Annotated in this window: 48 protein-coding genes (2 of these 48 only partly in view); 18 read left to right on the top strand and 30 right to left on the bottom strand. The window is 72.4% G+C overall.

Annotated features, from left to right (window positions below; genetic code table 11):
- Positions 1 to 1569 carry the 5' end (the start) of a UvrD-helicase domain-containing protein gene (locus G443_RS01440; RefSeq protein WP_026418828.1) on the bottom strand. Its footprint begins 1740 nt before the window's first position, so 1569 of the gene's 3309 nt are visible here — the first part of the coding sequence; its start codon is at positions 1567 to 1569; its stop codon lies off the left edge, out of view.
- 291 nt (positions 1570 to 1860) lie between these two features.
- Here G443_RS01440 and G443_RS01435 point away from each other — a divergent pair, with 291 nt between their 5' ends.
- Together G443_RS01435 and secD are read left to right on the top strand one after the other, a co-directional pair.
- On the top strand, positions 1861 to 2244 hold the full coding sequence (locus G443_RS01435; RefSeq protein ID WP_253860092.1) for a hypothetical protein: 384 nt from the start codon (positions 1861 to 1863) through the stop codon (positions 2242 to 2244).
- A gap of 90 nt (positions 2245 to 2334) precedes the next feature.
- Positions 2335 to 4683 (top strand): protein translocase subunit SecD, encoded by a 2349-nt coding sequence (gene secD / locus G443_RS01430; protein WP_026418826.1) that lies wholly within the window; start codon positions 2335 to 2337, stop codon positions 4681 to 4683.
- Positions 4684 to 4737: 54 nt separating this feature from the next.
- On the opposite strand, the gene G443_RS01425 is transcribed toward secD, so the two are convergent.
- The gene (locus tag G443_RS01425) at positions 4738 to 5346 is read right to left on the bottom strand and encodes a TetR/AcrR family transcriptional regulator (RefSeq protein WP_026418825.1); all 609 of its coding nucleotides are present in this window, start codon (positions 5344 to 5346) and stop codon (positions 4738 to 4740) included.
- A gap of 419 nt (positions 5347 to 5765) precedes the next feature.
- Between G443_RS01425 and G443_RS01420 the strand changes: the two genes are divergently transcribed.
- On the top strand, positions 5766 to 9971 hold the full coding sequence (locus G443_RS01420; protein ID WP_245588788.1) for a PQQ-dependent sugar dehydrogenase: 4206 nt from the start codon (positions 5766 to 5768) through the stop codon (positions 9969 to 9971).
- 102 nt (positions 9972 to 10073) lie between these two features.
- Positions 10074 to 10805 carry a 3-keto-disaccharide hydrolase gene (locus G443_RS01415; protein WP_026418823.1) on the top strand — a complete coding sequence of 244 codons (732 nt, stop codon included), beginning with the start codon at positions 10074 to 10076 and terminating at the stop codon, positions 10803 to 10805.
- A 58-nt stretch (positions 10806 to 10863) separates the two neighbouring features.
- On the opposite strand, the gene G443_RS24795 is transcribed toward G443_RS01415, so the two are convergent.
- The 5 genes from G443_RS24795 to G443_RS01390 all read right to left on the bottom strand — a co-directional run bounded on the left by G443_RS24795 (position 10864) and on the right by G443_RS01390 (position 16705).
- Complete coding sequence (locus tag G443_RS24795) at positions 10864 to 11631, bottom strand: phosphotransferase (protein WP_211237527.1); 768 nt, start codon at positions 11629 to 11631, stop codon at positions 10864 to 10866.
- Between the two features lie 300 nt (positions 11632 to 11931).
- Positions 11932 to 12141, bottom strand: coding sequence for a helix-turn-helix domain-containing protein (locus G443_RS01405; RefSeq protein ID WP_016699280.1), 210 nt, complete (start codon positions 12139 to 12141; stop codon positions 11932 to 11934).
- Between the two features lie 182 nt (positions 12142 to 12323).
- A complete protein-coding gene (locus G443_RS01400) occupies positions 12324 to 13952 on the bottom strand; it encodes an ABC-F family ATP-binding cassette domain-containing protein (RefSeq protein WP_026418821.1) in 1629 nt (542 codons plus the stop codon).
- Positions 13953 to 14093: 141 nt separating this feature from the next.
- Complete coding sequence (locus G443_RS01395; RefSeq protein ID WP_026418820.1) at positions 14094 to 14765, bottom strand: acVLRF1 family peptidyl-tRNA hydrolase; 672 nt, start codon at positions 14763 to 14765, stop codon at positions 14094 to 14096.
- Between the two features lie 374 nt (positions 14766 to 15139).
- A complete protein-coding gene (locus G443_RS01390) occupies positions 15140 to 16705 on the bottom strand; it encodes a deoxyguanosinetriphosphate triphosphohydrolase family protein (RefSeq protein ID WP_026418819.1) in 1566 nt (521 codons plus the stop codon).
- 258 nt (positions 16706 to 16963) lie between these two features.
- Here G443_RS01390 and G443_RS01385 point away from each other — a divergent pair, with 258 nt between their 5' ends.
- The 3 genes from G443_RS01385 (at position 16964) to G443_RS01375 (ending at position 21556) form a co-directional block, all read left to right on the top strand.
- On the top strand, positions 16964 to 18193 hold the full coding sequence (locus G443_RS01385; protein ID WP_026418818.1) for a right-handed parallel beta-helix repeat-containing protein: 1230 nt from the start codon (positions 16964 to 16966) through the stop codon (positions 18191 to 18193).
- Between the two features lie 159 nt (positions 18194 to 18352).
- Entirely contained in the window at positions 18353 to 19519 is a 1167-nt protein-coding gene (locus G443_RS01380) for a lycopene cyclase family protein (protein ID WP_035292041.1), read from the top strand.
- Positions 19520 to 19777: 258 nt separating this feature from the next.
- Complete coding sequence (locus G443_RS01375) at positions 19778 to 21556, top strand: ABC transporter ATP-binding protein (protein WP_030226796.1); 1779 nt, start codon at positions 19778 to 19780, stop codon at positions 21554 to 21556.
- Between the two features lie 64 nt (positions 21557 to 21620).
- Here the strand turns inward: G443_RS01375 and G443_RS01370 are convergent, their stop codons facing one another.
- The 8 genes from G443_RS01370 to G443_RS01335 all read right to left on the bottom strand — a co-directional run bounded on the left by G443_RS01370 (position 21621) and on the right by G443_RS01335 (position 28515).
- Positions 21621 to 22040, bottom strand: a complete 420-nt coding sequence (locus G443_RS01370) for a metal-sulfur cluster assembly factor (protein WP_026418816.1) — start codon at positions 22038 to 22040, stop codon at positions 21621 to 21623.
- Complete coding sequence (sufU, locus tag G443_RS01365; protein ID WP_026418815.1) at positions 22037 to 22507, bottom strand: Fe-S cluster assembly sulfur transfer protein SufU; 471 nt, start codon at positions 22505 to 22507, stop codon at positions 22037 to 22039. The genes G443_RS01370 and sufU overlap by 4 nt, the downstream gene beginning before the upstream one ends.
- A gap of 11 nt (positions 22508 to 22518) precedes the next feature.
- Positions 22519 to 23796: a cysteine desulfurase gene (locus G443_RS01360; RefSeq protein WP_026418814.1), complete on the bottom strand. Its 1278-nt coding sequence runs from the start codon at positions 23794 to 23796 to the stop codon at positions 22519 to 22521.
- Positions 23797 to 23857: 61 nt separating this feature from the next.
- Entirely contained in the window at positions 23858 to 24628 is a 771-nt protein-coding gene (sufC, locus tag G443_RS01355; RefSeq protein WP_026418813.1) for a Fe-S cluster assembly ATPase SufC, read from the bottom strand.
- Between the two features lie 71 nt (positions 24629 to 24699).
- A complete protein-coding gene (locus G443_RS01350) occupies positions 24700 to 25026 on the bottom strand; it encodes a Rieske (2Fe-2S) protein (protein WP_026418812.1) in 327 nt (108 codons plus the stop codon).
- Positions 25023 to 26216: a Fe-S cluster assembly protein SufD gene (gene sufD / locus G443_RS01345; protein ID WP_026418811.1), complete on the bottom strand. Its 1194-nt coding sequence runs from the start codon at positions 26214 to 26216 to the stop codon at positions 25023 to 25025. The genes G443_RS01350 and sufD overlap by 4 nt, the downstream gene beginning before the upstream one ends.
- Position 26217: 1 nt before the next feature.
- Complete coding sequence (gene sufB / locus G443_RS01340) at positions 26218 to 27672, bottom strand: Fe-S cluster assembly protein SufB (protein ID WP_026418810.1); 1455 nt, start codon at positions 27670 to 27672, stop codon at positions 26218 to 26220.
- 105 nt (positions 27673 to 27777) lie between these two features.
- Complete coding sequence (locus tag G443_RS01335; RefSeq protein WP_026418809.1) at positions 27778 to 28515, bottom strand: helix-turn-helix transcriptional regulator; 738 nt, start codon at positions 28513 to 28515, stop codon at positions 27778 to 27780.
- 202 nt (positions 28516 to 28717) lie between these two features.
- Between G443_RS01335 and mptB the strand changes: the two genes are divergently transcribed.
- Genes mptB through G443_RS01315 form a run of 4 tightly spaced genes read left to right on the top strand, consistent with a single transcriptional unit; the run spans position 28718 to position 33141 of the window.
- Entirely contained in the window at positions 28718 to 30352 is a 1635-nt protein-coding gene (gene mptB, locus G443_RS01330) for a polyprenol phosphomannose-dependent alpha 1,6 mannosyltransferase MptB (RefSeq protein ID WP_026418808.1), read from the top strand.
- A gap of 23 nt (positions 30353 to 30375) precedes the next feature.
- Positions 30376 to 31308: an ABC transporter ATP-binding protein gene (locus G443_RS01325; protein ID WP_026418807.1), complete on the top strand. Its 933-nt coding sequence runs from the start codon at positions 30376 to 30378 to the stop codon at positions 31306 to 31308.
- Positions 31305 to 32102, top strand: coding sequence for an ABC transporter permease (locus tag G443_RS01320; protein WP_026418806.1), 798 nt, complete (start codon positions 31305 to 31307; stop codon positions 32100 to 32102). Before G443_RS01325 ends, G443_RS01320 begins: the two co-directional genes overlap by 4 nt.
- 25 nt (positions 32103 to 32127) lie before the next feature.
- Entirely contained in the window at positions 32128 to 33141 is a 1014-nt protein-coding gene (locus tag G443_RS01315; RefSeq protein ID WP_026418805.1) for a COX15/CtaA family protein, read from the top strand.
- A 20-nt stretch (positions 33142 to 33161) separates the two neighbouring features.
- Here G443_RS01315 and G443_RS01310 read toward each other — a convergent pair whose 3' ends face one another.
- Positions 33162 to 33641, bottom strand: a complete 480-nt coding sequence (locus G443_RS01310) for a GbsR/MarR family transcriptional regulator (protein WP_026418804.1) — start codon at positions 33639 to 33641, stop codon at positions 33162 to 33164.
- Positions 33642 to 33769: 128 nt separating this feature from the next.
- Between G443_RS01310 and G443_RS01305 the strand changes: the two genes are divergently transcribed.
- Entirely contained in the window at positions 33770 to 34198 is a 429-nt protein-coding gene (locus tag G443_RS01305; RefSeq protein ID WP_026418803.1) for a hypothetical protein, read from the top strand.
- A gap of 93 nt (positions 34199 to 34291) precedes the next feature.
- Here G443_RS01305 and G443_RS01300 read toward each other — a convergent pair whose 3' ends face one another.
- Positions 34292 to 35137, bottom strand: a complete 846-nt coding sequence (locus tag G443_RS01300) for an ATP-grasp domain-containing protein (protein ID WP_245588787.1) — start codon at positions 35135 to 35137, stop codon at positions 34292 to 34294.
- Between the two features lie 38 nt (positions 35138 to 35175).
- Positions 35176 to 35490: a hypothetical protein gene (locus tag G443_RS01295; protein ID WP_026418801.1), complete on the bottom strand. Its 315-nt coding sequence runs from the start codon at positions 35488 to 35490 to the stop codon at positions 35176 to 35178.
- 112 nt (positions 35491 to 35602) lie between these two features.
- Between G443_RS01295 and G443_RS01290 the strand changes: the two genes are divergently transcribed.
- The 3 genes from G443_RS01290 (at position 35603) to G443_RS01280 (ending at position 38996) form a co-directional block, all read left to right on the top strand.
- Entirely contained in the window at positions 35603 to 37231 is a 1629-nt protein-coding gene (locus tag G443_RS01290) for a DUF885 domain-containing protein (RefSeq protein ID WP_026418800.1), read from the top strand.
- Positions 37232 to 37298: 67 nt separating this feature from the next.
- Positions 37299 to 38270, top strand: coding sequence for a quinone oxidoreductase family protein (locus G443_RS01285; protein WP_026418799.1), 972 nt, complete (start codon positions 37299 to 37301; stop codon positions 38268 to 38270).
- 99 nt (positions 38271 to 38369) lie between these two features.
- On the top strand, positions 38370 to 38996 hold the full coding sequence (locus G443_RS01280) for a nucleoside/nucleotide kinase family protein (RefSeq protein WP_026418798.1): 627 nt from the start codon (positions 38370 to 38372) through the stop codon (positions 38994 to 38996).
- An 83-nt stretch (positions 38997 to 39079) separates the two neighbouring features.
- Here the strand turns inward: G443_RS01280 and G443_RS01275 are convergent, their stop codons facing one another.
- From G443_RS01275 to G443_RS01240, 8 genes are all read right to left on the bottom strand, one after another.
- Positions 39080 to 41347, bottom strand: coding sequence for a serine/threonine-protein kinase (locus tag G443_RS01275; RefSeq protein WP_051313944.1), 2268 nt, complete (start codon positions 41345 to 41347; stop codon positions 39080 to 39082).
- Positions 41348 to 41508: 161 nt separating this feature from the next.
- Positions 41509 to 41901, bottom strand: coding sequence for an FHA domain-containing protein (locus G443_RS01270; RefSeq protein WP_162147301.1), 393 nt, complete (start codon positions 41899 to 41901; stop codon positions 41509 to 41511).
- Positions 41902 to 42247: 346 nt separating this feature from the next.
- The gene (locus tag G443_RS01265) at positions 42248 to 43579 is read right to left on the bottom strand and encodes a vWA domain-containing protein (RefSeq protein WP_035292039.1); all 1332 of its coding nucleotides are present in this window, start codon (positions 43577 to 43579) and stop codon (positions 42248 to 42250) included.
- An 11-nt stretch (positions 43580 to 43590) separates the two neighbouring features.
- Positions 43591 to 44652: a protein phosphatase 2C domain-containing protein gene (locus G443_RS01260; protein ID WP_051313942.1), complete on the bottom strand. Its 1062-nt coding sequence runs from the start codon at positions 44650 to 44652 to the stop codon at positions 43591 to 43593.
- 134 nt (positions 44653 to 44786) lie between these two features.
- On the bottom strand, positions 44787 to 47381 hold the full coding sequence (locus tag G443_RS01255) for a serine/threonine-protein kinase (RefSeq protein ID WP_081715418.1): 2595 nt from the start codon (positions 47379 to 47381) through the stop codon (positions 44787 to 44789).
- A gap of 109 nt (positions 47382 to 47490) precedes the next feature.
- Positions 47491 to 48510, bottom strand: coding sequence for a glutamate ABC transporter substrate-binding protein (locus tag G443_RS01250; RefSeq protein WP_026418795.1), 1020 nt, complete (start codon positions 48508 to 48510; stop codon positions 47491 to 47493).
- Positions 48507 to 49874, bottom strand: a complete 1368-nt coding sequence (locus G443_RS01245; protein ID WP_051313941.1) for a GlnX family signal transduction membrane protein — start codon at positions 49872 to 49874, stop codon at positions 48507 to 48509. Before G443_RS01245 ends, G443_RS01250 begins: the two co-directional genes overlap by 4 nt.
- Positions 49875 to 50112: 238 nt before the next feature.
- On the bottom strand, positions 50113 to 51369 hold the full coding sequence (locus tag G443_RS01240) for an aspartate aminotransferase family protein (protein WP_026418794.1): 1257 nt from the start codon (positions 51367 to 51369) through the stop codon (positions 50113 to 50115).
- Positions 51370 to 51463: 94 nt separating this feature from the next.
- On the opposite strand from G443_RS01240, the gene G443_RS01235 reads away from it, so the two are divergent.
- Positions 51464 to 52954 (top strand): NAD-dependent succinate-semialdehyde dehydrogenase, encoded by a 1491-nt coding sequence (locus G443_RS01235; protein WP_026418793.1) that lies wholly within the window; start codon positions 51464 to 51466, stop codon positions 52952 to 52954.
- Positions 52955 to 53119: 165 nt separating this feature from the next.
- Here G443_RS01235 and G443_RS01230 read toward each other — a convergent pair whose 3' ends face one another.
- The 4 genes from G443_RS01230 to G443_RS01215 form a co-directional block, all read right to left on the bottom strand.
- Positions 53120 to 53800 carry a GntR family transcriptional regulator gene (locus tag G443_RS01230; protein ID WP_026418792.1) on the bottom strand — a complete coding sequence of 227 codons (681 nt, stop codon included), beginning with the start codon at positions 53798 to 53800 and terminating at the stop codon, positions 53120 to 53122.
- Between the two features lie 42 nt (positions 53801 to 53842).
- Positions 53843 to 54571, bottom strand: a complete 729-nt coding sequence (locus tag G443_RS01225) for a maleate cis-trans isomerase family protein (RefSeq protein WP_026418791.1) — start codon at positions 54569 to 54571, stop codon at positions 53843 to 53845.
- Positions 54572 to 54716: 145 nt separating this feature from the next.
- Positions 54717 to 55475: a maleate cis-trans isomerase family protein gene (locus G443_RS01220; RefSeq protein WP_026418790.1), complete on the bottom strand. Its 759-nt coding sequence runs from the start codon at positions 55473 to 55475 to the stop codon at positions 54717 to 54719.
- A 13-nt stretch (positions 55476 to 55488) separates the two neighbouring features.
- Entirely contained in the window at positions 55489 to 55983 is a 495-nt protein-coding gene (locus G443_RS01215; protein ID WP_026418789.1) for a DUF3830 family protein, read from the bottom strand.
- Positions 55984 to 56240: 257 nt separating this feature from the next.
- Here G443_RS01215 and G443_RS01210 point away from each other — a divergent pair, with 257 nt between their 5' ends.
- Both G443_RS01210 and G443_RS01205 read left to right on the top strand, forming a co-directional pair.
- Positions 56241 to 57218 (top strand): D-2-hydroxyacid dehydrogenase, encoded by a 978-nt coding sequence (locus G443_RS01210; RefSeq protein WP_026418788.1) that lies wholly within the window; start codon positions 56241 to 56243, stop codon positions 57216 to 57218.
- Between the two features lie 12 nt (positions 57219 to 57230).
- On the top strand, positions 57231 to 57671 hold the beginning of the coding sequence (locus tag G443_RS01205) for an amidase (protein ID WP_103057148.1). The gene runs 960 nt beyond the window's last position; the window shows 441 of its 1401 coding nt (coding positions 1–441); the start codon lies at positions 57231 to 57233; its stop codon lies off the right edge, out of view.

Raw genomic sequence — 57671 nt, 5'->3', positions numbered from 1 at the left:
CAGGGTGCGGGTCTTGCCGGTTCCCGGACCGGCGACGATGAGCAGGGGTCCCGCCGGGGCACCGGCGGCGCGGAGCTGGTCCGGGTCCAGCCCCGCCAGTGGGCCGTCGGACTGTTCCGCCGCCACGGGGGTCCCCTCCACGGCGCCGTCCGGCGCGGCGGCGGTGGTCGGCTGCGGGGTCGACGCCCCTCCCCGAACACCGGGGGCCCCGGCGGTGGTCGCCGCGTGGGCTCCACCGGGCACGGTTCCCGGCCTCGCCCGCACGGGGGCGGGGGTCGGCTCGGCGTCGAAGAGGGCGGGGGTGTGCCGTTCCCGGTCGCGCCGGAGCTCGCCGGGTTCGAAGAGCCGGATGACCCCGTACTCGCCGTCGTAGCCACCGTCACGGATCACCTCGCCTCGGCGCAGCCTGGCGATGGCCTCACCGAGCAGGGTCGACCGCGCGGACAGCTCGTCGACGGGCACCTCGTCGAGGATGGCGAGTTCCGGTCCGTACAGGCCGGTGAGTTCCGCGATCTCGCCGAGCACCCGTTTGCTCTTGGGCCCGACGCCGAGCAGTTCCCCCATGATCTCCGGCAGGGGGACCAGGCTCCGGAAGGGCGTCGCCCTCTCCGGCCGGTGCCCGGCCGGCCGGTCGGCGAGCTGGGCGACCCGGTTCGACACGCCGACCGTGACGGGCCGACCGCAGACACCGCACGTCCCGCCGTGCTCCCTGGTCTGGTCGGGTGTCCACCGGACCCCGCACTTGCGGTGTCCGTCCAGGTGGTACTTGCCCTCGTCGGGGAAGAACTCGACGGTGCCGGCGAGTCCGTCGCCCGTCTCCATGGCGCGGCGCACCGCGTGGTAGTCCAGTTCGGTGTCGAAGACGGTGGCCTCCCGTCCGAGCATGGGAGGCGAGTGCGCGTCGGAGTTGCTGACGAGCTGGAAGCGGTCCAGTCCCGAGACCGTCCAGTTCATGGCGGGATCGCTGGAGAGGCCGGTCTCCAGGGCGAAGACGTGCGGCGCGAGGTCCCGGTAGCACTCGTCCACCGTGTCGAACCCCGACTTGGAGCCCAGCACCGCGAACCAGGGCGTCCACACGTGGGCTGGCACCAGGTAGGCGCCGTCGCCGCTCTCCAGCGCGATCTCCAGCAGGTCCCGCGAGTCCAGGCCCAGGATGGGCCTCCCGTCGGAACCGAGGTTGCCGATCCTGCCCAGCCGGCGGTTGAACTCCTCAGCCGCGGCGAAGTCGGGCATGTACACCAGGTGGTGGACCTTGCGGGTCAGCTCGCCCGCCTTGTAGATGGTGGAGATCTCCACCGACAGCTGGAATCGGACCGGCGAGGAACAGGAGGCCGGCAGGCGGCGGAGGATGTCCCGGTCCAGGTCCGGCCTGATGCGGAAGAGCCCGGGTTCGGCGGGTTCGAGGGTGTCCCGGAGGTGCTCGAACCAGCGAGGATGTGTGAAGTCGCCGGTCCCGACGAGGTGGAGGCCCTTGCGCCGGGCCCACCATGCCAGGTTCTCGAGGTCGCAGTCGCGGCTACAGGCCCGCGAGTACTTGGAATGGATGTGCAGATCGGCGAAGAAGCGCACTGGTGGATCTTGTCATGCCCCGTCATCCACGCGACGGGCGCGTCCGGCGGGAGATCGCTGTCGGTCCCGACTGGTCGCTCCGGGTGATGGCGCGGGCGGTGGCTCGCGAGGGCGTCCCGACCCCAACGGCCGTGCGGTGGACGGCACGCGAAGGGTCCTTCCGGCTTACTGGACACCCCCCGTGGTCCCGATACACTCCGCGCGACCACTGACGGCGACCCAGGGAGCACGCATGAGCGCACGCCCGGGCCGCTTCCTGTCGTGGTCGGGCATGGTGCTCGTGGGTGCGCTGTGCACGCTGGTGGGACTGGCGGCCCCGCCGCCGCCCGGCCCGGCGCGGGCGGGACCGGCCCGGCCGGCGGCGTGTCGCACGCGCTGCGCGCGGACCCGGCCAACCAGCACGAACGGACCGGCCCTCGCGCGACCCGGACCGGGTCCGGCGGACCGGTGCCCGCCCGCGCCGCGTTCGCCGCGTTCGCCGCGTTCGCCCACCAGGCGGTCGGGGAGACCGGGCCCACCCGTGATCCCGCCGTGCTGGACGGTGGCGCTCCGCTACTGGGTCGGGCTCCGTTCACCGCCCACCTCCCCCGTCTGTCCCCGCCGCGGGTTCCGGCCCGTCCCGGCGCGGACGGCATGAGCACCGGCCGGGGACCGCCCGGGGTGGCACGGCACTGAGGCGTCCGGAGGGACGGCGACCGCCGCCCCCGTCACCCCAGCACGTGGCGACACCAGCCGTCGTGCGCCCACCGCAGTGGAGACCACACCGTGCCACCACCCCGCTCCACCCGCTCGACCCGCTCCTCGGACCAACGTTCGCTCCTCCTCCGAGGACTGCTCGCCCTCCTCGTGCTGCTCGGCGCGGGGACCATGCTGCTCACGACCGAGCCCCGGCTCGGACTCGATCTCCAGGGCGGCACCCAGATCACCCTGGAGGCCGAGGAGGCCCCCGGGGGCACCCTGGACGACGAGACGATGGACCAGACGCTGGAGGTGCTGCGCCGCCGCGTCGACTCCCTCGGAGTGGCCGAACCGAACCTGATCCGGTCCGGCTCCAACCGCATCGTCGTGGAGATGCCGGGCGTCCAGGACCCTGAGGAGGCCCTGGAGACGATCGGCCGGACCGCCCAGTTGACGATCCACCCCGTCGTCGGCCTGGCTCCTCCGGAGGAGTCGACCCCCCCGGAGGGGGACTCCGACCAGGAGCAGACCGGTGAACTGGTGCTGCCCGACGAGAGCGGCCAGCGGCTCCAGCTCGCGCCGGCCGCGATGACCGGTGAGGCCATCAACCGGGCCACCGCCAGGCTGGACGGCCAGCAGGGGCTCGGCTGGCACGTCTCCCTCGACTTCCACGACGGCCGCGGGTGGGCGGACATCACGGGCCAGGCCGCGTGCGCGCCCAACGGTGACCCCGCGCGGCGGGTGGCCATCGTCCTGGACAACGAGATCATCTCCGCTCCCCAGGTGACGCCGGACGTGCGCTGCAACGTCGGTATCACCGGGGGGACCACGCAGATCACCGGTGACTTCACCGAGGAGGAGTCCAACCAGCTGGCCCTGCTGATCAGCGACGGCGCGCTGCCCGTCCAGGTCGAGGTCGTGGAGCAGCGGACCGTCGGCCCCACCCTGGGGCAGGACGCGATCGACGCCAGCGTGATGGCCTCGATCATCGGTGTCGCGCTGACCGGTCTCTTCCTGTTGGTCGTGTACCGGATGGCCGGTCTCATCGCCACCATCGCGCTCGCCGGGTACACGGCGATCGCCTACGGGCTGATGCTCGCGATCGGCGCGACGTTCACCCTCCCCGGGTTGGCGGGTTTCGTTCTCGCCATCGGTATGGCGATGGACGCGAACGTGCTGATCTACGAACGGTCCCGGGAGGAGTACGCGGCGGGAGCGGGCACCAAGTCCCCGGTCCGCCGGATGCAGAACGCCGTGACGGGCGGGTTCCGGGGCGCGCTCACCGCGATCGCGGACTCCAACATCACCACCCTGTTGGCGGCGGCGCTGCTGTTCGCCCTGGCCGCTGGCCCGGTGCGGGGCTTCGGCGTCACCCTCAGCGTCGGTGTCGCGGTCTCGATGTTCAGCGCCTTCGTGCTCAGCCGGGTCCTGCAGCAGCTCACCTTCCGGGGTGTGGTGGCGAGGAAGCCCGCGATCAGCGGTATCGCCAGCATCGGTCGGGTCCGCCAGTGGTTCGAGCGGCGGTCGCCCGACTTCTACCGGCGGCACCGCCGCTGGCTGGTGGGATCGCTGGTCGTGCTGCTCGTCGTGGGCCTCGGGCTGGCCGTGCGCGGGCTCAACCTCGGTGTCGAGTACACCGGTGGCAGGTACCTGGAGTACTCCTCGTCGGAGGAGGTCGATCTCGGCGACGTCCGCTCCGAGCTGGCGGCAGCCGGGTTCCCCGACGCGCAGGTGTCGAGCACCGACGACAACGGCATCTCGGTGCGCACCGTTCCCCTGGACGAGTCCGAGGTCGGCCGGATCGCCGACGCGGTCAGCACGGCGGCCGGCGGTGAGGTGGAACAGCTCAGGTCCGACCTGATCGGCCCCAGCATGGGCAACGAGCTGCGGAACCAGGCGATCCTCGCCTTCCTGTTGGCGGTGCTCGTGCAGGTGATCTACCTGTCCTTCCGCTTCGACTGGCGGCTGGCGGTTGCCGTGATGGCCGGTCTGGCGGCGGACATCCTCTTCCTGCTCGGGTTCTTCGCCTGGACGGGCCGGCTGGTCGACGGCGTGTTCATCGCGTCGATGCTGACGGTGATCGGCTACTCGGTGAACGACTCGGTCGTGGTCTTCGACCGGGTCCGGGAGCTGCGCGCCTCGCACCCGAAGGACCCGTTCTTCCGGGTGGCGGGGCTGGCGATCCTCCAGACGATGCCGAGGACGATCAACACCGGCATCGGTGTGTTCGCGGTGCTCGGCGCGCTGCTCTTCCTGGGCGGTGGCTCACTGGTCGACTTCGCCCTCGCGGTGATCGTCGGCAGCTTCGTCGGGAACGTCACCACGATCACCGTGGCGTCGCCGTTCGCCGTGCTACTCGACACGAGGTGGCCGGGCGCGGCGCGTCCCAAGAAGAAGAAGCGTCGCGACGAGAACAGCACCGGCGCCGTGGTGTGACGGTTCCCCCGGGTCGCGGTGCGCGCCCCGGGGGCGGTGGTTGGCGGGCCCGGTTCACCTCGGTGAGCCGGGCCCGCCGTCACGTTCCGGCCCGTCGCTGATGGCGTCGGTCGGCAGCGGCGCCGGGTCCAGGCCCGCGCCGCGCAGCACGTCGGCGGGCAGCGCGAGCAGCAGCAGGGAGAGCCCCAGCAGGTAGGCGTCGAGGCGGCCGGCCTGGGCCCGGGTCAGGCGCCGGCCCGCGCTCTCGTGCAGGGCGATGGTCGCGTCGGTATTCGCCAGGGCCATCGAACCCAACGCGTCGCGGACGCTGGGCCGGCGGATCGACTCCAGGTAGAGCTCGAGCAACGCGAGGAGCCGGGACCGGCCCACGCCGGTGGAACGCCGCAACATGCCCCGGTACAGGGCGTCGAGCTGGCCGGCGGTCACCGACTCGGGGGTGTGCCTGCGCAGGCTGGCGACGGCGGCCCTGTGGTCCTCCGCCAGGTGGTCGGCGATGGCCGCGAGGAGGGATTCCCTGGAGGGGAAGTAGTTCTTCGTCGTCCCCTCCGGGACGCGCGCCTCACGATCCACCGCCCGATGTGTCAGCCCTCGCCCACCGACGGCGGCCAGCACCTCGATCGCGGCCTCCGCCAGCAGCTCCCGGCGTTCCCCACGTCGCCCCATACCGGGTTCAGCTCCCGTCGGTCGTCCTCGCCCGGAAGATACCCGCACGCCGGGCGGGCCCGAGGTACCCGGAGGACCCGCACGTGTCGCGAACCGATCGGCCGAGTGACCGGGGTCGGCGATTTTCCTTTGTTCGCGCAATGGACGAACCCGAAAGGAGAACAATCCGCCGAACCCGAATCGTCTAATTCCACGGATCACCGAGCCCGCGAACCACGCACAGTGACGGAATTGAGAGACCCGCCCTCACTCACATGGCAGAGGATCGCCACTTCCATAGCACAGCAATGGGCGAAAATTAACCCCGTGCTTTTTCCCACCGGGACTCCTAGCATTCACCCCGCGAGGGCGGAAGGGTGTTCTCCGTGGCGGCGGGGAGAACACACCCCTGGCTGTGCCCTGTCTGGAAAGGACGAAGCATGTCATTGTCACGCCGCCGTGCGGTGACCGCGTTCGCCGCGGCCGCGCTGCTGCTCCCGCTCGCCGGTCCGCCGGCAGCGGCCCAACCGGACGATCCCGACGACGCCGTCCACGTCAGCTCGACGGCGACGCTCCGGCCGTACGCGGCCGTCGACGGGGACTTCGAGAAGATCCAGCTCACCGAGGACGTCGGGGAGCCGATGGCCCTGGCCGTGGCACCGGACGGCCGGGTGCTCATGACCGACCGCCGGGGCACCATCAAGATCTTCGACCCCAACTCGTACAACGTGACGACCGCCGGCCACATCGAGGTCTACGCCGGTGAGGAGGACGGGCTCCAGGGCATCGCCCTCGATCCGGACTTCGAGGACAACGGCTGGGTGTACACCTACTACGCCCCGCCGGACCCGCAACCGCGCAACGTCCTCTCCCGCTTCCAACTGGACGGCAACACCCTCGACCTCGCCAGCGAGCAGGTCATCCTGGAGGTGCCGACCCAGCGGGACCTGTGCTGCCACGTCGGTGGCGACATCGACTTCGACGCGGAGGGCAACCTCTACCTCTCCACCGGGGACAACACCAACTCCTGGGCGTCCGACGGGTACACCCCGATCGACGAGCGGGAGGGACGGGAACCCTTCGACGCGCAGCGCTCCTCCGGCAACACCAACGACCTGCGCGGCAAGCTGCTGCGGATCACGGTCCAGGACGACGGCGGGTACACCATCCCCGAGGGCAACCTCTTCGAGGAGGGGACCGAGGGGACACGCCCGGAGATCTACTACATGGGCCTGCGCAACCCCTTCCGCTTCAGCGTCGACCAGGAGACCGGGCGGATCTTCCTCGGCGTCGTGGGCCCGGACGCGCGGGACGCGCACCCGGAACGCGGTCCGGAGGCCTTCGACGAGGTCTACCTGATGGACGGGCCCGGCAACGGCGGCTGGCCGTACTGCATGGGGAACAACACCCCCTACGTGGACTACGACTTCACCAACGGTCAGTCGGGTGAGACCTTCGACTGCGCCAACCTGGTCAACGACTCGCCGAACAACACGGGCCTCGCCGAGCTCCCCCCGGCCACGGCGGCGGACGTCTGGTACTCCTACGGCTGCTCGGACGAATTCCCCGAGCTGCCCTGCGAGGGCGGCAATACCGCCATGGGCGGCCCCGTCTACCGCTACGACCCCGACCTCGAGTCGAACACGAAGTTCCCCGAGTCCTTCGACGGCGCCCACTTCTTCTACGAATACTCCCGCAATTTCGTCGCCGACGTCCGGTTCGACGAGTCCGGCGAGTACGAGTCGATGACGCCGTTCCTCGAGGAGCTCGACTTCAACCAGCCGATGGACATGGAGTTCGGGCCGGAGGGCTCGCTCTACGTCCTCGAGTACGGCGGTGGGTTCTTCACGCCGGGCACCTACGCCGGCCTGTACCGCATCGACCACACCCAGGGCGTCCAGTCGCCGGCCGTGGAGCTGAGCGTCGACCAGACCTCCGGTGAGGCCCCGCTGCCGGTGTCCTTCGACGCCAGCCGGAGCACGGATCCCAACGGCGGTGAGCTGACCTTCGCCTGGGACTTCGAGGGTGACGGCGTGGACGACGCCGAGGGGCCGACCGCGCGGCACACCTACGCCGAGAACGGCATCTACCACGCCAAGCTGACGGTCAGCAACACCGCCGGTCGCGAGACGGTGCAACGCATCACGATCACCATCGGCAACAACGCGCCCGACGTCCGCTTCTCGACGCCTCCCGACGGCAGCATGTTCGACTGGGAGGACCAGATCGCGTACCGCGTCGAGGTCGACGACGTCGAGGACGGGTCGATCGGCGACGGCATCTCCTGCACGGAGGTGACCACGCAGACGGCGCTCGGGCACGACACGCACGCCCACCCGCAGGACAACTTCCAGAACTGCCAGGGCGTGTTCTCCCCCGAGTCCGGCTCGCACAGCGGTGACGCGAACCTGTTCTGGGTGGCGCGGACCAGCTACTCGGACCGGGGTTCGGACGGCGTGGGCTCGACGACGAGCGAGCAGGAGATCATCCTCCAGCCCAAGACCAAGCAGGCGCAGCACTTCTCCTCGTCCGAGGGGATCAGCGTCGGCGACCGGGAGGGCGCCGAGGGCGGTCAGGTCGTCACCGAGATCGACCCGGGCGACTGGATCTCCTACCGCCCGATGAACCTGCTCAACATCGACGGGGTCAACCTGCGGGTCGCCACCGGTGACGCGGAGGGTGCCGTCGAGCTGCGCCTCGGCGCGCCGGACGGGGAGCTGGTCGCGACGCTGCCGGTGCCCTCGGGCGACGGCGAGTTCGTCGACCTCGACCCGGTGGAACTGACCGACCCCGGGGGCACGCACGAACTGTTCCTCGTCTTCGCGGGAGAGGGCTCGAACCTGTTCGACCTCGACCACATCTCGTTCCAGGGCCTCGGGGCGGCCGGACCTCGGCACGTCGAGGCCGTGGGTGACGTCGACCGCGGCCCGGCACCGCTGGACGTGGCCTTCACCGCGGAGGGCGAGGCGCTGCCGGAGGGCTCGTCCTTCGAGTGGGACTTCGGCGACGGTGCCGCCGCGTCCGGGGATGCCGTGGAGCACACCTACACCGAGACCGGTGAGCACACGGCGACGGTGACGGTCACCGACCCGGACGGGGTGGTGCGGGCGACCGACACCGTGGAGGTGACCGTGCACGACGCGGTCACGGGAACGCTGGCCGTCGACCCCGCCGAGGCCGAGCTGACCACCGACGACACCCACACGGTGACCGCGACGGTCAGCGAGGAGGCCCGCGACGCGGAGGTCACCCTGGAGGTCTACCGGCGGTCCCCGGCCAGCCCCCTCCCCCCGGGGCAGGACGAGGGGGTCCCCCACCTGCTGGTGGAACGCACGGTGGGCACACCGGACGAGGACGGCACCGTCACCCTGGACTACGCGAGCACGGTCACCTCGGAGGAGAGGGTGGTGGCCTGCCTCGGCTACGGGGGCGGCTGCGTCCGGGGCGGGGACACCCTCGTGACCGGTGGCGCGGACGGCACCGACATCCTGAACCTGCGCACCGACCTGTCCACGGCCACGGCGGCCGCCAGCTGGCAGGTGGTGGCCGACGAGGACGGCTTCCTCAACCTCTACGACGGGAAGAGCCTCGCCGGTTGGGAGCAGTTGGGCGGCGGCGGGTTCACCGTCGACGAGGACGGCACGCTGCGCCCGCACGGCCCCCGGGGCATCCTCTGGTACGCCGAACGGGAGTTCGACGACTACGTGCTGGAGGCCGAGTACGAGACCTACAGCGTCAGCGCGAACTCGGGTCTCTACCAGCGTTTCCCCGACCCTCGGGGCGACCTCTCGGTGCCCTCGGACCAGGGCTACGAGGTGGCGATCCTCGACCGGGTCGACGACGCCATCAACCGGACCGGCTCCATCAACGGCTACATGGCGGCGAAGTACCTGACCGCCAATCCGCCGTACGGGGGTTGGAACACCTTCGAGATCGAGGTGGTCGACCAGCAGTACACGGTGACGCTGAACGACCGGATCGTCACCGAGTACACCGGTGACGGCAGCCGGGGGCTGAGCGGTCACATCGGCGTCGAGAACGCCGACTCGCAGCTGCGCTTCCGGAACCTGCGGATCAAGCCGTTGGGTGAGGACGAGCAGCCGCCCGGCGCCCCGGCGGTCACTGCGGCGTTGGACCCGGCCGAGCCCAACGGTGACCCGCACGGCGACTGGGAGGGCACCTACCACTCCCCCGTTACCGCCACCCTCTCCGTGGAGGAGGGCGGCGAGGGCACCGAGATCGAGTACCGGTGGGGTGACGGCGACTGGAGCACCTACTCCGAACCGTTGACCAGCGAGGAGGAGGGCGAACACGTCCTGGGCTACCGCTCGCGGACGGCGGGGGGCGCGGTGTCGGAGGAGGCGGAGCTCTCCTTCGTGATCCGCCACGACGCCTGCCCCGGCTCGGATCTCCGGGAGACCGTCCACGCCGGCCAGGACAGCGGCGTCCCCAACCGGGTCAGGGATGACGGGTGCACCGTCAACGACCTGGTGGACGAGACGAGGGAGTGGTCGGGCCACGCCGTGTTCGTCGCCCACGTCCGCCAGCTGACCGCCGACCTCGCGGCGGAGGGGCTGCTCGACACCGCGGAACGGGCCCGGGTCATCCACGCCGCGGTCTCGTCCGACATCGGTCGACGCGACTGATCGCACCGACCGACCAGCTCGGACGGCCCTCGGGCCGGAGGGGGGCGGCGCGTGCCGCCCCCCTCCGGCACCCCATGCCGACAACACGGAGAAGGGAACGTCATGCGCGCACTCATCTCGGCCGTCGTCGCCGGCCTCGCCCTGGTGACCCCCGGTGTCCTCGCCGGACCCACCCCGACCTCCTCGGACCCCTCCACCCAGGACACCCCGGTTCCGGAAGCGGCGGAAGCCTCGGCGCGGGACGTGCCCCGTGCCCTGCGCTGCGCGGGCCTGCCCGGCGGCCTGCCCGGGCACGGCATCACCCGCCTGTGGGACGGTGAGACGCTGGAGGGCTGGTCGCAGGCCGGTCCGGGCGGCTTCGACGTCGTGGACGGCACGCTCCAGACCCGGGACGGGATGGGTCTGCTGTGGTATGACCGCGCCCCGTTCGGCGACTACACCCTGTTCCTCGACTGGAGGGTGACGGCCGAGACCGACAACTCCGGTGTCTTCCTGCGCTTCCCCGACCCGGGTGACGACCCCTGGGTCGCCGTCGACCACGGGTACGAGGTGCAGATCAACGACAACCCCGGCGGCGACCCGCAGAAGACGGGAGCGATCTACAACCAGCAGGACGCCACCTCCCACCCGTCCAGGCCGGTCGGCGAGTGGAACCGGTACGCGCTGCGCGTCGAGGGCGAGCGCTACCGGGTCTACCTCAACGGAGAGCTGGTGAACGACTTCACCAGTGACGACCCGGACCGGGGGACCGTCGGGCACATCGGGCTCCAGAACCACGACCCGGACACCCGGACGCAGTTCCGCGACATCTGGCTGGTCGAGTCCTGCCGCTGATCGGGCGCCGCCGAGCGGGCTGACCCGGGGCGGGAGCTGACCTGGCGGGGGACGCCGCTCACGCGAGGAGCGCCCTCCGCCAGGTCTCGACGCGTGCGGCGGCGAACCCGGCCTCCGCCGCCCAGTACGGCCCGTGGCCCTCGGCGTACATCCGCGCCCAGGGCTGCCGGCCGTGCCGCCACCCCTCCCGGAGGAGTTCGGCCATCGATCTCACCCGCTCGACCACCAGGCCGGCCAGGAGCTCCCGTTCCGGGCCGGTGGCGCCGTACCCGTCCACCACCAGCCGCAGCCGCCGCTCGGTACCGCCCGGTTCCCACGCGCCGTCCCCGCTCAACGGGACGAAACCCCGCAGGGCGTAGGCGAGGTCCCAGAGCCGGTCACCGGGCGCGGCGGCGTCCCAGTCGATCAGGTACCACTCGTCGCCGTGGACCAGCACGTTGTAGGGCGCCAGGTCCTGGTGGGCGATGATCTCGTTCCCCGCGTGCGGGTACAGCACCTGCCAGCGCGCGTCGACTGGTGGCACGAAGTCGGCGACCGCGTCGTGCAGATCGCGGATCATCGCGCCGACGCGGTGGACGGCGGAGTCGGTGGCGAAGGCGGAGAGACCTGCGGGGAACGGGTTGTCCCCGGGCAGGTAGCGCAGGACGGACCGCCCCCGCTCGTCGACCCCCAGCGGTTCGGGCACCCACGACAGGCCTCGATCACGCAGGTGAGCCAGCAGGGCCAGTACCGCCGGGGTCCACGGCCTCCCCGGCCGACGCACGGTGTCCCCGACCCGCACCACCTGTCCGGCGTCGGCGTTCCCGCCCGGCAACGGTTCCTCCACGGTGCCCTCCCGCTCCCTCGACGGGGGAGGGCGGCCCGACGCGAGGAGCACCGGAGCGGCCGTCGTCCCGTTCGGCCAGCTGTTCCGACCATGATCGCTGGCGACCGGTCCGCCGGGAAGGGGGTGGCGGGGCGTTCTCGTGACGGCCGGGTCCAGCCGGGCTGGCTGGTCGTGGGTGACGGCGGTTCACCTGGACCGAGGACGCCCCGCTTCCGAGGCCGGACGCGGGCCCGCCCGCGTTCCGGGGTGTCCGGACACGCGGGCGGGAGGCCTAGCCGCGACGTCACCTGGGGGCATCGCCTACTTCTTCTTGCTCCTGGTCGCACCGCCACGACCGCGGAGCTGCACACCGGACTCGCTGAGCACGCGATGCACGAAGCCGTAGGAACGGCCCGTCGATTCGGCCAGGGCGCGAATGCTCGCGCCCTTCTCGTACTTCCTCTTGAGGTCGCTCGCAAGCTTGTCCCGTGCGGCGCCGGTGATGCGGGCGCCCTTCTTCAGGTCAGCCACCTTGTCCCGCCTTCCGTCCGAGCAGGTCGGGCCGCTCCCGGGCCCCTGTCGCCGCAATGATCGAACACCAACAGCGTTAATGCCAGGCGATCATGGGAAAACATCGCAAAGTGTTCCCGCCGCGACGACGGGTCACGTCACACGCCCGCAACCTGCGTAGACCGCCATTCGGCGGGATCACACTACGCCAACTGCACGAGGTCCAGATACTCCTCGGACCAGTGATCCTCGGTACCATCCGGAAGCAAAATCACCCGTTCCGGTTCCAGCGCCTCCACGGCGCCCGGGTCGTGGGTCACGAGGACCACGGCACCCTGGTAGCTGCGGAGCGCGTCGAGCACCTGCTCCCGGCTGGCGGGGTCGAGGTTGTTCGTGGGCTCGTCGAGGAGGAGGACGTTGGCCGCGCTGGACACCAGTCCCGCGAGGGCCAGCCGGGTCTTCTCGCCACCGGAGAGAGTGCCCGCCGGCTGGTCGAGCTGCTCCCCGGTGAACAGGAACGCGCCGAGCAGGCTCCGCAGCTGCTGCTCCGGCGTGTCGGGCGCCGCCGACCGGATGTTCGACCACACACTGGCCTCGTGGTCGAGGGTCTCGTGTTCCTGCGCGTAGTAACCCAGGCGCAGGCCGTGCCCGGCCACCACCGAGCCGGCATCGGCGGGCTCCATCCCCCCCAGCAACCTGAGCAGCGTCGTCTTGCCCGCGCCGTTCAGCCCCAGCACCACCACCCGGGAGCCGCGGTCGATCGCCAGGTCCACGCCGGTGAAGATCTCCAGGGAACCGTAGGACTTGCTCAGGTTCTCCGCGGTCAGCGGGGTGCGACCACAGGCCGCCGGCTTGGGGAAGACGATCCGGGCCACCTTGTCGGCGACCCGCTGCTCGTCGAGCCCGGCCAGCAGCTTCTCGGCGCGGCGGGCCATGTTCTGGGCGGCGACCGCCTTCGTCGCCTTAGCCCGCATCTTGTCGGCCTGCGCCATCAACGCGCCGGCCTTCTTCTCCGCGTTGGCGCGCTCCCGGCGGCGCCGCTTCTCGTCGGCGGCCCGCGCGTCCAGGTACCGACGCCACTCCATGTTGTAGACGTCGACCTCGCTCCGGGTGGCGTCCAGGAACCAGACCTTGTTGACCACGGCGGCCAGCAGGTCGACGTCGTGGCTGATGACCACCAGCCCACCGGAGTGCGCCTTGAGGAAGTCCCGCAGCCAGCCGATCGAGTCCGCGTCGAGGTGGTTGGTCGGTTCGTCGAGCAGCAGCGTCGTGGTGGACCGCCCGTTCACCCCGGCCTCGGAAGCGGCGAAGAGGATCCGGGCCAGCTCGACCCGGCGGCGCTGGCCGCCGGAGAGGGTGCGCAGCGGCTGGTCGAGCACCCGGTCCGCCAGTCCCAGGTTGGAACAGATCCGGGCCGCCTCGCTCTCCGCCGCGTACCCGCCGAGCGCGGAGAAGCGCTCCTCGAGCCGCCCGTACCGGCGGACGGCGGAGTCGCGTTGCGCGTCGTCCACCAGCTCCGCCATCGCGGTCTGCGCCTTGTCCATCTCCCTGAGCAGCTCGTCCAACCCCCTGGCCGACAGGACGCGGTCCTTGGCGGCCACGGAGAGGTCACCCTCCCGGGGGTCCTGCGGGAGGTAGCCCAGCTCCTCGGACCGCCGGACCTCGCCGGCGTAGGGCAACCCCTCGCCCGCCAGCACCCGCAGGGTGGTCGTCTTGCCAGCGCCGTTGCGTCCCACCAGCCCGATCCGGTCGCCCGGCTGCACCCGCAGGGTGGCGTCGGCCAGCAGGATCCGCGAACCAGCGCGCAGTTCAAGGTCTGTCGCAGAGATCAAGAAAAACTCCGATGCGAACGTGGTCGAGCGCACACACCAACCGTCATCACCATGACCGGGCCCGCTGCCCGCACCATGCCGACCACATGCCGAGTGTACGGGCCGACGGCAAGCCGATTTCGCTGCCCGCCGCCGCGGCGATCACCTGTCCCTGACCACGATCTCCACGTCCCGCGCGCGCCGCGCGGCCTCGTCGAGCACCGTGCGGCGGGGTTCGCCCACGTCGAGCACCCGGTCCTCGGCCAGCGCGAACACCCCGGCGAGCCGGCGGTCGGCCCGGAGGGCGTCGAGGGCCTGGCGGTCGCCGCCGAGCACGACGGCGGACAGGGCGGCCAGCCGGGGCACGAGCACCTCGGCGACGGTGTCGGCGGCCGCGTCGAGCGCCAGTCGCGCCTGCCCCTCCCGGCGGCGGGCGAACCGCTGCTGGGACCACCCGCCGGCCTTGTTGCGGCCGTGCACCTGCCGTCGTCCGGTCCGTGAGACGACCACGGCGCCGTTCTCGACGACGCCGACGCTGTGACCGCCCAGCCGGACCAGGACCAGGCCGATCGACCTCGGGGCGAGCGCGTGGTCCACGAGCGGCCCCACCTCGAGCCCCGGGTACCGGCCGTGCCCCGCGACCAGCGGTTGGAAAGGCACCAGCACCGTGGCGGTGGCCCCGTCCGCACCCACGACCCGCACCTCCCTGGCGGTGACCTCCGTTCCCGTCACCCCGCCGTGCCGCTCCGAGAACCGGAGGAACCAGCCCCCGAGGCGTTCCGGGGACACCTCGACCGCGCGGCCACCGCCGGCGACCTGGCGCACCCTGCTCATCCCCGGACCTCCGCCCCTCGCCGGGACCAGGACGGCGGTGGGCCGGCCGGCCAGCCCGGGTCCCCCCGTCCCGGGAGCGCGCGCGGCGACCTCCGGACTCGCCGGGGGACAGCGGGAGGCGCGGCGTTCGCCGCGTGCGGAGTGCGAGGGAACACGGCAGGGCGGATCACGCGACCGAGCCTAGGCCGGCGGGACGCCGCCGACGTGGCGGCGGGTGCGATGTCGGAGCCGATCCGCTCCGGGTGCGGCCGCCGCCGGCAGGGGCGCCACCGAGCGGCCGACCACCCGCGCCGGCGCTGGATCGGGACGTCCCCGCGTGCGCGTCCCACCGAGGGCGGGGCGGGTCACGCGGCTCCCGTCGATGCCCACCCGCCTCAGAGCACGAAGGTCTCGGTCCACAGCCTGCTGGAACGACCGGACAACGCGTCCATCAGCGCGGGCACCTGGCCATCGCCCAGCGCGGCGACGAAGTCGACCACGGCCCGCCCCCTGGCCAGGCCGCGCACGGCGTCGGGGCCCCTGGGTTCGTCACCGGTGGCCCCGACGAGCACCTCCGGTGAGGTCCTGCCCAGGTCCTCGTACTCAACCGTCGCCAGCTCGACCAGGTCATGCAGCCGGCGGGGAAGGCGGTCCGCCTCCAACCGGTCGCTGAGCCACTGGTCCAGCGCCTCCACGAGACGGGTCAGGAGCCGGGCCTGCCCCCGTTGGTGCATGGCCAGGTCGGGCCGCAGCAGCACGAAGCGCCGGTGGACGAACTTGAGGACCTGCACCTCGTGCCACTGCTCGGCGGCGAGCGTCACGTGTCCACGGCGGACCGCTGGTTCCTCGACGACCCGGACACCGTCGACCAACCGGGAGGACCACCGCGAGGAGAAGGCCGCCACCGCCTGCTCCGATTCGACCGATCCGTCGTAGGGCGCGGCGAGCAGGCCGTCCACGACCTCCTTCCGCACCCGGGAGACCGCCATCGCGAAGGCCTCGTCGTCGACGACCCAGGAGTCCTTGGCGTGCAACCTCCGCCGCAGTTCCTCGACGGAACGGCCGGGCTGGCGGCTGTGCCCGCCCAGGTCCGCCTCGCTCAGACCCGCCAGTTCCGTCGCCGAGGCCAGCCACCCGCCGAGCTCGGCGGCGACGGTGGCGTGCTGGAGCACCCCCAGCCGGTAGAAGTCGTCCAGGTCGTGGATGGCGTAGGCGATGTCGTCGGCGGTGTCCATCACGGACGCTTCGACGGTCTGCTGCCAGTCGTCGATCCGACCCAGGAACGGCGCGCGGGCTTGGAGGAGGTCGTCCAGCTCGCTCACGTACACGCAGAACTTGGCCGACCCGGTGCCGGGTGCGTCGGGTGGTTCGGCGGCCCCCCGGGGCGGGACCCGCATCGTCCGGGGGTGCGGTCGCGGGGAGGAGAGCCGGGTCCACGGGTACTTGAGCAGGGCTGCCCGGACCGCCGCGGTGAGGTCCAGGCCCGGGGTCAGCAACCCACCGGCGTCGGTGGTGGTGACGATGCGGAAGGTCTGGGCGTTGCCCTCGAACCCGTCGGGCAGGCCGAACCGGTGCCGGGCCAGCCGGTCCAGCACCTGTTCGCCCAGGTGACCGAACGGCGGGTGTCCCAGGTCGTGGGCGAGGGAAGCGGCCTCCACCACGTCCAGGTCCAGGCCGCCGAGCCGGTCGACGGCGGCGTGCTGGCGCGCGTCGGCGTGGATCCGTTCGGCGATGCCCCTGGCCACCTGGGCGACCTTCAGGCTGTGCGTCAGCCGGTTGTGCACCAGCAGGCCGCTGCCCGTGGAGCTGACGACCTGGGTGACCGCGCCGAGGCGGGCGAACGAGGGGGAGCTGGCGACCCGGTCCCGGTCGACCCGGAACGGGCTGCTGGCGAGTTCGGCGGCACCACGGGTGGCGTGCCCGCCGCGGCGGACCGCCCTGACTTCGGAGTGGCTCGTCACGCCCCCGACCGTAGTACCGGCGCGGTCCGCACCGGTGCCAACACCGCACACGCCCCCGCGCGCCACACCGCCTTCCCCCGGAGGCTCCTCACCGCCCAGGTCCACGGTGGGCTCACGGTGCGCACCCGCTGACCACTACCGGACAGCGGCCGGCGGTACCCGGTGGCACTGACGGGGCAGAGAATCGGCGCACTCCCCGGACCTCCGCACCGGGTACCGGGACCGTCCCCGCCCGTCATCGTCGACGAGGAGACCCCGATGATTCCGCACGCACGTCGTGTCGCGCCCACGATCGCCGTCCTCACCGCGGTGGCCGCCGGCGGGTTGACCCACTCGCCGCCGGCACCGGACGGCCCGGCGCTCACCCCGCTCCCGACGAGCGACCCCACCCTGGTCGTCGCCACCGACGGGGACGACGACGCGCCGGGAACCGTGGCCGCTCCGCTGGCGACGATCCACCGGGCCGTCGAACTCGCCGGACCGGGCGACGTCATCGCCGTCCGCGAGGGCGTGTACCGGCTGACGACGAACATCACCATCGACCGCGACGGCACCCCCGACGCCCCGATCACCCTGACCAGCTACCCGGGTGAGCACGCCGTCATCGACGGCGACGGGCTCCCCGCCTCGCACACCCCGATCGGGGGGAGCATCCCGCGACCGGAACGGGGCGCCATCCACCAGGAGGCATCCCACTGGCACATCACGGACCTGGAGATCATCCGGGGCCCCTACGGGATCTACTGCTCCGACTGCGATGACAACGTCTTCGCCAACCTGGTGACCAGGGACAACTACGAGAGCGGGTTCCAACTCCAGGGCGAGTCGAGCCGCAACCTCATCCTCGACCTGGACTCGTACGGCAACCACGACCCCAGGAAGAACGGGGAGAGCGCCGACGGGCTGGCCATCAAGGAGGGCCGGGGCGAGGGCAACGTGGTGCGAGGCGCCCGGCTCTGGAACAACGCCGACGACGGGTTCGACGCGTGGATGTTCGAATCGCCCATCACGATCGAGGACAGCGTGGCGTGGGGCAACGGGGAGAACCGGTGGGGGTTCCCTGACTTCGAGGGCGACGGCAACGGGTTCAAGCTCGGAGGCGGATCCCCCGCCCCGGCCGTGGGCCACCAGGTGCGGAACAGCATCGCCTTCGACAACGCCGTCGACGGTTTCGAGGACAACGGCAACCCCGGGGCGCACCGGGTGGAGCGCTCGACCGCCTACCGCAACGGCGGCAACGGGTTCGACCTCCGCCGGTCACCAGCGGTGCTGATCGGCAACCTCGCGGTCGGCAACGCCAGCTCGGTGTCGCGGGGAACACCGTCGGGGACGGGCAACTCGTGGAGCGGCGGGCAGGACTGGACGGCGGCGGACCTGCTCAGCGTGGACCCGGCGATCCTCACCGGCCCCCGGTCTCCGGACGGCTCAGTACCCAGCTCCGACTTCCTCGTGCCCGCCGACGGTTCGCCGATCGGCGCCCGGTTCTGAACCGGAGCGGGGAAGGACGACCGCCACGTCGCGACGGCCCCCACCAGGGCCGACCCCGGTTCCAGTGGAACGGCGGTGTTCCCAGGACTGGCCTCTGGTGGGACGCTCCCGCCACCTCCTGATCTGCGAACCCGCGTCGAACCTGGTGGAATCACACGCATGTCCCGGCAGTTCGACGTGACGATCGTGGGGTCCGGGCCGGCGGGAACGGCGTTGGCCGCCGCCTGCGCGGACGAAGGGTTCGCCACCGCACTCGTAGCCCCGTTCCCCCGGCGTCCCTGGCGTCCCACCTACGCCTGTTTCGCCGACGAACTCCCGGCGGATGTCCGCCGGCGCGCCGTGCGTTCCCGGTCGCCCCGCGTGCGGGTGGCCGCCGCCACCCAGCGGTGGTGGACCGACCGGGAGTACTGCGTCCTGGACAACGCGGCGCTCGCCGGGGAGCTGCGGCGGGACTCCGTCACCCTGGTGCGGGGACGCGCCGTCGGCGCCGAGCACGGTCCTGGCGGGTCACGGCTCCGGCTCGCCGGTGGCGAACGACTGCGCACCACGGTCCTGGTGGACGCGACCGGCAGCTCGTCCCGGGAACGAGGCGAGGTGCCGGCGCAGACCGCGTTCGGGCTCGTCCTCCCCGAGGAGGAGGCCCGACGCCTGGTGGCTCCCGACGAGGCCGTGATGATGGACTGGCGGCCGCCGGTGCCGGGTTCCGCGACGGCGACGTTCTGCTATTGCGTTCCGTTGGGCGACGGCAGGGTGCTCGTCGAGGAGACCTCACTCGTGCGCCGCCCCGGACTGCCGATCGTGACGCTGCGGGAGCTGCTGCACGCCCGGCTGCGCCGGCACGGCGTGCGGGTGTCCGCCGCGCAGGCCAGCGAACGGGTGTGGATCGACATGAGCGCGCCCCGCCCCGCCCCCCGGCGGGTGCTGCGGTTCGGCTCCGCCGCTGGCATGTTGCACCCGGCCAGCGGTTACGGCGTCGCGGCGGCCCTCGCCTCCGCCGCGCCCACCGCCCGCGCGTTGGCCCGGCACTGGGCCCCCGGCCCCCGAGCGGCGGTCGCGGGGGCGCACGGTGTGCTCTGGCCACCCGCGGCGCGGATGGTCCACGCCCTGCGGACGCGGGGACGCGAGGCGCTGCTGGGGCTGTCCCCCCGGCAGACCAGCAGGTTCTTCGAAGCGTTCTTCGGGCTGCCGGCGGAGCTGCGCACCGCCTACCTGTCCTCCCGGCACGACCTGGTGGGCACCATGTCGGCGATGCTGGCCCTGTTCGGGCCGGCGACTCCCGACCTGCGGGCCAGGCTGGTGCTGGGCACCATGCTCGCCAGGCCCTGAGCCCCGGCCAGGCACGGGACGACCGGAGGTCCGGCGCACGCCCGCCCCCAGGGCGGTCACGGAACGCTCGTCGCCCCTCACACGTTGGTGGTGGCGAGGCGCACCCCTCCGCTGCAGGACGTCGACGCCACGGCCGCCCCCGGGCACGTTCTCCGCCGACCGTGGTCCCCACGCCCGGCCGCTCCTGACGTCACCCGTCTCCTCCAGCGGCGGGGACGCGGACGCGACCGCGCCGAGGCTGACCACTGGGGAGACTCCGTGACGAGACCGAGACACGCCGGAACCGCAGCGGAACCGGAGGGGAGCGGCGGGGCCCGAGGCCCCTGGCGCACGCTCCTCTCCCACGCGAGGCCGCACCGGGCCACCCTGATCGGGGCTGGTCTGCTGAGCCTGGTCAGCAGCGCGGCCGGGCTGGCGCAACCGCTCGCGGCCCAGTCGCTGGTCGCGGCGTTGGGAACGGGCGAGGAGATCGGCGACATCCTGCTGCTGCTCACCTGCCTGTTGGTGGCGGGAGCGATCGTCGGGGCCGTCGGCGAGTACGTGCTGGGGAGGACGGCCGAGTCGGTGGTGCTCTCCGCGCGGGGACGTGTCGTCGACCGGCTCCTGCGACTGCGGGTCTCCGCCTACGAGCGGACCGCGCCGGGTGATCTGATGTCCCGGGTCACCTCGGACACGGTCCTCCTGCGCGAGGTCACCACCCGGTCCCTGGTCGACGGCCTGACCGGCTCGCTCACCCTCGTCGCGGTGATCGTGCTGATGGCCGTCCTCGACCTCGTGCTGCTCGGGGTGACCCTGCTGGTGTTCGTGTTCGTCGGTCTCGTGCAGTGGGTGGTGCTGCCCCGGATCAAGCAGGCGATGACGCGGTCCCAGGAGTCCGTGGGACGGATGGGCGCCGAGTTGGAGCGGGTGCTGGGCGCGTTCCGCACCGTCAAGGCCTCAGGGGCGGAACACCGGGAACTCGCCTCGATCCAGCGGGCGGCGCGCACGGCATGGCGGGAGGGGGTGACGGCCGCGTTGTGGCAGGCCATCGCGGGCACCGCCTCGGGGCTGTCCGTGCAGGTCGCCTTCCTGGCGGTGCTGGGCATGGGCGGGATGCGGGTCGCCTCCGGCGCCAGCGACGTCGCCACCCTGGTGGCGTTCCTGCTCTACCTCTTCTACCTGATGGGGCCGATCTCCCTGCTGCTCAACGCGGCGGCCCAGGCACAGGTGGGACTGGCCGCGGTCGGCAGGATCAACGAGGTCGAGGCCATGCCGGTGGAGGAGAGCCCCGCCGGCGCCCCGGCACGCACCTCGGAACCCGCCACCGTCCGGCTGGAGGACGTGGTCTTCCGCTACCCCGACGCCCCGGATCCCGTGCACCGCGGCGTGAGCTTCACCGTCCCCGCTCGGGGCCTCACGGCACTCGTCGGCCCGTCGGGGGCGGGCAAGTCAACGGTCTTCGCGCTGTTGGAGCGCTTCCACGAGGCGGAGTCGGGACGCGTCATGGTCGACGACCGCGACGTCAGGGACTGGCCGCTGAGCGACCTTCGCGCCAGCATCGGCTACGTCGAGCAGGACACGCCGGTCCTGGCCGGCACCCTCCGCCAGAACCTGATGTTGGGAGCACCGGACGCGGACGACGCGGCGGTGGCCGACGCGGTCGCCAAGTCCCGGTTGGACGCGCTGGTCAACCGACTGCCGGACGGGCTGGACACGGTGGTCGGGCATCGGGGCACCACGCTCTCCGGCGGGGAACGGCAGCGGGTCGCGATCGCTCGGGCGCTGCTCCGAGGTCCTCGGCTGCTCCTCCTCGACGAGGCCACCTCCCAGCTGGACGCGGCCAACGAGCTCGCCCTCCGGGAGACCATCGACGAGATCGTCCGGACGACGACCGTCATCGTGGTCGCGCACCGGCTCTCCACGGTGGTCTCGGCCGACCGCATCGTCGTCCTCGACGCCGGGCGGGTGGCGGCCGTGGGCACCCACGAGGAGTTGGTGGCCCAGAACGGCCTCTACGCCGATCTCGCCGCCGCCCAGTTCGCGACGGCCGACCGCTGAGGGACCACGAACGCGGCACGGCCGGCCGCCCGATGGGCGCGCCGGCCGTGCCGAGGGTCGCGGATCAGACGGTGAAGCCGAGCGCCCGCAGCTGCTCGCGGCCGTCGTCGGTGATCTTCTCCGGCCCCCACGGCGGCATCCACACCCAGTTGATCCGGATGTCGCTCACCAGACCGCCACCAGGCCCGCTGGTCAGGGCGGCCCTGGCCTGGTCCTCGATGACGTCGGTGAGCGGGCAGGCCGCCGAGGTCAGCGTCATGTCGAGGGTGGCGACGTTGTCCTCCCCCACCTGCACGCCGTAGAGCAGGCCGAGGTCGACGACGTTGATGCCGAGCTCCGGGTCGACCACGTCGCGCATGGCCTCCTCGAGGTCCTCGACCGAGGGAAGGTCGGCGCGGGGGGCTGGCGGCTCGGGCAGCGAGGCCGCGCTCCGGTCCTCGGTGGACGCGCCCCCCACCGCCTGCTCAGCCTGGGCGTCGCTCATCGTGTCTCCTCCTTGCCGGTCGAACGGGACACCGCGTCCTTGAAGGCCATCCACCCGAGCAGGGCGCACTTGACCCGCGCCGGGTACTTGGCCACCCCGGCGAACGCGATGCCGTCCCCCAGTACGTCCTCATCAGGTTCCACCTGCCCACGTCCCTGCATCAACTCGACGAACGCGGCGTGCACGTCGAAGGCGTCCCGGACGGTGCGGCCGATGACCAGATCGGTGAGCACGGAGGTCGCCGCCTGGCTGATCGAGCAGCCCTGCCCGTCGTAGGACACGTCGACGACCGTCGCCGACGGATCCGTCCCGGCCGCGCCGTCGAGGTTGACCCGCAGGCTGACCTCGTCACCGCACACCGGGTTGATCTGGTGGGACTCCGCGTCGAAGGGCTCACGCAGACCTCGGCCGTGGGGGTTCTTGTAGTGGTCCAGGATGATCTCCTGGTACATCTGGTCCAACTGCATCCCGAGCTCCCCTAGGCCGTCCCGAAGAAGCGCTGTGCCTCCCGGACGCCCTCCACCAGCGTCGTCACGTCGTCAAGGTCGTTGTAGAGATAGAACGTGGCCCGCACCGTCGCGGGAACGGCCATCCTACGGTGCAACGGCCAGGCGCAGTGGTGTCCGACGCGCACGGCCACCCCCAAGCTGTCGAGCACCTGCCCCGCGTCGTGCGGGTGCACCCCGTCGACGGTGAACGACACCGCGCCGCCCCGGTCGACCATGCTGGTGGGACCCACGATGCTGACACCGGGGACCTCGGAGAGCGCGGACAGCGCTGCCTCGGTGAGCAGGTGCTCGTGGGCGGCGATCCGTTCCATCCCGACCACCGAGAGGTAGTCGACCGCGGCACCGAGACCCACCGCCTGGGAGGTCATCGGCACGCCGGCCTCGAACCGTTGCGGTGGCGGCGCGAAGGTGGACCCTTCCATCCGCACCATCTCGATCATGGATCCCCCGGTGACGAACGGGGGCAGGGACTCCAGCAGCTCGCTCCGGCCGTAGAGGACGCCGACCCCGGAGGGGCCCAGCATCTTGTGCCCGGAGAACACCGCGAAGTCGACGCCGAGCCCGGCGAGGTCGACCGGCAGGTGCGGAACGGACTGGCAGGCGTCGACCACGGTCAACGCACCCACCTGGCGGGCCCGGTCGACGAGCGCGGCCACGGGGTTGACGGTGCCCAGGACGTTCGACTGGTGCGTGAACGCCACCACCCTGGTGCGCTCGGTGACGAGTTCGTCGAGGTCACCGAGGTCGAGCCGGCCCTCGTCCGTCACCCCGAACCAGCGGAGGGTGGCGCCGGTGCGCTGGCACAGCTGCTGCCAGGGCACCAGGTTGGCGTGGTGTTCCATCTCGGTGACGACGATCTCGTCACCGGGCCCCACCCGGAACCGCTCCGCCTCGGGGCCGCCGGTGGCGGCGTTGCTCATCGCGTACGCCACCAGGTTCAGCCCCTCGGTGGCGTTCTTGGTGAACACCACCTCCTCGGGCCGGGCGCCGACGAACCGGGCCACGCGGGCGCGGGCGCTCTCGTAGGCGTCGGTGGCCTCCTCGGCGAGCTGGTGCGCTCCCCGGTGCACCGCCGCGTTGGAGGTCTCCAGGAAGGCGCGCTCGGCGTCGAGCACCTGGGTCGGGCGCTGCGCGGTGGCGCCCGAGTCCAGGTACACGAGCCGCTTGCCGTCCCGCACCGTGCGGGCGAGGATCGGGAAGTCGGCCTTGATTGTCACGATGTCCAGCGGCGTCGCCGTCGATGTCATCGCCCGCCGCCTCCTTCCACTGCTCGCATGATCCTCGCCTCGCGCCGCTGTTCCCGCCGGCTCAGACCGCCGCCGACTCCTTGGCACCGGTGAAGCGCACGTAGCCCTCTTCCTCCAGCTGGGTCGCCAGCTCGGCACCGCCCGACTCGACGACCCGGCCGCCCGCGAAGACGTGCACGAAGTCCGGGGTGATGTGCTTGAGGATGCGGGTGTAGTGCGTGATCAGCAGCACTCCCTTGTCCTTGTTCGCGGTGTAGCGGTTGACGCCCTCGGACACCACCCGCAGCGCGTCCACGTCGAGACCGGAGTCGGTCTCGTCGAGCACGGCGAACTTCGGCTTGAGCAGGTCCAGCTGGAGGATCTCGTGCCGCTTCTTCTCACCGCCGGAGAAGTTCTCGTTCACGCTGCGCTCGGCGAACGACGGGTCGATGTCGAGGTCGGCCATCGCCTGCTTGACCTCCTTGACCCAGTGCCGCACCTGCGGGGCCTCGCCCCGCGCGGCGGTCGCGGCGGTCCGCAGGAAGTTCGACATCGAGACGCCGGGGACCTCGACCGGGTACTGCATGGCGAGGAAGAGCCCGGCGCGGGCCCGCTCGTCGACCTCGAGCTCCAGCAGTTCCTCACCGTCGAGCAGCACCGAACCGGAGGTGACCTCGTACTTGGGGTGGCCGGCGATCGCGTAGGCGAGGGTCGACTTGCCCGATCCGTTCGGACCCATGATCGCGTGCGTCTCGCCGGAGTTCACCGTCAGGTTGACGCCCCGGAGGATCTCCTTGGCGGCGTCGTCGGTCCTGACCGAGACGTGCAGGTCCTTGATTTCGAGGGTGGCCATGGTGTGTTCGTTCTCCTGGTGTTGACGGGTGGCTTGGGGGTGGGGGCCGGCGGGAGACGGCGCGGCGGGTACTAGTCGGGACTTCCGACCGGCTCGGTGGCGACGTGGACGTGTCCGTCCCGGACCTCCACGGCGTACACCGGGACCGGCTCGCTGGCCGGCGGGCCGGAGGGTTCCCCGGTCCGCAGGTCGAAGCAGGCTCCGTGCAACCAGCACTCAAGGCCGTCACCGGTGACCTCGCCCTGGGACAGGGGCACCTCGGCGTGGCTGCACCGGTCCAGCAACGCGTGCACGTCGTCGCCCCGCCTGACCAGTACCACGGGTGTGCCCGCCACGGACACCGCGACGGGACGTCCCTCGTCGAGGTCCGCCAGCGGGCACACCGGCGTGTGGGTCACGCGCCGACCGCCGCCAGTTCGGCGTCGATCGCGGCCTCGAGGCGTTCCCTGACCTCGGGGACCGTGATCTTCTGCAGGATCTCGCCGAAGAACCCTCGGACGACCAGCCGGCGGGCGACGTCCTCGGGGATGCCCCTGGCCTGGAGGTAGAAGAGCTGCTCGTCGTCGAACCGGCCGGTGGCGCTGGCGTGCCCCGCCCCCTCGATCTCCCCGGTCTCGATCTCCAGGTTGGGCACGGAGTCGGCGCGGGCGCCGTCGGTGAGGATGAGGTTCCGGTTCAGTTCGAACGTCTCGGTGCCCTCGGCCGCCGCCTGGATCAGCACGTCACCGATCCAGACGGTGTGGGCGCCCTCACCCTGGAGCGCGCCCTTGTAGAGGACGTTGCTCCGGCAGTTCGGGACCGAGTGGTCCACCAGCAGGCGGTGTTCCAGGTGCTGCCCCGCGTCGGCGAAGTACAGGCCGAGCAGTTCGGCGTCGCCTCCCCGCTCGCGGTAGTTCACCGTGGAGGACACCCGGACCAGGTCCCCGCCGAGGGTGACGGAGAGGTGCCGCAGGGTCGCGTCCCGGCCGACAGCCGAGTGCTGGGCGCCGACGTGGACGGCGTCGTCGTCCCAGTCGTGCACGGTGACCACGGAGAGCCGGGCCGACTCCCCGACGACGAACTCGACGTTGTCGGCGACGGTGCCCGCGCCCCGGTAGTCCAGCACCACCACGGCGTCGGCGAACCGCTCCGCCCGGACCTGGACGTGGCCGTAGGCGGTGGTGCCCTGGCCGGGACCGGTGACCGTGACGTGGACGGGCCCCTCGGGCCTGGTGTCGGCGGCCACGGTGACCACGGTGGCCTCGGTGAAGGAGGACCAGGCCTGCGCGGCGACCCGGTCGGCGGGCACGCCCGCCGCTCCCAGCCGCTCGTCCTCCCGGCCGACGGTCTCCACCGTCACGCCCTCCACGCCGCTGTCCACGGCGACGGCGAACGAGCCGGTGGCGGTGGCCGAGCCGTCGTGCAGCCCGCGCAGTCGCTTCAGCGGCGTGAACCGCCAGTCCTCCTCGCGGCCCCCGGGGACCTCGAACGCGTCGACCTCGTAGGAGGTGAAGCGCTCGCCCCGCGAGGACTGCGGGATCACCGGTCCTCCGTGCGAGTGGTCGGTCAGCCCGTGCTGGGCCGGGGTGGTGTCCAGTGGTGCAGCCATCTCAGCCGACGGCCCCTTCCATCTGCAGCTCGATCAGTCGGTTCAGTTCGAGGGCGTACTCCATGGGCAGCTCGCGGGCGATCGGCTCCACGAAGCCGCGCACGATCATCGCCATGGCCTCGTCCTCGGTCAGCCCACGCGACATCAGGTAGAACAACTGGTCGTCGCTGACCTTGGACACGGTCGCCTCGTGCCCCATGACGACGTCGTCCTCACGCACGTCGACGTAGGGGTAGGTGTCGGACCGGCTGATGGTGTCCACGAGCAGCGCGTCGCACTTCACGGTGGACTTGGAGTGGTGGGCGCGCTTGGCGACCTTCACCAGACCCCGGTAGGAGGTCCGCCCGCCGCCCCGGGCCACCGACTTGGAGACGATGGTGGACGAGGTGTGCGGCGCGAGGTGCTCCATCTTCGCGCCGGCGTCCTGGTGCTGGCCCTCACCGGCGAAGGCGATGGACAGCACCTCGCCCTTGGCGTGCTCCCCCATCAGGAAGACCGACGGGTACTTCATGGTCACCTTGGAGCCGATGTTGCCGTCGACCCACTCCATGGTCGCGCCCTCTTCGGCCTTGGCGCGCTTGGTGACCAGGTTGTAGACGTTGTTCGACCAGTTCTGGATGGTCGTGTACCGGCAGCGGGCGCCCTTCTTCACGATGATCTCGACGACCGCCGAGTGCAGCGAGTCGGACTTGTAGATCGGCGCGGTGCAGCCCTCGACGTAGTGGACGTAGGCGTCCTCGTCGACGATGATCAACGTCCGCTCGAACTGGCCCATGTTCTCCGTGTTGATCCGGAAGTAGGCCTGGAGCGGGATGTCGACCTGGACGCCCTTGGGCACGTAGATGAAGGAGCCGCCGGACCACACGGAGGTGTTCAGCGCGGAGAACTTGTTGTCGCCCGCCGGGATGACGGAGCCGAAGTACTCGCGGAACAGCTCGGGGTGCTCCCGCAGGCCGGTGTCGGTGTCCAGGAAGAGGACGCCCTGGGCCTCCAGGTCCTCCCGGATCTTGTGGTAGACGACCTCGGACTCGTACTGCGCGGCGACACCCGCGACCAGCCGCTGCTTCTCCGCCTCGGGGATGCCCAGCTTGTCGTAGGTGTTCTTGATGTCCTCGGGCAGGTCCTCCCAGCTGGTGGCCTGCTGCTCGGTGGAGCGCACGAAGTACTTGATGGTGTCGAAGTCGATGCCGGAGAGGTCGGCTCCCCAGTTCGGCATCGGCTTGCGCTCGAAGAGCCGCAGCGCTTTCAGCCGGGTCTCCAGCATCCAGTCCGGCTCGTTCTTCTTGGCGGAGATGTCCCGAACGACGTCCTCGTTCAGGCCACGCCGCGCGCTGGCACCCGCCACGTCGGAGTCGGCCCAGCCGTACTCGTAGTTGCCCAGAGTCGCCAGGGTCTCCTCCTGGCTCAGCGGCTCCGTCTGCGTGGTGGGTGTGCGCTGCTCGGCAGCGGCAGTCATACGGATTCCCCTCCGTCCCGGATCGGGGCTGTCATGCCCGGACGCGCCGAACGCGCCGGATCACTGTTCGGGTTCCGCGCCTCGCCCGGACGGGCGAGCTCGCGGTCATTGTCGATCGTCGTTCCGGTCGCCCGGGGTGGGGTTGACCGGCACGTGGGTCGTGCAGGCCGCGTCACCCCTGGCGATCGTGGCGAGGCGCTGCACGTGGGTTCCGAGCAGGTCGGCGAACACCGCGGTCTCCGCCTCGCACAGCTGCGGGAACTCCGCGGCGACGTGCGCCACGGGGCAGTGGTGCTGGCAGAGCTGCTCCCCTGTCCCGACCCGGCGGGTCGAGGAAGAGTAGCCCTCCCTGCTCAGCGCCGCGGCCAGCGCCTCCGCCCTCGCCGCGACGTCCGGTTCGGCGACAACCGCGTCCCGGTGCCGTTCGACGAGCGCCGCGACACGGCGCTCCGCGAACAGCCGGACCGCCCGTTCCCCGCCCTGTTCGGCGAGGAAGCGCAGCGCGGCGACCGCCAGGTCGTCGTAGGCGTGCCCGAACTGCGCCCGTCCCCGCTCGGTGAGCTGGAACAGCCGGGCCGGGCGGCCACGACGGCGTGAGCCGGCGGGCCTGGGCGCCTCCCGGCTGGAGGCGTGGCCCTCGGCGAGCAGCGCGTCGAGGTGTCGTCGCACCGCGACCGCGCTGACGCCGAGCTGCTCGGCGATCGCCGCGGCGGTGCGCGGCCCCTGCTCCAGCAGGACCCGCGCCACCGACTGGCGGGCCCGACCGTCGATGGGTTGCGGCGCCTCGGAGGCGAGCTGGTCGCCCTCCGCGTCACCGCACCCCTCGGTGGCCTGTCCCGCCAATTTCACAACACACAGGTTACGTATTTCCCCCGGACACGCAAAACCTCACGGCGATCACGTGATCCACATCACGCCCACGGCTGGTCGCCCTCCGCGGTCCCCGGCGGGGCGGAACACCGTCTCGGCTGGTCAACCGGGCAAAATACCCGATCGGGGCCGTACCGGCACCGGGGCCCGGGCCCGGCAGATACTCTTCCGTCTCGTGGCGGCGGGCGAGACGGTCGGGGGCCAGCCGACCGAAGACGAAGATCACACCAGGCCGGATCGGCACCCGGACCGGGGTGGTGCGGGCGCCCGCACCACCACCCCCACCGCGACCCGCGCCGAGCCGCTGACGGACCCGGAGCCCCTGAACGACGCCGAACGACGCCAACTCGACGTCGTCCGGCGCTTCGGCACCGTCGGAGCACTGCTGATGGGTGTCGGGGCGCTCGGCGCCGGGGCCGCCCCGGTGATCAACCCGCTCCCCGGCGTCCGTGTGCTCGGCCTGATGACCCGGATGCCCACCGTCGCGTTGGCCTGCACCTTCACCGGGATGTTGATGGTGGTGCTCGCCTGGCTGTGGCTGGGCAGACTGGCCGCCCCACGCCGGCGGAGGCTGATCTCCCGTTCCCAGATGGACCGCACCATGGTGATGTGGGCGCTGCCCTTCGTCGTGGCCCCACCGATGTTCAGCCGGGACGTCTACAGCTACCTCGCGCAGAGCGAGATCGCCGTGCGGGGCATGAACCCCTACGAACTGGGACCGGCCGACGCCCTCGGGGTGGACGACCCGCTGACCCGGGGCGTCACCAACATCTGGCGCGAGACCCCGGCCCCCTACCAGCCGCTCTTCCTCATCCTGTCCCGCGGCATCACGATGATCGTGGGCGGCGACAACGTCATCCCCGGGATCCTGCTGCACCGGGTGCTCGCCCTCGCGGGGTTCGCCATGATCGTCTGGGCGCTGCCCCGCCTCGCGCGGCGGTGCGGCGTCCAGCCCACCTATGCGCTGTGGCTGGGGGCCGCCAACCCGCTCGTCCTGTTCCACCTGGTCAGCGGCATCCACAACGAGGCGCTCGCGATCGGTCTGATGCTCGCCGGGTTCGAACTCGCGCTGGCCCGGTCCGCCCTGCTCGGCACCGTCATCGTGGCCACCGCCGCGATGGTCAAGCTCCCCGCCGCGCTCGCGCTCGGGTTCCTCGGCGCCGCGCTGGCCCGCCGGGCCGGTGGCCGGATCAGCGACCTGCTGCGCACCGCGGCCTGGATGCTGGCGGTGTTCGCGACCGTGGTGGTGGCCGCGTCGCTGGGCAGCGGCCTGGGCTTCGGCTGGATCGAGGCGCTGAGCACCCCCGGGATGGTCCGCAGCTGGCTCTCCCCGGTCACCGCGGTGAGCCAGACCAGTGCCGGCCTCGGCATCCTGCTCGGACTCGGCAACCACACCGACGCCATCCTGGCCCTGGCCAGGGCGCTCGGGTACGCCGCCGCCGCCGGTGTCTGCGGCCGCCTGCTGTGGGTGTCCTTCCGGGGCAGGATGGAACCGATGGTCGGGCTCGGCGCCGGGCTGGGCGCGGTCATGCTGCTCGGCCCCGTCCTCCACCCGTGGTACCTGCTGTGGGCCGCTCTCCCGCTGGCCGCGTCCAGCACCCGGCTGCGGTTCCGGCTCTCCGCGACCTGGCTGTCGGCCCTGGTGGCCTGCGCGGTGTTCCCGCCGGGATCGGCGTTCGACCACCGCCTGTACGTGCCGCAGTTCGCCATCCTGGCCGCACTGGTCACCCTCATCCTGCCGCTGCTGCTGGTGCGCGGCCGCATCCCGAAGGCTGAGCGGCTGTTCCACCCGGCGCCGCCCGGCCGATGACCCTGCGGTTAGGCTCAACCGTCGTGAGCCCCACCGCCGACGAACCCGCTGTCCAGGTCCGGGGCCTGGTGAAGCGTTACCGGACGACGGTAGCGGTGAACGGGCTCGACCTCACTCTTCCCCGGGGTCAGGTGCTCGCGCTGCTCGGCCCCAACGGCGCGGGCAAGACGACCACCGTCGAGATCTGCGAGGGTTTCCTCCGCCCGGACGGCGGATCGGTGCGCGTCCTGGGGCTCGACCCGGTCGCCGACGCCCCCCGCCTGCGCCCGAGGGTCGGCATCATGCCGCAGGGCGGTGGCGCCTACCCGGGCGTCGGGGCGGAGGAGATGCTGCGGCTGGTCGCCGCCTGCGCCGCCGCCCCGCTGGACGTCGACTGGCTGTTGCGGGTGCTCGGGCTCGAGGGCGCCCGCCGAACCCGCTACAAGCGGCTCTCGGGTGGCCAGAAGCAGCGCCTTTCCCTGGCCTGCGCCCTCGTCGGACGCCCGGAACTGGTGTTCCTCGACGAGCCAACGGCCGGGATGGACCCGCAGAGCAGGCTGCTCGTGTGGGAACTCGTCGCGGCCCTGCGGGCGGACGGCGTCAGCGTGCTGCTGACGACCCACCTGATGGACGAGGCCGAGGAGCTGGCGGACCAGGTCGTGATCGTCGACCACGGCGCCGTGGTCGCGCGGGGCAGCCCGTCCGAGCTGACCGCGACCGACGACCAGCAGCTGCGGTTCCGCACCCGCCCCGGTCTGGACACCGACGTGCTGGCCGGCGCGCTGCCCGCCGGGTGCGTGGTCAGCGAACCCCGACCCGGCACCTACGTGGTGCGCGGGACGATCACACCCCAGGTGGCCTCCACCGTGACGGCGTGGTGCGCGCGCCACGAGGCCTACGCCCAGGACATGCGGGTGGCGACCAGGAGCCTGGAAGACGTCTTCCTCGAACTGACCGGACGGGAGCTCCGCTCGTGACCGACGTGCTCTCGCCGGAGTCCCGTTTCGCGCCGGGCACGTTCACCCCGTCACCCGGGCGCGGGCGCGTGTCGCGGATGCTGTTCACCCAGGCCAGGACCGAGCTGCTGCTCAACCTGCGCCACGCCGAGCAGCTCCTGCTCACGATGATCATCCCGATGGCGCTGCTCATCGGCCTGAGCACCCTCCCGCTGCTGCCCATCGACGAGCCGAGGGTGGACTCGGTGGCCCCCCGCGTGTTCGCGCTCGCGGTGATCTCCACCGCCTTCACCGGGCAGGCCATCATGCTCGGGTTCGACCGCCGCTACGGCGTGCTCAAACGCCTGGCGGCGACCGCGCTGCCCCGGTGGTCGCTGGTGGCCGCCCGGGTGCTCGCCAACCTGGCGATCGTCGCGGTCCAGCTGCTGCTGCTCGGCGTGGTGGCCGCCTTCCTGGGGTGGACGCCCTCCCTGGCTGGAGTCGCGGGCGGCGTGTGCCTGCTCCTGCTCGGGGTGGCCGCGTTCGGCGCGCTTGGCGTGCTGGTCGGCGGGGCGCTGCGGGCCGAGGCGGTGCTGGCGATCGCCAACGCGGTGTGGTTCGTGCTGCTCCTCGCGGGAGGAGTGGTCCTCCCGGTGGACAGCCTTCCCGACGGGTTGGCCGCCGTGGTGCGCCTGCTCCCGTCGTCGGCGCTGGCCGAGGGGATGGAGTCGGTGCTGCGCGAGGGTGCCTTCCCCGGGTGGGCGCCGTTGGTGGTGCTGCTCGGTTGGGCGACAGTGGCGGGCGTCTCGGCAGTGCGTACCACCCGACTGACCTGAGCGGGGCCCGGCCTAGCATTGCGGCGTGTCGCTTCCCGCCTTTCTCGTCCGTTTCCTGGACCGCTTCTCCTCGCCGAGTCCCCGGCTGATGCGCGCGTTCGCGATCGCCGCCGTGGTGACCCACGCGGGGATCGCGGTCACCGGTTCGGTGGTGAGGGTCACCGGGTCGGGGCTGGGCTGCCCCACCTGGCCGAACTGCTTCCCCGGAAGTCTCGTCCCCGTCGCGCACCCCGAGTACGACACCCTCAACCAGTGGATCGAGTTCGGCAACCGGTTGCTGACCGGCGTGGTGGGCTTCGTCTCGCTGGCCTGCCTGTTCCTGGCTCTGATCACCCGCCCTCGGCGGCGTCGACTGGTGCTGCTCGCGCTGGCGATGCCGCTCGGCACCCTGGCGCAGGGGATCATGGGCGGCATCACGGTGCTGATGGAGCTGCGGTGGTGGACGGTCGCCCTGCACTTCCTCGGATCCTCGTTGCTGGTCTGGCTGGCGGTGCTCCTGGTGCGGGCGAGCACCGAGGGCGACCAGGAGGAACGTCCGCTCGTGCCCGGCGCGGTGCGCGGACTGGTGCTCACGATGAACATCGTCCTGGCGGGGCTGCTGGTCACCGGCACGCTCGTCACGGCGGCCGGACCGCACTCGGGGGACATCGACACGCCTCGCCTGGAGCTGCCGGTCGCCAACCTGGCGCAGGTCCACGCCGAGTTCCTGTTCCTCTTCCTGGGCATGCTCATCGCCCTCGGGTTCACGATGCGGGCGGTCTCGGCGCCGGCGCGGATGTGGCGCGGGTTCTGGTGGGTGGTGGGCGTCGTACTCGCCCAGGGGACGGTCGGGATGGTCCAGTACTGGACGGGCGTTCCCGAGGTGCTGGTGGCGCTGCACGTGCTGGGTGCCGGCGCGACGGTGGTGGTCGTCGCGTGGTTCTGGACCACCCTGCGTGACCGGGGCCGCGCGCCGGTCCCCTTCTCCACCCGAGGGCGGGCCTCGGACGGCTCGGCCGCCGCTCCCCGGGAGCCGGTCGGCGCGGGAAGCTCCGACTGAGCACGGGGCGGCGGGCGCGGTCAGCGTCGGCGGGGGCGGTCCCGCGACCACTGTTCCCACAGCTCGGGGAGCTGGTCGGCGAGCCACTCGTAGAACTGGTTGACCGTTCGGAGCCGGGCGGCGCGTTCCGAGTCGCCGGACAGCAGCCGCAGTCCCGCCGCCGTGAGGTCCCGCGCGCCGCGCACGCGGTCGAAGCGGCCCTGCACGAAGTCCGGCCACCGGCTCTCCTCCACCCGGTAGAGGGCGGCCTCCTTGCCCCGCCGGGTCGTCTTGCTCACGACGCCGGCCCGGACCAACAGCCGGATGTTGGTGCTGACCGAACCGCTGCTCGCGTCGAGGGCGGCGGAGAGCTCGGCGGCCGTCCGCTCGGGCGGGTCGCAGATGAGGAGGTACCCCAGGATGCGGCCGGCGATCAGGGGCATCCCCTCCTCGACGTAGAATGCTGCGACCTGCTCGATCCAGTTGGCGCTCGGTGTCGAGTAGCTACCTCTGTCGGTCATGGCATCAGCCTCTGCCGGTTGGTTTCACTGACCACTGAAAGTACGGTAGCTGCTGACTCTCGATCGATCAATCAGGCGGGCCGATCACCGCACCGGTCCGCCACGGGCCGCACTCACGGGAGCCGACGATGACAGAGCGCTGGAGCACTCCGGACGAGGTCCGGAGCGCGCGGGAACGGATGGAAGCGGCCATTCCCGGCTGGACGGCGCCAGCCGCGTTCGGCGTGGGCGTGTCGATCTGGGACGACGTCGACTTCCCGGTGGTGAACGTCGGTACCCACCAGCTGGCCGCGGTGGTGCTGGCCACCGTCTGCGGGCACGTCTCCGGCAGCGGGAGCTACCCCCTGGAGCTGGCGGACCTCGACCAGGCGATCGAGCTGCTCACCCCCGCCGAGGCGTGCGAGGAGTTCGACCACCCGAACCTGATCTCCTGGCGGCGCATCAGGACGTTACTGGTGGCCGACCCGAGGACCCGGGCCGTCGCGGCGTTCTGCGGCGACCTCGACGAACCCATCAGCGATCCCAGTCTGCTGCGGCTGCGGGCCGCGATGCCCTGAGCCGACCGCGGTGGGGGCACCCGCGCCCCGCCCGGTGGAGCGACGCCAGTGGTGGCTGGTGCCGGGTCCCGCCACGGCCGCCGGCCTCGGTCCTCACCGGACCCGGTTGCGCACGGCGGAGGCGAAGCGGGCGACGGCGGCGGGATCGGCCGCGCCGAACCCCAGGGTGGGTTCGGTGACCTCCAGCTCCAACAACACCGGGTCACCCCCGTCTCCCCCGACGAGGTCGACCCGGGCGTAGAGCAGGTCCGATCTGGACATGCCCAGGAGGTCGGCTGCCAGGTCGACGCAGTCCTCGGCGACCCGTCGCCACCTGCCCGTCGGCGCTGCCGGCGTCAGCCCCTGTTCGTCCACCGACAGCCCGGCGTCCCTGGCGGCGGGCCCGGTGAGCAGGGCGGGTTTGGCGAAGGCGTGCGAGTACTGGCCACCGAGGAACACCAACGCGTACTCGCCCCGGCGGTCCACCTCGTGCTGGTAGGGCTGCACGACGGCGGTCGCGCCGCTGGCGTGCAGTTCGGCGAGCCAGGCCTGTGCCGCCGAGCGCTCCTCGGGACCGAACCGTCCGGCGCCCCGGGCGCCGGCCCCCACCGAGGGCTTGACGACGACCTCCCCGCCCGGCCAGTCCGCTGGCTCCCCGGGTGCCACCAGCTGGGTGGGTACCACCGGGAGCCCGGCGTGCGACAACTCCACCAGGTAGCGCTTGTCGGTGTTCCACCGCACCGCCCGGACGGGGTTGAGCAGGGTGGGAACCGAGGAGCACCATTCCAGGAACTCGGCCCGCCGCCAGGTGTAGTCCCAGGGCGACCGGAGCACGACCACCTCGTCGTCGGTCGCCTCGAAGCCCCAGGCCGCCCAGCGGGCCGAGACACCGACCTCACCCAGGGCCGTCACCAGCTCGGCGTCGTCAGCGTCCCCTCCGGGAAGCTCGGCGCAGGTCACCAGCACCACCCGGCCGCCGGAGGAGGAACCGGGCCGCCTCACCGGCCGCGAGCGCGGGGACCGGCCATCCGGCGCCGGTGCTCCGGCCCGATCGCCAGCGCCGCCACGGTGGGCTGGTCCCAGTCGCTGATCTCGACACCGGGAACCGAGGCGCACAGCCGCCGGGCGGTCTCGTCGTCGCGCACCACGAGGTCACCGAGCGCCCCGTCCCCGCCCACCAGGCAGATCCGCGCACCGGGGCGGCCGAGCGGGCTGATGACGGCCCGTGCCGCTCCGTCGTGCCGGCGGACGAAACGGCGCAACGCCTTCTGGTCGGCGCCCCGCACGGGAGGGTGCGTGGTGTCCTCACTCATGCCCCCACCCTAGGAGTTCGCGGCGGGCGGGAAAACCCACGTGTCGCTGGATATCGGTGCCGTGGGGCCCACTCCCCTGGTTGTTAGCAAGACAAACGACTATCGTGCTGGCGTGACCGCGACTCCCTCCTTCACCACCGTCCTCGACGACTACCTGGCCTGGTACTACGACCGCAACCCGGTGCACGCCGGCCTGCTCGGCTCGGTCGAGCACCTCCACACCCTCGGTGACTACTCCGAGTCGGCACTGGTGGCCACGCGCTCGGGCAACGCGGACTGGTTGCGCACCTTCGAGTCCGTGGTCGACAACGGACTCGACCACGAGTCGCGGATCGACCGCGACCTGGTGCTCGCCGTCCTGCGGGGCGCCCGCGTCGAGGAGGAGTGGCCGGCCTGGCGCCGCGACCCCGCCGTCTACGTCGGCCCCGTCTTCCGCGGGCTGTTCTACCCGTTCCTCCAGAAGCTCCTGCCGGAACCGGAGCTCGTCGAGCACACCATCCGCAAGCTCGCCGAGGTCCCGGCGGTGCTCACCGCCTGCCGGCTGAACCTCGACTCGGACCTGGCCGCCCCACTGCTCGTGGAACGCGGCCTGCGGCAGGCGCGGACAGGTCGGTCGTTCGTCACCGGGACCCTGCCCGGCCTGGTCTCCGACCCCGGCCTGCGTGACAAGGTCGCCACCGCCGCCGAACCGGCGGCGGCCGCCTTCGACGCGGTCGTCGACTTCCTCGAGGAGTTCGGGCGGCGGGCCAACGGCGACTGGCGGCTGGGCGAGGACCGCTACTCCCGGTTGCTCGTCGAGAAGGAGCTCCTCGGGTACGGGGCAGCCGAACTGCACGAACGGGGCAAGGCCGCCTACGCGGCGCTCGACGAGGAGATGCGCGAACTGGCCCGGAGCGTCCCCGGCGGGTCGGAGGACTGGCACGCCGTGATGACCAGGCTCCAGCAGGACTACCCCCCGACCCTCGAGGCGATGCGGGACGAGTACGCGGCCGAGACCGCCCGCGCCCGGCGGTTCGTCGCCGAACGGGACCTGGTCACCTTCGCCGAGGGGGAGCACTGCGAGGTGGTCCCCGCGCCGGCCTTCCAGCGGGCGATCCTCTCCGTCGCCTCCTACATGTCCCCACCGCCGCTGACGGACTCCCGCACCGGCCACTTCTTCGTCCCCCACACCCCGGACGGGTACTCGGAGGAGCAGATCATCCAGCGCCTCCAGACCAACGCCCGGGCGCAGATGCCCACCATCGCCGTGCACGAGGCCTACCCCGGTCACCACTGGCACCTCTCCTGGATGGCCGGCAACCCCCGTCGGGTCAGGAAGACGTTCCGCACCTCGTACTTCAGCGAGGGCTGGGCGCTCTACGTCGAGACGATGATGCGCGAGCAGGGGTACTTCACCAACCCCGCCCACGAACTCGGGCACCTGGAGGCGCGGTTGTTCCGGGCGGCCCGCATCGTCGTGGACACCGCCCTGCACGCCGGTGACATGACCGTCGAGCAGGCCAGGGAGTTCATGAGCACCAAGGCCTCCCTCACCGAGGACACGGCGGTGGGTGAGGTCTCGCGCTACTGCTCGTGGCCGACGCAGGCTCCCTCCTACCTGACGGGTTGCCTGGAGATCGAGGACATCCGGGCCGACTACCTGGCCGCCGGCCGGGGCGACCTGAAGGCCTTCCACGACACGATCGCCGGCTCCGGCGCGCTCCCCCTGGGCCTGGCCCGCCGGGTGGCGCTGGGCGGGTGACACCGCCACCACGATGATCCAATGAGGGCCACGCGAAACGACGAACACCCCAGCGGGAGGAGACGACATGCGGGCGATCCAGGTGAGGGAGACCGGCGGCCCCGAGGTACTGGCCCCGGTGGAGCTGCCCGATCCCGAACCGGCACCCGGCGAGGTGCTCGTCGAGCTCGGAGCGGCGGGCGTGAACTTCATCGACACCTACCAGCGCTCCGGGGTGTACCGGATGGAGGTCCCCTTCGTGCCCGGCCTGGAAGGGGCTGGCACGGTGGCGGCGGTGGGCTCCGGCGTGACCCGCTTCTCCCCCGGGGACCGCGTCGCCTGGGCGCAGACCTCGGGTAGCTACGCCGAGCGCGTCGCGGTGCCGGCCGACGGGGCGGTGCTCGTCCCCGACGCTGTCAGCGACGAGCAGGCCGCCGCGATGCCCCTCCAGGGGATGACCGCCCACTACCTGGTCGCCTCCACCAGACCGGTGGGGCACGGCGACACCGTCCTCGTCCACGCGGCGGCCGGCGGGGTGGGTCTGCTCCTCGTCCAGCTCGCCAAGGCCCGGGGGGCCCGTGTCCTGGGCACCGTGTCGACGGATGAGAAGGAACACCTCGCCAGGACCGCGGGAGCCGACGAGATCATCCGCTACACCGACGCCGACGTGGCCGAGGAGGTTCGACGGCTCACCGACGGCGCCGGCGTCGACGTCGTCTACGACGGGGTCGGGAGGGACACCTTCGACGCGAGCCTGGCCAGCCTGCGGCCCCGGGGGATGCTGGTGCTCTTCGGCGGTTCGAGCGGGCAGGTCCCCCCGTTCGACCTCCAACGGTTGAACTCGGGTGGCAGCCTGTTCGTCACCAGGCCCACCCTGGCCCACCACATCGCCGACCGGGCGGAACTGGAGTGGCGGGCGAGGGAGCTGTTCGACCTGATCACCTCGGGGCGGCTCGATCTGCGGATCGGAGGCCGCTACCCGCTCCGCGACGCGCGCGCGGCGCACGAGGACCTGGAGGCGAGGCGGACCAGTGGGAAGCTGCTGCTGCTCCCGGCGTGACCACGTCCTCGCCCACCCGGGCAGCCGGCGGCGGGACGGGGGGCGCCAGGGCCGTGCCCGACCGACCGCCGCGCCTGGTCACCTCGGCGAGGTCGGACCATGCGCATGACACCGCTCAGCCCGGACCGGCTGGCCGAACGGATCGCCGAGCGGATCGCCGGGCTGCCGGCCTCGCCCCGACCCCGGGTCGTGGTGGACGGGGCGCCGGCGGCGGAGCCGGGCGACCTCGCGACGGCGCTGGTCGGCCGGCTCCGGCGGAGGGGGCGGGAGGTCTTCGCGGTCAGCGCGGACGACTTCCCGCGTCCCGCCGCCCTCCGGCTGGAACGGGGGCGCACCAACCCCGACGCCTACTACGAGGACTGGACGGACGTGGGGGCGCTGCGGCGGGAGGTGCTCACCCCGTTGGGACCGGACGGTGACGGCCGCGCGCTGCCCCGCCTCTGGGACGCCGCCTCGGACCGTTCGGCCCGGGCGAGCCGGGTCCGGGTCGACGAGGGCACCGTGCTGCTGGTCAGCGGTGGGCTGCTGCTCGGTCACGGCCTGCCGTGGGATCTCGCCGTGCACCTGTGGCTCTCCGAGCCGGCGTTGCGCCGCCGCACCACCGCCGAGCGCGGCTGGACCCTGCCGGCATTCGACCGGTACGAGCGCGAGGTCGCTCCTCGGGAGGTGGCCGACGTCGTCGTCCGGGTCGACCACCCCGACCGCCCGGCCGTCCTCGAGCGCTGACCGCACCGTCCCCGTCCTGCTCGCGACGGGTTCCGGGGGTGGCAGTCGCCGGTGGCGACTGCCGGGCCTGCCAGGGGCGGCGCTCAGCCCCAGTTCTCGTCGTCCAGGTTCATCCGACGGGTGCCGCCTCGGCCGGGCTGCTGACCGGGGGGCGGGGGCGGCGGCTGGTGCCGGGTGGGCGGCGGCTGCCGGTGGCCGGGCGGTGGGAACGGCCGGGACTGCTGCTGACCGGGGAACGGTGGCTGCCCCGGGGGTTGCTGCCCCGGGGGTTGCTGCCCCGGGGGTTGCTGCGGGGGCGGCGGCTGGTTGCCGGACTGGTGCTGCCCTCCCGGCGGGGGGAACGGCGGGTGCTGGCCACTCGCCGGCGCCCGACCCGCCTCGGTGTGGCCGGGCCGGTGCACCTGGGTGCGGTCGGGGTCGTTCGGGGTGATGCGCCGGGTCACCGGTCCCTCGTTGCTCAGCCCGGCCCGTCCGAGCCACCCGCCGAGTTCGCGGACGATCACCGGGAGCGGGGGACGCCGCGCCGGGTCCTGGTCCAGCGCGGCGAGGAGCAGCTGCCGGTGCACGCTGTGCTCGGGCAGGTGCACCAGTTCCGGGTCGTGCGCGGCCGCCATGAGGGAGGCCATCGCGTTCTCCCGGTAGCCCCTGGGCGGGTTCGCGGTGAGCGCGTAGCTGACCGTGGCGGCCAACTGCCAGGCGTCGGAGGCGGGGGTGGCGTCCCCGCCGCGCGCCACCTCGGGGGCGATGTAGTCGGGAGTGCCCACCATCATCCCGGTGGCGGTGAGGCTGCTGTCGCCGCTGCTGCGGGCGATGCCGAAGTCGATGAGGTGCGCGACGCCCGCCTGGTCGACCAGGATGTTCGCCGGCTTGATGTCGCGGTGCAGCAACCCCTTCTCGTGCGCCGCCCCCAAGGCCTCGGCCATGCTGGCCCACAGCCGCGCCGCGGCCACGTCGTCGAGGGTGTTCTCGCGGACGACGTCGGAGAGCGCGTCACCCTCGAGGTACTCCATGACGAGGGCGAGACCGTCGCTGCCGTCGCCGAGGTCGTTGACGATGTCGTAGATCCGGACGCAGTTGGGGTGCCGCACGGCGGCGAGGGCCCGCGCCTCCCGGATCATCCGCTCCTCGCCCTCGGCATCGGGCGCGTGGGCGATCTTCACGGCCACCATCCGGTTCAGGCTGGTGTCCATCGCCAACCAGACGGATCCGAACCCGCCCTTGCCGAGCTGCCGGATGCGCTGGAACCGTCCCTGGCTCCTGCTGGCGCCGTGCCCGGCGCCGAACAGCGCGGGCGCGACCTCGGTGGCCTGCGCGGTGTCCCCCGCCCCTGGCGTCGCCGCCACCGCCCCGGCCACCGGGAAGGGCAGCGGACCGGGCGTGTTGGCCAGCTCGGAGGACCCCGAGGCCCGCTCGGGCGCGGGCTGCTCGCCCGTGCCGGAGCCCTCAGCGGCCCGCGAGTCGACCTGGGTGGCGGGGTACTGGGAGGACTGGGATGGCTGCGGGTTCATCGCGGCCAGCCGAACCTCCCGTTCCCGCTGGTCCAGCTCCCGCTGCCGCAGCTGCTGAGCGCGCTCCCGCTGGTCGAGTTCCTGCTGGCGGGCCTGGATCTGGCGGGCCTCCTCCGCCTCCCGCCCCGCGAGGGCCTGCGCCGCGTAGCGGTCGTCGGGGTCGAGGTCCCGCCGGTCCCGGACGCCGTCCCGGTCGTGGTCCCAGTCGCGGGACCGTTCGGAGCGCTCGATGACGGCGCGGGGTGGGGAGCCGAGCAGTGCGACCACGATGACACCGGCCACCGCGGCGGGCAGGGAACCGATCCAGAGGCTGGCCACCACTCCGGCGGGTTCACCGCCGAGCAGCAACACCAGCAGGAGGAAGGGCATCCAGAACATCCGACCGGGCCACGCCGGTCCGCGTCGCGCGGCCAGCCTGCCCTGCCAGGCGACCAGGCCGAGCAGCAGCAGGGGCAGCAGGACCAGGACGAGGATCGCCAGTGCCCGGGTCCACAACGCCTGGTCCGGGCCGAACACCTCCTCCGAGACCGTCCCGGACAGGCCGAAGAAGCTGCTGGAGGCGGGATGGACCAGCCGCACGTTCGAGGTGGCCAGCACGTAGGGCAGGAGGAAGCTGGTGCCCACCCCGACGGTGACCAGCACCAGGACGACGGGGGCTGTGTAGCGGTTGCCGATCCCCTTGCGGAGCAGGGCGACGAAGGCGGCACCGGCCGTGACGAGCAGGCTCATGCCGACACCGGTGATCATCGCGGACCACACCCAGTCACCGGGCAGGAGGTTGACGCCGAACATCCCGTACAACCAGTCCAGGAAGCCGCTGCCGACGTCAATGACGGAGTCCACCGAAGTTGTCCTCTCCACCGGTATCGATCAGGCCGAGGTGTCCGCCCGGCGCGGCGCCCCGCCGAGATCACCGAGTACCCCTGACACGATAGGACGCGCTCCGCCCGCGCCGGTGCGGAACCCCCACGGCGCCCGACGCGTTGATGATCTTGCCAGGTGCCTCACCACGTTCTCAGTTCGATCGTCGTCCAGGCTCCCAGGTGCACCCGGGTCCCCTCCCCTATCGGGTGTGGGACGTGCGGCCGGAGCACCAGACCGCTGTCCAGCATCGTGCCGTTCGCCGAGTCGAGGTCCACCACCGACCAGCCGCCCTCCGCCCCGCGAAGCAGCACCGCGTGTTCCCGGGAGACGCCCGGGTCCTCGGGTGGGACGCCCAGGTCGATCGCGGGTGGTTCGGGTGCGGACCGGCTGGCGCGGCCGATCCGCACCCGGTCGCCGGCGAGCGGGTAGCGCCGTCGGGGGCGCTCCGAGGGGAGCCGCAACCGCTCACCGGCACTGCCCGCCTCCGCCAGGACACCGGCGAAGTACCGGGGGTCGACGGTGACGAGCGCCACCCAGTTGCGAGGCCCACCAGCCAGCGGCCCTGAGCCGTCCGCGCGGCCCCCGGCCGGCCCCTCGCAGTCGTGTCCGCACTCCTCGCAGAACCGGCCCACCCTCGGACAGCCGCACCGGGGGCACGCCGCCCCCACCGCGGCGTCGGTCCCGGTCCGGCACGCGGTGGGCGGACCGAGGCCGGGTTCCGGTGCGAGGGCGGTGCCCGGGGACCGCCGCTCCCGCGCGGCACGCTCCGGTGAGGAGCATCCCGCCCCGTCCACGACGCGCTCGGGGTCGCCGGCACGTCCGGCCGGGTTCACGCCGCCCGCCGGACGGCGCACGTGGTCCGGGATGCCGCGGTCGAGGTCATCGCGGGCGTCCCAGCCGGAGGGTCCTGGTCGACCGCGCGTCGAGGGCCATCTCGGCCTCGCGGGCGACCCGCGCGCGCAGCCGGATGGTCCCGCTCCTCTCGTCCACGACCTCCACCACCTCGGCGAGCAGCTCGGCGGTCTCCTCGTGACCGGACTCGGTGGCCAGTGCCACCGCTCGCTGGAGCATGGCGGTGGCCAGTTCGGTGTCCCCACGGCGGCGGGCGTCCAGTCCGGTGCGGACGGCCTCCGCGAGGTCGGTCTGGCCGGTGTAATGGGCCAGCACCGGGTCGACGCGGGCCACCCGGTCGACATCGGCGCTCCCGGTCACCGTGACCAGCACGGGCGCGCCGAGGGGAGGACCGCCGTCCTCCTGGACGACGGTGAGGCGGGCGACGAGCACCTCCTCCCCGACCCGCAGCGGCGGGATCTCCACGCAGAGGTGGTACGTGCGGCTCTCCGCGCCCCAGCTGCCGGTGGGGTGGTCGAGGTCCTGCGGCGCGCCCGGGACTTGAACGCCTTCGAGGGAGCGCACCTCCGGGTGCACCTGCCGGAGGAACCGCGGCCGGGTCAGCTCCGGTGTCCACACCCGCAGGGCCACGGCTGGTTGCACCCGGGCGACGGCGGCCGCCACGGTCGAGCGGAAGTCGGCGGCCAGGTCCTCGGGATCGGCCACGATGTCGACCGTGCCCAGGAGCGCGGTGGTGATGGACCGCAGTTCGTCCACCCGCCAGCCGGTGCCGACCCCACGGCAGTCGCAGACGAACCGCCCCCGGCACTCCTCCAACGCGGCCGCCAGTTCCCGCAGGGACTCGCCCTGGTTGAGGCCGTCGGTGAGGAGGATTGCGTGGCGAGGGCCCGGGAGGTCGGCGAAGAGGTCGTTGGCCGCCCGCAACCACCTGCCCATCGCGGTGCCCCCGTCGGGCGTCAGCCCACCGATCGCGGTGGCGGCCTCCCGCCGGGTCCGCGCGCTGCTGACGGCGAGCCCACCGGTCTCCGGGTACACGACCCTGGCGGTGGTCGTCCCGGCGACGACCGCGAACCTCGCGCCCTCGGGCAGCAGGTCCACGGCTGCGACGGCCGCGCGCCTGGTCTCGGGCATCGTGGTCGCGGGGAAGCGCATCGAGGAGGAGCAGTCGACCAGCAGGACCTCGGAGAGCGTCCCCTCTTCCGACGCACGGGTGCCGCCGTCCGGTGGCTCGCCCGGTTCTCCGTCCTCCCTGACGGGGTGGTGGCCGGTCACCGTGATCGCCAGGTGCGCCTCGGACGCGCGCTCCGACACGAAACGGTTGTGGTCGACCTCCAGCGTGAAGCTGACCTGCCGCACCATCGAACCCCCTCTCAGCCGCGTGGGCTCGTGGTCTCGCGAAGCGGGAACGGGACGAGCGCCACCGTGATGTTGTCGTGGCCGCCGCCGTCGAGGGCCAGCCTGGTCAGCGCCCGGGCGGCGTCCAGGGGGTCGTCGAAGACGGCCACCAGCCGGGCCAGGTCGTCGGCCTCCCTGAGGTAGTGCCACATGCCGTCGCTGCACAGCAGCACCCAGCCGGGGGCGGTCGGGCGGATCGCCGCGAGGTTGGGGGGCCGGCCGTCGCAGTCCGCTCCCACCCACCGGCAGAGCGCGTTGGCCCGGCGGTCCGCCTGCGCCTCCTCCTCGCTGAGCTGCCCCAGGTCGACCATCTGCTGCGCCCAGGAGTGGTCCGTGGTCAACCGGGAGGAGGGCGTGCCGGAGGGCTGGCCGGTGGGTTCGGGAGCGGCGAGCCAGTAGGCGCGGCTGTCGCCGATCCAGCCGACGGTCACCTCGCTGGGCGTGACGACGGCGGAGACGTAGGTGCAGGACGGCGGTTCCGGGTCGTCACCGACGCGGAGGGCGCTGACCGCCTCGACGGCCGAACGCACGGCGCTCCGCGTCGCCGTCATCGCGTCCAGGTCGTCCCGCGCGGCTTCGGCGAGGAGTTCCGCCGCGGTGTAGGCGGCGGTCCTGGACGCGTCCTCCGGGGTGGACGAGGACGACACGCCGTCGCACACCACCGCCACGGCCGCGAGCGGCTCGTCGTCGGTGCCGCACAGCACCCGCAGCGCCAGGGCGTCCTCGTTGCGGCGGTGCCGCAGGCCCCGGTCGCTCACGCCGACGACGGTCCCCAGGTCCAGTTCCATCCGGTCCGGGGGCGCCGCCAGGGTGCGGCGGGCGCAGGCGGCGCACTGGCCGGCGGTGTCGACGTGGGTGGTCGTCACCTCCACCTCCGCCCCGCAGTCGGGGCAGAGCGCTGCCTGGGCCTCCTGGACGACGAGGTCCGCTCCGCAGGCCTCGCAGAACCGGTCGCCCGGCTCCCCTGGCGAGTCGCACCGCGGGCAGTGCGGGCCCAGGCCGTCGCGGGCGGGTCGCAGTGAAAGCTGTTCGTTCATCGGGTGTGCGGGCGGGCCTCGGCACGGGCACCGAGTCAGCGGCCCGGCCTCCCTTCTGCTGGTCTGTCGTGTGGCGCCGCACCGGGCGGCCGAGGGTCGTCATCCTGCCTCGTCATCGCGCTCGGCGGGGGTGGTCACACGAGAGTTCTCGGTCGCACGGCGTTGGCCAGGTCCACCAGGGCGATGCGTTCCGCCCGGTCGTCGATGGTCCTGGCCAGACCGCGGTAGGCCTCCTCCAGTCCGAGCCGCAGGGAGTGGTCCCGGAACTCCCGCCCGAAGATCGGTCCCGGACGCGGGGCGCCGGCCGGCTGGGTCGCCCACCACGCGCGGGCGGCCAGCAGGACGGTGACGACCAGTCTGAGGCGCCGTTCGGTGTCCAGGGGGAGGGTGGCCAGGCGCTCGGCCGCCGCCATGAGGTCCTCCGACCGCACCTGGTGCGGCGATCGCCCGCCGACGCGGGCGCTGACAGCCGCGACCCGCGCACCCAGGTACTGGCTGGAGGTTTCCGGGACGGACTCCAGCACGGCGACCGCCCGGGGGTAGTCGTGCTGGACGAGCAGTACCCGGGCCAGGCCGAAGGCGGCGCTGACATAGGTGTGGTCCCCTTTCCAAACCTGCCGGTAGCGACGTTCGGCCTGCTGGATGGCCCCGTCCGCCTCGTCGGCGAGCGCGAGGGCGAGCTTGGGGGCCGTCTCGCCCGGTACGCGCGCGTACACCCGGTCGAAGTGGTCTCGGGCCTCGCCGGTGCGCCCGGCGAGCAGCGCGGCCACGCCCTCGTACCAGGACGGCCGCCAGTCCTGGTCGGCGAGACCGGTCAGCTCGCCGAGCTCTCGCCGGGCCCCGTCGGGATCGCCCTCCTCCAGGTGCGCCCGCACGAGGCGCAGCCCGACCTCCGCCGTCCACACCGGCGCCGCGCGCAGCTGCGCGGGAGTGGCGTCCCGGACGCCGGCGAGGAAGCCGGCCGCCGGGTCGTCGGGGTCGACCAGCGTCACCGGGAGGAGGCGGGTGACCTCGGCGGGCTCGGGTGGGGTCGTCGTCAGCGCGATGTCCCGGCCCCGGTCGCCGCCGATGACCCCGCGTTCGTGGGTGAAGAGCGACGAGCGCCCTGGTGGGGGCTGTCGCCCCCGGAGCGCCAGCACCTCGCGCAACACGGCGCGCAGTTGCTCGGCCATCTCCCCGGCGTCGCGGAACCGCCGCGTCCGGTCGGGGTGGCAGGCACGGCGGAGGAGGCGGTCGAAGGACTCGAACTCCACGAGCAGGGGAACGGTTCCGGGGTCCGGGAGGCTCTCCCGGTGTTCCTGGTTGTAGCCGGGGAACGGGAAGGACAGCACAGCCAGCAGCCGACCGACGGTGTAGAGGTCGGACTCCACGGAGGGGCCGAGCCGGGCGATCTCCGGGGCCTGGTACCCGACCGTGCCGTAGAAGGCCTCGTAGCGCTGGTCCAGGCGAAGCGCCCCGCCCATGTCGATGAGTTTGACCTGGTCGGGGGTGTGGATGACATTGTCGGGTTTCAGGTCGCAGTAGACCCACCCGTGGTCATGGAGGTAGCCGAGGGCGGGCAGGATCTCCAGCACGTAGGCGATCGCCTGTTCCAGGGGGAGCGTGGCGGACCGCCCCTGGGCGGATCGCCGCTGGTCGAGGAGTTCCCGCAGGGAGGGGCCGTCCACGTACTCCATGACGATGTAACCGGAGGTCTCCCCCGCACCGGTCGGAGCCGGGGGCGGGTGCCGCACGACGTTGAGGATGTGCACGATGTTGGGGTGCTGGACCTCGGAGAGTGAGCGCTGTTCGTTGAGCTGGGACTCCATCGCGTCGGCGCCCTCGCTGTTCAGCAGGCCCTTGAGCGCCACCCACCTGCCGTTGACGTTGCGGTCCCTGGCCAGGTACACCCAGCCGAAGCCCCCACGGGCGATCGGGCCGAGGACCTCGTACTGGCCGGCGACCACGTCGCCCCGCGCGAGTTTGGGGGTGAAGGAGAACCGGGCCCCGCAGTGCGGGCAGTACCCCTCGGTCCGCCCCGGCCGGCCGCCCCTGCCTCGGCCCACCGGCTTCTCGCACCGGCTGTCGCTGCAGAACCTGCCGGACTCGGGCACCTCCGGGTCGAGGAGGACGGCCGCGCTGGGGTCACGCGGCGGCACCTGGGGTACCTCGACGAGGCCACCGCCCAGCAGCCCGCGTCCGCTGGTGCGGGTGGAGGTCCGGTCGGAGCCGGCCGCCGGGCCTTGCCCGGCCGGCGTCGGTCGTGTCCCGCGCCCCGTCCGTTCGGGGGTTCCCGCGAGGGCGGTGAGCACCGTGCGGTCCACGCCCTTCGCCGAGTCACCGGGCCGGGCGGATGCCCCCTGGGGGGCCGCTCGCGGGGGTTCGGGTACCTGCGGTGCGGGTGTGTTCTCGGCGGGTGGCGCGGCTCCCACCGCCGCGGGTGGTACCCGGCTCACCCCGGCCTGACCGGGCGGTGCCGGTCGCGCTCCCCCCGCCGGCGCGGAGCGCTCCGGCCCCCTGCCCAGGGGTGGCCGGGGTGGCGGGGGCTCCACGGCGTCCAGCCGGGCGGACACCCGGGAGGGGCGGTCTCCCCGTTCGGGGACGTCCTCGACGGGCGTCAACCGGCCGGTGAGGGAGGTCCGCTGGTCCCCCGATGTCGCGGTGGCGTGCCCGCAACGGTCGCAGTAGCCCTCCCGAACCCGGCCGCCGCACCCCGGTCTGGGGCAATCGCCGGTGAGCGCGGGCGTCATCGGTGGCTCCACCGGCGGTGGCCGGCCGGGTTGCGGTGGAACCACCGACCGCTGGCTGGGCCGGTCTCACGGGGAAGAGGCATCGCACGACCTCCTGGGGTGGGCACGGTCAGTCCCGGTACCGGGGCTCGGGAGGTGGGGAGACCCGTCCGAGGGGGCCGGCGAGCCAGTCGTCGTACAGGCGCTGCCAGGTGCCGTCGGCCCGCATCCGCTCCAACACTCCGTTCGCGAAGCGGACGAAGTCCTCCGCCTCGCGGTTGAACGCCATCCCGTAGGGCTCGGACGAGAAGGGCTCGCCCACGACCTTCAGGTTCGGGTCCTGGGCCACCATCCCGGCCAGGATGGTGTCGTCGGTGGACACCGCGTCCACCTGCTGTCGTTGCAGCATCACCAGGCAGTCGGACCAGTGCGGCACGGCGGTGACCAGCGGTCCGTCCCGCAGTTCCACCAGTCGGCGCAGCGAGGTGGACGCGGTGGCCGAGCAGACCCGGTGCCCCGCCAGGTCCTCCTTGCCGGTGATGTCCTCGTTGTCCTGCGGTACGACGATCCGCTGCCGGGCGAGGAGGTAGGTGGTGGAGAACAGCACCTCCTGCCACCGTTCGCAGGTCGCCGTCATGGTGCGGACGACGATGTCGACCTGGGGCTGGTCCGCTTCCTCGCTACCCTCCTCCGGCTCGACGAGCACCTTGGTCCGCTGGTCGGAGGTGATGGTCACCCACTTGATGCGGTCGTCGACGTCGTCCGTTCCGAACAGCGCTCTGGCGATCTCCCGCACCATCTCGATGTCGAAGCCGTCGATGCGGTTGGTCGCCGGGTCGCGGTAGCCCATCAGGTTGGTCGTCTGGTCGACGCCGGCACGCAGGAACCCGTCCTCCACGATGCGCGCCATGGTGGACCCGGGCGGCATCTGGCCCGGCGCCGGGAGGACGGGGGTGGGCCGGAAGCTCCGGGTGGGATCGCAGTCCGTGTCGATCTCGGGCGCCGGTGGCAGGCTCGTGACCTGGCTGGCCCCGACGGGAACCGGCGCCTCGACGGAGGCGGGTGGGGAGGGCAGCGCGGACGGGGTGGCCGCGCAGGAGGTGAGCAGCCCGGCCACCGCCGCGATCACGAGAACGCGTCTCCTGGTCATCGGTACTCCCTCACCCGCTGTCCGATCCCGACGGCGGATCCCGTGGCGACGAGCGCGGCGAGCACGAGTGCGGCGGGGACCTGGCCGGGGAGCAGGGACTGCGCCTGGGCGGCGCGGACGGCGAACTCGTCGCGGGTCACCTCGACGGCGTCGTGGAGGCCGCGTTCGACGCTGCCGAAGTCCGCACCGGTCCCGCCGGTCCCGTCCCCCGAGGTGGTGCCGTGGCCCACCGTCACCGCCACCGCCTCGTCGTACTCGCCGCGCCGGTCGTGGTCCCGGGCGACCCCGTAGCCCCGCAGCCAGGAACGCGCCGCCCTCGTCGCCTCCTCGACGGAGTGCCGCACCCGGTCGTCCGTGGCCATCTCCCTGGCCCGCCCCAACAACCCGCTGTTCCCGTCCTCACCCAACAGGTGGGCGAAGGCGGTGTCGAAGTCCTCCTCGTACTCCTGCCCCGTCCCCTGGGCGACGAGGACGAGGGTCTCCCCGGTCCGTGCCTCCAGGGCGGCGATCCGGGCGCTGGCCAGCACGTTGACCTGGTCGGAGCCGTGCACCCTGCTGTCCTCCAGGTGCCCGGCCACACTGAGGTGGGACAGCACCAACCACCCCAGCCAGGCGACGGCGGCCAGGGTCGCGCCGACGAGCCCGATGTTGAACACCCGCCGCGTCCGGCGGTGGAGGTACAGCTGGGCACCGACGAGCCCGGCCAGGAGCACCAGTCCGGACGTCACCTCCGCCACCGGTGGCGCGGCGGCGCGTTCCCGGTCGGCCGAGACCGCCGCCGACTCCCCCTGGTACAGCTCCCGGGCCTCGGGCAGCATGTCCTGTTGCATCAGCCCACCCGAGGCCAACCGGAGGTAGGCGGCTCCGACCGGGTTCCCCTGGCGGTGGTTCGCCCGTGCCGTCTCGACCAGGCCGGCGTAGATCGGTAACTGGGCGGCCAGGCGGGTCACCGGAGCGGCGTCCGCTCCGGCCGCGTCCACGCCGTGCGCCGCCCGGGTGAGGGCCGCGGCCGCCCGGGCGATGTTCAGCGAGTACCGGTCACGCACCTCGGCCGGCTCCGTGCCGCCGGTGAGGAACGAGGTCGCCGCCGTCGCGTCCGCGTCGGAGAGCGCCGCGTAGAGGTCCTGGGCGGCGACGCTGAGGGGCTCGCTCCTCGTGACGAGTTCGTCGAGCGCCACCGCCTTGCGGTGCGCCCCGATCGCCCCGACCAGGCCGGCGAGGACACTGGCGACGACGAGGCCCACGGCGATGAGCGACAGGCGTCCCGGTGTGGTGTGCCACCCGCTGAACGCCCCACGCGATCGGCGGCGTCGGAGCCGGCGAGCGGGACGTGGGGAGGTGACCGGCGTCGCCGGTCCGGTCACCGTGCCCCACCTCGCCCCGGCCGAGCGGGTTGAGCGGGTGGGGTCCGCTGGTCCACCGGAAGCTCGCCGGACCCCGCCGGACGCCGCGCAGACCACACCACCGCACTCACATCCTCACGAACTGGAACCCTCTCGCGTCGTAGTCGCGACAATACCGAGCGGTGTCATGGGCCACACCGGTTTGGATCAATTCCGTGGACACTCGGGACTTCACCGGCGGCCATCCGGTGTGGACACCTCAGGAGGTGGCCGCCTGGACCGCCTCCTGCCACCGGGTGAGGGCGTCGTCCACCTGCTCGGCGTTGACGACCAGCGGCGGGATCATCCGTACCGTGTTGCCGTGGGCGCCGCAGGTGAGGAGGAGCAGTCCCCGGTCCGCGGCCTCCTTGTGCGCCCGCTGCGCCAGGTCGGGCCGGGGCTCGCCGTCGGCGCCGGTGAACTCGACACCGATCATGAGGCCGAGGCCCCGGACGTCGCCGATGGTGGCGTGGTCGACCGCGATCTTCCTGGTCCCCTCCAGCAGCCGGCGTCCCATCTCCTCGGCGTTCTCGACGAGGGCCTCGCTCCGGATCACCTCCAGGGTGGCGATCGCGGCGGCGCAGGCGACCGCGTTGCCGCCGTAGGTGCCCCCCTGCGAGCCCGGCCACGCCTGGCTCATCAGTTCCGCCGGCGCGGCGATGGCCGAGAGCGGGAAGCCGCTGGCGAGGCCTTTCGCGGTAATGAGGATGTCCGCGCGGACCCCGCCGTGGTGCTCGTGGCCCCAGAACCGGCCGGTGCGGCCGAAGCCCGTCTGGACCTCGTCGAGGATGAGCAGGACACCGTGTTCGTCGGCCCGCTGGCGCAGTCCGGCCAGGAACCCCGCCGGGGCCGGCACGTAGCCGCCTTCGCCGAGGACCGGTTCGACCATGAAGGCGGCGGTGTCCGCGGGTGCGCTGACGGTCCGGAGCAGGTAGTCCAGCTCGCGGAGGGCGAACTCCACCGCCTGCTCCTCCGACCAGCCGTAGCGGTAGGCGAAGGGGTAGGGCGAGACGGCCGCCCCCGGCATCAGCGGGCCCAGGCCGGCGCGGAACTTGGTCCCGGCGGTCGTGAGGGCCGCCGCTCCCATCGTCCTCCCGTGGAACCCGCCCTGGAAGACCACGATGTTCTGCCGGCCCGTCACGTGCCGTGCCAGGCGTACCGAGGCCTCGACGGCCTCGCTCCCGGAGTTGAGGTAGAAGACCGAGTCCAGCCCCGCAGGGAGGACCTCGCCGAGCCGTTCGGTGAGTTCGAGCAGCGGTTCGTGCAGCACCGTCGTGTACTGGCCGTGGATGAGCTTCCCGACCTGGCGCTGCGCGGCCTCGACCACCCGGGGGTGGCAGTGCCCGGTGTTGACAACGCCGATTCCGGAGGTGAAGTCCAGGTAGGTCCGGTCCTCCGCGTCGTAGAGGTACACCCCGGAACCTCGGACGGCTCGCACCGGAGTGGCCTGCTTGAGCTGAGGAGAGAGCTGGGCCATGATCGCACTCCCACTGTAGGATTGTCGACAATCATCGTCCATGCAACCATCCCAGCGGTTGCATGTCCACACCCGCGGAGGGAAGGTCGGGATCATGACCGGTACCCAGCAGCACGCCACCGCACGGGGCGATCTCCTCGCCCACACCCCGAAGGACCTGTTCATCGACGGCGAGTGGGTGCCGGCCACGGGCGGGGCCACCTTCGAGGTCCGGGACCCGGCGAGCGGGGAACTCCTCTGCGAGGTGGCGGACGCCTCGCCCTCGGACGGGACCGCGGCCCTCGACGCCGCCGTCGCCGCGCAGGCCTCCTGGGCGGCCCACCCGCCCAGGGAGCGCGGGGAGATCCTGCGCCGGGCGTTCGAGGAGCTCATGCGCCGCCAGGACGAGCTCGCCGTGCTGATGACGAGGGAGAACGGCAAGCCCCTCGCCGACGCGCGCGGCGAGATCGCCTACGCGGCGGAGTTCTTCCGCTGGTTCTCCGAGGAGGCGGTCCGCATCGACGGCGGCTACCAGGTCGCCCCCAACGGGGCCAGCCGTTTCCTGGTCATGCGCCAACCGGTCGGCCCCTGCCTCTTCGTCACGCCGTGGAACTTCCCGATGGCGATGGGGACGAGGAAGATCGGCCCCGCCATCGCCGCCGGCTGCACCATGGTGATCAAACCCGCGCACCAGACCCCGCTGTCGATGCTCGCCCTCGCGGGCATCCTCAAGGACGCGGGGCTGCCCCCCGGGGTGCTCAACGTGGTGCCGGCGACGGACGCGGGCGGTGTGGTCGAACCGCTCATCCGCGACCCGAGGGCGCGGAAGATCTCCTTCACCGGTTCCACCGCCGTGGGGCGGCGGCTCATCGAGCAGTCCGCGCAGCAGGTCCTGCGGGTGTCGATGGAACTGGGTGGCAACGCCCCGTTCGTCGTCTTCGACGACGCCGACCTCGACGCGGCGGTGGACGGCGCGATGACCGCCAAGATGCGCAACATGGGCGAGGCCTGCACCGCGGCCAACCGCATCTACGCCCAGCGGGGCGTCGCCGAGGAGTTCGGGCGGCGGCTGGCCGAGCGGATGAGCGCGCTCCGCCTCGGTCCCGGTGTGGAGGACAGCACCCAGGTCGGTCCGTTGATCGATGCCCGGGCGCAGGAGAAGGTCCGCACCCTGGTGCGGGACGCCGTGGACCGCGGGGCCCGGGTCGTGGTGGGAGGTGACGTGCCCACCGACGAACGACTGCGCGGCGGTCACTTCTTCACGCCGACGGTGTTGCAGGACGTGCCGTGGGAGGCCCGGATGTCGTCGGAGGAGATCTTCGGCCCGGTCGCCCCGATCTCGGCGTTCGACACCGAGGAGGAGGCGTTGTCAGCCGCGAACAACACGGAGTACGGCCTCGTCAGCTACGTCTACACCCGGGACCTCGCCAGGGGCCTGCGCATGGCCGAGGGCCTGGAGACCGGCATGGTGGGTCTGAACCAGGGCCTGGTGTCCAACCCGGCGGCGCCCTTCGGCGGGATCAAGCACTCGGGCGTCGGACGCGAGGGCGGTCACACCGGCATCGACGAGTTCCTGGAGACGAAGCTGGTGAACATCGGATTCTGAGGCTCCGCTCGGGAGGCCATCCCGCCGGCCGTCCCACCTCCGCGTGGCCCTCCTGGCGGTAGGTCCGCCCGGCACCACCGCCGGTGCGCGCCCGGGGGCCGGGCCCGGCCGCGCGCCGCACGGAGCCGAACGCTCAAGCGGCGCCGGCCGGACCTCGGACGGACCTCAGGAGGCGCTCGTCAGGCGCTCCACCGCCTCGGTCATGTGCGCTTCCAGCCGCTCCAGCAGCAGCCGTTCGTCCCCCTGTTCGATGGCGTCCACCAGGAGGCGGTGTTCCTCGACGGTGTCCCCGGAAGGCCGGTAGGTCTCCTGGAGCGCGGTGAGGCACATCCTGGTCTCCACCAGCAGGGTCTGCGCCATGCGCTCCAGCCGCTGACTGCCCGACACGGCGACCAGGCGTTGGTGGAACAGTTGGTCGGCATCACTGAAGGCGATCCGGTCGTCGGCGGCAGCGGCGGCCACCATCCGCTGGTGGGCGGAGGTCAGCTCCGACACGGCGAGGGCGCGGTCGCCCCGCATGATGAGCTGGCAGGCCGCGCCCTCCACCGCGAGCCTTGCCGTGTAGACGTCGCGGATCTCCTCCTCGTCCAGGGTGCTGACGAAGAGGCCCCGGTGCGGTTCGCTGCGCAGCAGGCCCTCCTGCACCAGCCGCTGCATGGCCTCGCGCAGCGGCCCACGGCTCACGCCCAGCCGGTTGGCCAGGTCGATCTCACCCAGTTGACTGCCCGGCGGGAGCCCGCCGTGCATGATGGCCTCCCGCAGCCGTTCCGCGACGATCTCCGCCGTGGACCTGCGCGCGAGTGGCGCGATTCCGCCCGGTGTCGTGTCCTCCGTCAGGCTGACCACGTCACCCTCTCCTCCCCACCGGGCGGTCGTCCCCGCCCGGCCTCACTCAGTGACGGGCTGGGGTCTGGACAGCGCCCCCAGCCCGGCGGTGGCCGTCCGCCCGGCCAACCGCAGTCCTTCCCACACGCTCACCTGGTTGGCGGTGAGCACGGGCTTCCCGAGCCGCTCGTCCAGCCGGTCCAGCAGGCTCGCGGTGTGCAGGGCGGTGTCGGGGACCAGGACGGCCTCGGCGTCGACGTGGTCGTTGGCCGCCACGAAATCGAGGACGTCGTCCTCCCCCAGCGTCCCCACCTCGGCCGCCGTCACGATGCCCCTGCTCGTGAGGGTGAGCGCCCGGATGCCGGCTCGACCGAGGAACTCCACGAACCGCTCGGCGACGTCGGCGGGGTAGGTCGCGGCCACGGCGACGCGGCTCACCCCCAGGGCCCTGGCTGCCCGGACGAACGCGAAGGAGGTGCTGGACGCGGGTACGCCCGCCGCGGCGGCGAGCTTCTCCACCTGCGTGTGGGCCCCCTCCCACCCGAAGACGAAACTCCCGGACGTGCAGGCCCACACCACCGCGTCGGGCGCGTGCCCCGCGAGCGCGGCGGCACCGTCCGCGAGGACGTCCTCGCCGCCGACGTCGAGCAGGGCGTCGACACGGTGGGCGTCCTCGCGCATCAGGGTGTGCACCAGGGGAAGCCGCACCCCACCTCCGAGCTGGCCCTCCAGCCTCGGGTAGTCGTCCTCCGCGCTGTAACCCGGGTAGAGAATGCCGACCGTCACGGTCACGAACGCACCTCCGGTTGTCTCGACGCGCCCCTCCGGGCGACGGTGGTCTCCAGCTGCCGACACCCACGGCGCCGCTCCTGGCGGAACGACGCCGACCTCGGGAATTGTCGACAATCCTACACTTCGTGGTGATGGGTCGCCCGGTTCAGGCGGCCGACATGTGACTGGAACGGATCAACCGCTGGTCCTCGGCCGCCGCGCTCCGCCCCAACAGGCGGAGAGCTCCCCACATGGTCACCTGGTTGGCCGTCAGCACGGGTTTGCCGAGGAGGCGCTCCAACAGGGGGATCACGTCGTAGGTGGGCACGTTGGTGCAGCTGACGAAGACGGCTTCGGCGTCCGGGCGGTCGACGAGCCGGACGATCTCGACGACCTCCTGGTAGGAGACCTTCCAGATCTGGCCCAGCAACCCGAGCCCCTGGCAGGACACGGCGCGCACGCCGAACTCGCCCAGGAACGAGACCAGGCGTTCGTTGATGCTGTCCACGTAGGGGGTGGCGACCGCGAGGCGGGTCACCCCGAGCACGGACAGCGCCTCGACCAGCGCCCCGGAGGCGGTGACGGCCGCCGGGGCGCCGGCCTCGAGCATGATCGACGTCAGGGCGTGCTCCCCCCGCGCCCCGTTGACGAAACTGCCCGAGGTGCAGGCGTAGGCCAACACCTTCGGCTCGGGGGCGAGCAGGTCACGCGCGGCGCGGTGGACGGCCTCCTCGTCACTAATCATCGTGGCCATCTCCACCGTCACCGGGACCGGGACGAACGGCACCCGGGTCAGGTGGAGGGTCGCCTCGGGAGGGACCCACCGCCACAACTCGCGGTCGAGCGCGAAATCGAAGGGGGCGACGACGCCGATCCCGTCGTGCAGGAATGGACCGCCGACAGCCCCGAGACCCTCGGGCGGCACTTCGGACCCACCATCAGCCCGCGTGACGCCGGTAGATGAGCCGCTCGCCGACGCTGCCGGATCTCCACACGTCGTGGCACGCCTCGGCCATCAACGGGAGCCCCTCGACGATGGTGGCGTACACGTTGCCGGGGACCCAGCCCACGTCACCGTTGAGCAGCAGGTTGTTTCGCCCGTAGAAGATCGCGAGGTCGATCACCCCTGGCAGGTGCCCGATGCCCTTCTCCTCCTTGAAGTCCCGGTCGAGCATGCCGCCGGGGAAGGCGAAGTACACGACGTCACCGGGGATCGGCGTGACCGTCGGGTTCTCCAGTCCCGGCTCCACCTCGGCGAAGTGGGGCACCATCGTGTAGACCTCGTTGCGCGCGTACTTCGCGTGGTGGACGTCCCCGGCCTGGGGCAGCGCCTCCCAGACGGCCGCGCAGGTTCGGGGGGCGTCCTTCTCGAGCAGTTCGGCGACGCAGGACACTCCGCGCTTCGCGAGCTCGATCGACATGTACTTCGGCATACCGGAACCTCCGGGCGGTGGAGACTGGACCTGGTTGGGAGGTGGTGCGCGACGACCGGCGTTGTCTCGTCGTGGTCTCCGCGTGCCCGTTGCGGTGTACCCCGTGGTGCCTGTGCGGATTGTTGACAATCCTACGAGCGGTTCCTAGCGTGTCAATGGCTACCGCCGACATGTCGGCTCTTTACGGCGAACGGACGAACGCTCTCCGTCGACGGTCGCGGCCGGCACCGGCAGCCGAAGCGAGGGGGTCACGCCGCATGTCTCCGCACCCACCGGTCATCACGGTCCTGCACGGGGCGGACGCCCCACCCGACCTCGCGCCGGTCCGCCCGCTGGTGGCCGAGGTCCGGGCGGCCGGCGGACCGGCGGAGCTGGCCGAACTGCTGCCCGGCACCGACGTGCTCTTCGTCTGGGACTTCAACTCCGACGCGCTGGCGGAGAGCTGGCCCCGTGCCGATCGGCTGCGCTGGGTCCACACGGCCAGCGCGGGGGTGGACCGCATGATGTTCCCCGCCCTGGTCGACAGCGACGTCCTGCTCACCAACTCCCGGGGGGTCTTCGACCAGCCCATGGCCGAGTACGTCCTCGGTCTGCTGCTCGCCTTCGCCAAGGACCTGCCGAGCACCCTCCGGTTCCAGGGAGAACGGAGGTGGCGGCACCGGGAGACCCGCCGGTTGGCCGGTAGCCACGCCGTCGTGGTGGGCACTGGCCCGATCGGACGAGCCATCGGACGGTCCCTCACCTCGGCCGGGGTCGCCGTGACCGGTGTCGGGCGGACGGGGAGGGACTCCGACCCCGACCTCGGTCAGGTGCACCCGTCGAGCGAACTCGCGACCCTGTTGCCCGACGCCGACCACCTCGTGCTCGCCGCCCCGCTGACCAAGGCCACCCGGGGACTGGTGGGCGCGCGGGAACTGGCCGCGCTCGGTCCCGAGGGCGTGCTGGTGAACGTGGGGCGCGGCCCGCTGGTGGACCAGCGAGCGCTGGAGGAGGCGGTGGCCGCCGGGACGATCGGCGGCGCGGCCCTCGACGTCTTCGAGGAGGAACCGCTCCCCGAGGACTCTCCGCTGTGGTCGGCCCCGTCGGTGATCGTCTCTCCCCACATGTCCGGCGACGTGGTGGGATGGCGGGACGAACTGGTCGAGCTGTTCGGCGACAACCTGCGGCGCGTCCTCGGTGGACGGGAGCCGCTCAACGTCGTCGACAAGCGACTCGGGTACGTCTCGACGTCTTGATGGAGGTCAGTGGTGGGTAGTGCGGCGGATCTGACCGCGGTGGAGATGCTCTCCGCCTTCCGGAACGGGGAGCTGTCCCCGGCCGAGGCCACCGCGGCGGTGCTGGAGCGGATCGAGCAGGTGGATCCCGAGGTCAACGCGTTCTGCCTGGTGGATCCCGAACACGCCACCAGGGCTGCCAAGGAGTCCACCGAACGCTGGGCGCGGGGCGCGCCGGAGGGCCTGGTCGACGGTGTGCCCACCTCGATCAAGGACGTGCTGCTCACAGCGGGGTGGCCCACCCTGCGCGGATCGCGGAGCGTCTCCCCCGCGCAGTCCTGGACCGAGGACGGTCCCAGCGTCGCCCGCCTCCGGGAACAGGGCGCGGTGCTGGTCGGGAAGACGACGACGCCCGAACTGGCCTGGAAGGGGGTCACCGACGGCCCCCTCCACGGAGTGACGCGCAACCCCTGG

It is taken from the genome of Actinoalloteichus caeruleus DSM 43889 (genome assembly GCF_000429185.2).
Taxonomy (GTDB): Bacteria; Actinomycetota; Actinomycetes; order Mycobacteriales; family Pseudonocardiaceae; genus Actinoalloteichus_B; species Actinoalloteichus_B caeruleus.
Note: the sequence above shows the minus strand (reverse complement) of the source record. Positions and strands in the feature narration are given on the sequence as shown.

What these genes read in the sequence shown, in the direction of transcription:
- G443_RS01425 (WP_026418825.1), bottom strand. Translation starts at nt 5,346, where the DNA reads ATGGGGCGACGTGGGGAACGCCGGGAGCTGCTGGCGGAGGCCGCGATC.
- G443_RS01420 (WP_245588788.1), top strand. Translation starts at nt 5,766, where the DNA reads ATGTCATTGTCACGCCGCCGTGCGGTGACCGCGTTCGCCGCGGCCGCG.
- G443_RS01415 (WP_026418823.1), top strand. Translation starts at nt 10,074, where the DNA reads ATGCGCGCACTCATCTCGGCCGTCGTCGCCGGCCTCGCCCTGGTGACC.
- G443_RS01395 (WP_026418820.1), bottom strand. Translation starts at nt 14,765, where the DNA reads ATGAGCAGGGTGCGCCAGGTCGCCGGCGGTGGCCGCGCGGTCGAGGTG.
- G443_RS01385 (WP_026418818.1), top strand. Translation starts at nt 16,964, where the DNA reads ATGATTCCGCACGCACGTCGTGTCGCGCCCACGATCGCCGTCCTCACC.
- G443_RS01380 (WP_035292041.1), top strand. Translation starts at nt 18,353, where the DNA reads ATGTCCCGGCAGTTCGACGTGACGATCGTGGGGTCCGGGCCGGCGGGA.
- G443_RS01370 (WP_026418816.1), bottom strand. Translation starts at nt 22,040, where the DNA reads ATGAGCGACGCCCAGGCTGAGCAGGCGGTGGGGGGCGCGTCCACCGAG.
- sufU (WP_026418815.1), bottom strand. Translation starts at nt 22,507, where the DNA reads ATGCAGTTGGACCAGATGTACCAGGAGATCATCCTGGACCACTACAAG.
- G443_RS01360 (WP_026418814.1), bottom strand. Translation starts at nt 23,796, where the DNA reads ATGACATCGACGGCGACGCCGCTGGACATCGTGACAATCAAGGCCGAC.
- sufC (WP_026418813.1), bottom strand. Translation starts at nt 24,628, where the DNA reads ATGGCCACCCTCGAAATCAAGGACCTGCACGTCTCGGTCAGGACCGAC.
- sufD (WP_026418811.1), bottom strand. Translation starts at nt 26,216, where the DNA reads ATGGCTGCACCACTGGACACCACCCCGGCCCAGCACGGGCTGACCGAC.
- sufB (WP_026418810.1), bottom strand. Translation starts at nt 27,672, where the DNA reads ATGACTGCCGCTGCCGAGCAGCGCACACCCACCACGCAGACGGAGCCG.
- G443_RS01310 (WP_026418804.1), bottom strand. Translation starts at nt 33,641, where the DNA reads ATGACCGACAGAGGTAGCTACTCGACACCGAGCGCCAACTGGATCGAG.
- G443_RS01305 (WP_026418803.1), top strand. Translation starts at nt 33,770, where the DNA reads ATGACAGAGCGCTGGAGCACTCCGGACGAGGTCCGGAGCGCGCGGGAA.
- G443_RS01295 (WP_026418801.1), bottom strand. Translation starts at nt 35,490, where the DNA reads ATGAGTGAGGACACCACGCACCCTCCCGTGCGGGGCGCCGACCAGAAG.
- G443_RS01285 (WP_026418799.1), top strand. Translation starts at nt 37,299, where the DNA reads ATGCGGGCGATCCAGGTGAGGGAGACCGGCGGCCCCGAGGTACTGGCC.
- G443_RS01280 (WP_026418798.1), top strand. Translation starts at nt 38,370, where the DNA reads ATGCGCATGACACCGCTCAGCCCGGACCGGCTGGCCGAACGGATCGCC.
- G443_RS01265 (WP_035292039.1), bottom strand. Translation starts at nt 43,579, where the DNA reads ATGGTGCGGCAGGTCAGCTTCACGCTGGAGGTCGACCACAACCGTTTC.
- G443_RS01260 (WP_051313942.1), bottom strand. Translation starts at nt 44,652, where the DNA reads ATGAACGAACAGCTTTCACTGCGACCCGCCCGCGACGGCCTGGGCCCG.
- G443_RS01255 (WP_081715418.1), bottom strand. Translation starts at nt 47,381, where the DNA reads ATGACGCCCGCGCTCACCGGCGATTGCCCCAGACCGGGGTGCGGCGGC.
- G443_RS01250 (WP_026418795.1), bottom strand. Translation starts at nt 48,510, where the DNA reads ATGACCAGGAGACGCGTTCTCGTGATCGCGGCGGTGGCCGGGCTGCTC.
- G443_RS01240 (WP_026418794.1), bottom strand. Translation starts at nt 51,369, where the DNA reads ATGGCCCAGCTCTCTCCTCAGCTCAAGCAGGCCACTCCGGTGCGAGCC.
- G443_RS01235 (WP_026418793.1), top strand. Translation starts at nt 51,464, where the DNA reads ATGACCGGTACCCAGCAGCACGCCACCGCACGGGGCGATCTCCTCGCC.
- G443_RS01215 (WP_026418789.1), bottom strand. Translation starts at nt 55,983, where the DNA reads ATGCCGAAGTACATGTCGATCGAGCTCGCGAAGCGCGGAGTGTCCTGC.
- G443_RS01210 (WP_026418788.1), top strand. Translation starts at nt 56,241, where the DNA reads ATGTCTCCGCACCCACCGGTCATCACGGTCCTGCACGGGGCGGACGCC.